The organism is Spirosoma taeanense, from assembly GCF_013127955.1.
In the GTDB taxonomy this organism is placed as follows: Bacteria; Bacteroidota; Bacteroidia; order Cytophagales; family Spirosomataceae; genus Spirosoma; species Spirosoma taeanense.
The window spans coordinates 5,355,516-5,413,186 of sequence record NZ_CP053435.1; the positions used below are offsets into that span (position 1 = coordinate 5,355,516).

At 53.2% G+C, this 57,671-nt stretch carries 46 protein-coding genes and 1 pseudogene (2 of these 47 cut by a window edge); 16 read left to right on the top strand and 31 right to left on the bottom strand.

The genetic code is table 11. The annotated features are described in order from the left end of the window. The 6 genes from HNV11_RS22260 to HNV11_RS22285 all read right to left on the bottom strand — a co-directional run. Window positions 1-542, bottom strand: partial view of a glycoside hydrolase family protein gene (locus HNV11_RS22260; protein ID WP_171741762.1) — the 5' portion only. Its footprint begins 391 nt before the window's first position; 542 of the gene's 933 nt are visible here — the first part of the coding sequence; its start codon is at window positions 540-542; the stop codon falls past the left edge of the window. A gap of 38 nt (window positions 543-580) precedes the next feature. After that, window positions 581-1,270 carry a class I SAM-dependent methyltransferase gene (locus HNV11_RS22265; protein ID WP_171741763.1) on the bottom strand — a complete coding sequence of 230 codons (690 nt, stop codon included), beginning with the start codon at window positions 1,268-1,270 and terminating at the stop codon, window positions 581-583. Window positions 1,271-1,307: 37 nt separating this feature from the next. Further along, a complete protein-coding gene (locus HNV11_RS22270; protein WP_240163644.1) occupies window positions 1,308-2,900 on the bottom strand; it encodes a hypothetical protein in 1,593 nt (530 codons plus the stop codon). A gap of 124 nt (window positions 2,901-3,024) precedes the next feature. Beyond that, on the bottom strand, window positions 3,025-4,098 hold the full coding sequence (locus HNV11_RS22275) for an NAD-dependent epimerase/dehydratase family protein (RefSeq protein WP_171741765.1): 1,074 nt from the start codon (window positions 4,096-4,098) through the stop codon (window positions 3,025-3,027). 208 nt (window positions 4,099-4,306) lie between these two features. Beyond that, the gene (locus tag HNV11_RS22280) at window positions 4,307-4,585 is read right to left on the bottom strand and encodes a hypothetical protein (RefSeq protein ID WP_171741766.1); all 279 of its coding nucleotides are present in this window, start codon (window positions 4,583-4,585) and stop codon (window positions 4,307-4,309) included. 70 nt (window positions 4,586-4,655) lie between these two features. Beyond that, window positions 4,656-6,404 carry a M3 family oligoendopeptidase gene (locus HNV11_RS22285; RefSeq protein ID WP_171741767.1) on the bottom strand — a complete coding sequence of 583 codons (1,749 nt, stop codon included), beginning with the start codon at window positions 6,402-6,404 and terminating at the stop codon, window positions 4,656-4,658. 186 nt (window positions 6,405-6,590) lie between these two features. Here HNV11_RS22285 and HNV11_RS22290 point away from each other — a divergent pair, with 186 nt between their 5' ends. Together HNV11_RS22290 and HNV11_RS22295 are read left to right on the top strand one after the other, a co-directional pair. Further along, window positions 6,591-6,968, top strand: a complete 378-nt coding sequence (locus tag HNV11_RS22290; RefSeq protein ID WP_171741768.1) for a BlaI/MecI/CopY family transcriptional regulator — start codon at window positions 6,591-6,593, stop codon at window positions 6,966-6,968. Window positions 6,969-7,025: 57 nt separating this feature from the next. Then, on the top strand, window positions 7,026-9,191 hold the full coding sequence (locus HNV11_RS22295; protein WP_171741769.1) for a M56 family metallopeptidase: 2,166 nt from the start codon (window positions 7,026-7,028) through the stop codon (window positions 9,189-9,191). Between the two features lie 73 nt (window positions 9,192-9,264). On the opposite strand, the gene HNV11_RS22300 is transcribed toward HNV11_RS22295, so the two are convergent. The 5 genes from HNV11_RS22300 to HNV11_RS22320 form a co-directional block, all read right to left on the bottom strand. Next, window positions 9,265-10,314: a formylglycine-generating enzyme family protein gene (locus tag HNV11_RS22300; protein WP_171741770.1), complete on the bottom strand. Its 1,050-nt coding sequence runs from the start codon at window positions 10,312-10,314 to the stop codon at window positions 9,265-9,267. 3 nt (window positions 10,315-10,317) lie between these two features. Beyond that, complete coding sequence (locus HNV11_RS22305; RefSeq protein ID WP_171741771.1) at window positions 10,318-11,871, bottom strand: sulfatase family protein; 1,554 nt, start codon at window positions 11,869-11,871, stop codon at window positions 10,318-10,320. 184 nt (window positions 11,872-12,055) lie between these two features. After that, complete coding sequence (locus HNV11_RS22310) at window positions 12,056-13,126, bottom strand: ferredoxin--NADP reductase (RefSeq protein WP_171741772.1); 1,071 nt, start codon at window positions 13,124-13,126, stop codon at window positions 12,056-12,058. Between the two features lie 90 nt (window positions 13,127-13,216). Continuing rightward, window positions 13,217-14,068 (bottom strand): N-acetylglucosamine kinase, encoded by an 852-nt coding sequence (locus HNV11_RS22315; protein WP_171741773.1) that lies wholly within the window; start codon window positions 14,066-14,068, stop codon window positions 13,217-13,219. A gap of 14 nt (window positions 14,069-14,082) precedes the next feature. Continuing rightward, window positions 14,083-14,334, bottom strand: a complete 252-nt coding sequence (locus HNV11_RS22320) for a cytochrome b5 domain-containing protein (RefSeq protein WP_171741774.1) — start codon at window positions 14,332-14,334, stop codon at window positions 14,083-14,085. 105 nt (window positions 14,335-14,439) lie between these two features. Here HNV11_RS22320 and HNV11_RS22325 point away from each other — a divergent pair, with 105 nt between their 5' ends. Beyond that, window positions 14,440-14,886 carry a hypothetical protein gene (locus HNV11_RS22325; RefSeq protein WP_171741775.1) on the top strand — a complete coding sequence of 149 codons (447 nt, stop codon included), beginning with the start codon at window positions 14,440-14,442 and terminating at the stop codon, window positions 14,884-14,886. A 99-nt stretch (window positions 14,887-14,985) separates the two neighbouring features. Further along, the gene (thiL, locus tag HNV11_RS22330) at window positions 14,986-16,017 is read left to right on the top strand and encodes a thiamine-phosphate kinase (protein WP_171741776.1); all 1,032 of its coding nucleotides are present in this window, start codon (window positions 14,986-14,988) and stop codon (window positions 16,015-16,017) included. A 7-nt stretch (window positions 16,018-16,024) separates the two neighbouring features. On the opposite strand, the gene HNV11_RS22335 is transcribed toward thiL, so the two are convergent. The 6 genes from HNV11_RS22335 to HNV11_RS22360 all read right to left on the bottom strand — a co-directional run bounded on the left by HNV11_RS22335 (window position 16,025) and on the right by HNV11_RS22360 (window position 23,874). Continuing rightward, complete coding sequence (locus HNV11_RS22335) at window positions 16,025-16,525, bottom strand: hypothetical protein (RefSeq protein WP_240163646.1); 501 nt, start codon at window positions 16,523-16,525, stop codon at window positions 16,025-16,027. A 78-nt stretch (window positions 16,526-16,603) separates the two neighbouring features. After that, complete coding sequence (locus HNV11_RS22340; protein ID WP_171741777.1) at window positions 16,604-17,674, bottom strand: mannose-1-phosphate guanylyltransferase; 1,071 nt, start codon at window positions 17,672-17,674, stop codon at window positions 16,604-16,606. 142 nt (window positions 17,675-17,816) lie between these two features. Continuing rightward, complete coding sequence (locus HNV11_RS22345; protein ID WP_171741778.1) at window positions 17,817-19,307, bottom strand: efflux transporter outer membrane subunit; 1,491 nt, start codon at window positions 19,305-19,307, stop codon at window positions 17,817-17,819. Further along, window positions 19,304-20,404, bottom strand: coding sequence for an efflux RND transporter periplasmic adaptor subunit (locus HNV11_RS22350; protein ID WP_171741779.1), 1,101 nt, complete (start codon window positions 20,402-20,404; stop codon window positions 19,304-19,306). Before HNV11_RS22350 ends, HNV11_RS22345 begins: the two co-directional genes overlap by 4 nt. A gap of 15 nt (window positions 20,405-20,419) precedes the next feature. After that, a complete protein-coding gene (locus HNV11_RS22355; protein WP_171741780.1) occupies window positions 20,420-20,719 on the bottom strand; it encodes a DUF952 domain-containing protein in 300 nt (99 codons plus the stop codon). Then, complete coding sequence (locus tag HNV11_RS22360) at window positions 20,716-23,874, bottom strand: efflux RND transporter permease subunit (RefSeq protein ID WP_171741781.1); 3,159 nt, start codon at window positions 23,872-23,874, stop codon at window positions 20,716-20,718. The genes HNV11_RS22355 and HNV11_RS22360 overlap by 4 nt, the downstream gene beginning before the upstream one ends. Window positions 23,875-24,227: 353 nt before the next feature. Between HNV11_RS22360 and HNV11_RS22365 the strand changes: the two genes are divergently transcribed. Further along, window positions 24,228-24,677 (top strand): peptidylprolyl isomerase, encoded by a 450-nt coding sequence (locus HNV11_RS22365; RefSeq protein ID WP_171741782.1) that lies wholly within the window; start codon window positions 24,228-24,230, stop codon window positions 24,675-24,677. A gap of 77 nt (window positions 24,678-24,754) precedes the next feature. Here HNV11_RS22365 and HNV11_RS22370 read toward each other — a convergent pair whose 3' ends face one another. From HNV11_RS22370 to HNV11_RS22380, 3 genes are all read right to left on the bottom strand, one after another. Beyond that, complete coding sequence (locus HNV11_RS22370) at window positions 24,755-25,594, bottom strand: ThuA domain-containing protein (RefSeq protein WP_171741783.1); 840 nt, start codon at window positions 25,592-25,594, stop codon at window positions 24,755-24,757. A 51-nt stretch (window positions 25,595-25,645) separates the two neighbouring features. Beyond that, complete coding sequence (locus HNV11_RS22375; RefSeq protein WP_171741784.1) at window positions 25,646-26,455, bottom strand: TspO/MBR family protein; 810 nt, start codon at window positions 26,453-26,455, stop codon at window positions 25,646-25,648. Window positions 26,456-26,521: 66 nt separating this feature from the next. Beyond that, entirely contained in the window at window positions 26,522-28,513 is a 1,992-nt protein-coding gene (locus HNV11_RS22380; RefSeq protein ID WP_171741785.1) for an OmpA family protein, read from the bottom strand. Between the two features lie 222 nt (window positions 28,514-28,735). Here HNV11_RS22380 and glpK point away from each other — a divergent pair, with 222 nt between their 5' ends. After that, window positions 28,736-30,241, top strand: a complete 1,506-nt coding sequence (glpK, locus tag HNV11_RS22385) for a glycerol kinase GlpK (protein WP_171741786.1) — start codon at window positions 28,736-28,738, stop codon at window positions 30,239-30,241. A gap of 32 nt (window positions 30,242-30,273) precedes the next feature. Here glpK and HNV11_RS22390 read toward each other — a convergent pair whose 3' ends face one another. The 9 genes and pseudogenes from HNV11_RS22390 to HNV11_RS22430 form a co-directional block, all read right to left on the bottom strand. Next, complete coding sequence (locus HNV11_RS22390) at window positions 30,274-31,383, bottom strand: mechanosensitive ion channel family protein (protein ID WP_171741787.1); 1,110 nt, start codon at window positions 31,381-31,383, stop codon at window positions 30,274-30,276. A gap of 96 nt (window positions 31,384-31,479) precedes the next feature. Next, window positions 31,480-32,951: pseudogene (locus HNV11_RS22395) on the bottom strand (DUF1501 domain-containing protein). Between the two features lie 3 nt (window positions 32,952-32,954). Then, window positions 32,955-36,416, bottom strand: a complete 3,462-nt coding sequence (locus tag HNV11_RS22400; RefSeq protein WP_171741788.1) for a DUF1553 domain-containing protein — start codon at window positions 36,414-36,416, stop codon at window positions 32,955-32,957. A 232-nt stretch (window positions 36,417-36,648) separates the two neighbouring features. Beyond that, complete coding sequence (locus HNV11_RS22405) at window positions 36,649-38,193, bottom strand: c-type cytochrome domain-containing protein (protein ID WP_171741789.1); 1,545 nt, start codon at window positions 38,191-38,193, stop codon at window positions 36,649-36,651. A 43-nt stretch (window positions 38,194-38,236) separates the two neighbouring features. Beyond that, the gene (locus HNV11_RS22410) at window positions 38,237-39,304 is read right to left on the bottom strand and encodes a twin-arginine translocation signal domain-containing protein (RefSeq protein ID WP_171741790.1); all 1,068 of its coding nucleotides are present in this window, start codon (window positions 39,302-39,304) and stop codon (window positions 38,237-38,239) included. A 77-nt stretch (window positions 39,305-39,381) separates the two neighbouring features. After that, window positions 39,382-39,864, bottom strand: a complete 483-nt coding sequence (locus HNV11_RS22415; protein WP_171741791.1) for a GAF domain-containing protein — start codon at window positions 39,862-39,864, stop codon at window positions 39,382-39,384. 1 nt (window position 39,865) lies between these two features. Continuing rightward, window positions 39,866-40,372 carry a hypothetical protein gene (locus HNV11_RS22420; RefSeq protein WP_171741792.1) on the bottom strand — a complete coding sequence of 169 codons (507 nt, stop codon included), beginning with the start codon at window positions 40,370-40,372 and terminating at the stop codon, window positions 39,866-39,868. 53 nt (window positions 40,373-40,425) lie between these two features. Further along, a complete protein-coding gene (gene mreC / locus HNV11_RS22425) occupies window positions 40,426-41,262 on the bottom strand; it encodes a rod shape-determining protein MreC (RefSeq protein ID WP_171741793.1) in 837 nt (278 codons plus the stop codon). A gap of 104 nt (window positions 41,263-41,366) precedes the next feature. Then, window positions 41,367-42,392, bottom strand: coding sequence for a rod shape-determining protein (locus HNV11_RS22430; RefSeq protein WP_171741794.1), 1,026 nt, complete (start codon window positions 42,390-42,392; stop codon window positions 41,367-41,369). Window positions 42,393-42,627: 235 nt separating this feature from the next. Between HNV11_RS22430 and HNV11_RS22435 the strand changes: the two genes are divergently transcribed. The 6 genes from HNV11_RS22435 to HNV11_RS22460 all read left to right on the top strand — a co-directional run bounded on the left by HNV11_RS22435 (window position 42,628) and on the right by HNV11_RS22460 (window position 51,333). Then, entirely contained in the window at window positions 42,628-44,127 is a 1,500-nt protein-coding gene (locus tag HNV11_RS22435) for a GH3 auxin-responsive promoter family protein (RefSeq protein ID WP_171741795.1), read from the top strand. A 1-nt stretch (window position 44,128) separates the two neighbouring features. Beyond that, entirely contained in the window at window positions 44,129-45,295 is a 1,167-nt protein-coding gene (locus HNV11_RS22440) for a 1-deoxy-D-xylulose-5-phosphate reductoisomerase (RefSeq protein WP_171741796.1), read from the top strand. A 176-nt stretch (window positions 45,296-45,471) separates the two neighbouring features. Further along, window positions 45,472-46,788: an RIP metalloprotease RseP gene (gene rseP, locus HNV11_RS22445; RefSeq protein ID WP_171741797.1), complete on the top strand. Its 1,317-nt coding sequence runs from the start codon at window positions 45,472-45,474 to the stop codon at window positions 46,786-46,788. A gap of 105 nt (window positions 46,789-46,893) precedes the next feature. After that, window positions 46,894-47,319 (top strand): DUF6702 family protein, encoded by a 426-nt coding sequence (locus tag HNV11_RS22450; protein WP_171741798.1) that lies wholly within the window; start codon window positions 46,894-46,896, stop codon window positions 47,317-47,319. Between the two features lie 181 nt (window positions 47,320-47,500). Further along, on the top strand, window positions 47,501-50,005 hold the full coding sequence (lon, locus tag HNV11_RS22455) for an endopeptidase La (RefSeq protein WP_171741799.1): 2,505 nt from the start codon (window positions 47,501-47,503) through the stop codon (window positions 50,003-50,005). Between the two features lie 110 nt (window positions 50,006-50,115). Continuing rightward, window positions 50,116-51,333: an AGE family epimerase/isomerase gene (locus HNV11_RS22460; RefSeq protein WP_171741800.1), complete on the top strand. Its 1,218-nt coding sequence runs from the start codon at window positions 50,116-50,118 to the stop codon at window positions 51,331-51,333. On the opposite strand, the gene HNV11_RS22465 is transcribed toward HNV11_RS22460, so the two are convergent. Together HNV11_RS22465 and murQ are read right to left on the bottom strand one after the other, a co-directional pair. Continuing rightward, window positions 51,334-51,864 (bottom strand): hypothetical protein, encoded by a 531-nt coding sequence (locus HNV11_RS22465; protein WP_171741801.1) that lies wholly within the window; start codon window positions 51,862-51,864, stop codon window positions 51,334-51,336. It abuts the gene before it with no gap. A gap of 89 nt (window positions 51,865-51,953) precedes the next feature. Continuing rightward, entirely contained in the window at window positions 51,954-52,763 is an 810-nt protein-coding gene (gene murQ / locus HNV11_RS22470; protein ID WP_171741802.1) for an N-acetylmuramic acid 6-phosphate etherase, read from the bottom strand. Between the two features lie 122 nt (window positions 52,764-52,885). On the opposite strand from murQ, the gene ilvD reads away from it, so the two are divergent. The 4 genes from ilvD to ilvC all read left to right on the top strand — a co-directional run. Next, window positions 52,886-54,586, top strand: a complete 1,701-nt coding sequence (gene ilvD / locus HNV11_RS22475) for a dihydroxy-acid dehydratase (RefSeq protein ID WP_171741803.1) — start codon at window positions 52,886-52,888, stop codon at window positions 54,584-54,586. A 48-nt stretch (window positions 54,587-54,634) separates the two neighbouring features. Next, entirely contained in the window at window positions 54,635-56,380 is a 1,746-nt protein-coding gene (gene ilvB / locus HNV11_RS22480; RefSeq protein WP_171741804.1) for a biosynthetic-type acetolactate synthase large subunit, read from the top strand. Window positions 56,381-56,473: 93 nt separating this feature from the next. Continuing rightward, window positions 56,474-57,010, top strand: a complete 537-nt coding sequence (ilvN, locus tag HNV11_RS22485) for an acetolactate synthase small subunit (RefSeq protein ID WP_171742284.1) — start codon at window positions 56,474-56,476, stop codon at window positions 57,008-57,010. 39 nt (window positions 57,011-57,049) lie between these two features. Continuing rightward, a protein-coding gene (gene ilvC / locus HNV11_RS22490) for a ketol-acid reductoisomerase (RefSeq protein WP_171741805.1) crosses the window boundary here: on the top strand, window positions 57,050-57,671 show its 5' portion. It continues 422 nt past the right edge of the window; only the first 622 of its 1,044 coding nucleotides appear in the window; the start codon lies at window positions 57,050-57,052; its stop codon lies off the right edge, out of view.

Below are 57,671 nucleotides of genomic sequence, written 5' to 3' on the forward strand. Positions count from 1 at the left end.
ACATCGTAAAACGGCTCGGGATGATCGTTGATGACCTCAATCTTGGTGCAGGAGAGGTACCACATCCGCCAGGTATCTCCCTCGCGCATGACGCACGGCTGCGCTACCCATACCTGATCGTAAATCGACCGATCCAGCAGCGGTCCGGTGTATTTCCGCTCGAACGTCAGCCCACCGTCGCGGCTCACGGCGAGACCAATCCCCAGCCGGTAGCTTGCCGTCTGGCTGCGGTTCCAGCCGGTATAATACAGCCAGATTTCATCGCCAACGGGCAGAAACCAGGAAGGCATAGCCCCCGATTCGTCGAACATGCCAACGGCACCTTTAGTCAGGCACGGCTTGTCATGTACGTAAACCACCTCCGATAAATTATCCGGATTAAGCTCTACGAACGAAGTAGCCGACGACGTGTTATCGTCGCGGGTAGCAAAATAAACGCGCAGCCGGTCATCCATTGGATACCCGAACGGCACCTGGGCGTGCGTCCGGCTAAAGGGCATCGAGCCGTCTGGCTTGTAAATAAGTCCTTGTTTAGTCCACATAATTGGTTCGGTACGTGAATGGAATGGGACGTACTCCCTTAATGGTACGTCAAACCGGAGTCACTTGTTCTATTTTCGAGGGGCACTTTTTCGGCAATGAACAGAAACTGCTTTCCCAACACCCACCAGACAAACGGCATATTCATGTACAGCTTTACCAGCAGGGGGTGAACCGGTAAACCGCCCCGGAACGATAAAGGCAGGAAGCGTGAATGCGCTTTGGTCACTTTAAAACCAGCTCCGTAGAGGTGTTCGGCTACGCCCAGTTCCGATAATACGACCGTATGATCGGCAAAATCGAAATATTCGCGGTAGCAGTATTTAAAATTCGGGCCAATTACGCCTAATCGGCCACCCGGTTTGAGGCATTTGTGCATCCGCCCCAGAAAGAAAGCGACTTCCTCCTGGCTACGCAGATGCTCCAAAAAGTTGGAAATAAACACCGCATCGAAGTAGTTTTCGGGCAAATCAACCGTCAGTACGTCACCAATAACGAGTTTAACTTCGGGTGCGGCAAATTTTTTCACTTCTTCAACGATATCAACGGTCCATCGTTCCTCGCTGGGAATAGCGTTGATAAATTCACACATGCCGCCTGCCGAGTCCAGCACCCGCTTAGGCTGGCCCAGGAGCTTATAAAAATAATTGGCGATTATGGTCCAGATAACCTTCTTTTTCTCGTGTGAGATTTGCTGAAATCGGTACTGGTAAATACGGTCGTAATTCATTGATTCGGTTAGTATAGATTCAAGTTCGAAAATGCCGTCATTTCAGAGCGGCTACCCGGTCGTTACGAACATAGATCCGGGTGTCATTAACAAGCCCGGCGTAATGATAATTTGTCGCAACGAATTGACGCAAAGGTCCAATAATTTCGTGCCCCTGGCTGTTACGGTCAGTCATCCATAAGTTCTGACTACCAACGGCGTCCACAAAAACAGCGGGCTTTGATCGCTTAAAATCCTTTACGTAACGTCTCTGGTAGTCATCGCGCATAGGGTGTGCAAACGTGCTGCGAATGGTATGATTTTCGGCTACACCCTGCGGCATCTGCGTCTGAACGTAATAATCGCAGCGCCAGCCCCAGACGGCCAATTTTTCGCCGGGCCGGCCATACTTCCGAATTTCTTTCGACACGGGCGACTGCTGCACCGCCCATCCGCCCTGCCCTTCGGACGAGTAGGGATTCAGAGCGATGCCCTGCCTATAACGCTGGACTGCCTGAATGCCAAATAGCAATAAGTATATACTCAATACGCCAATGGGAAACCACTGAGCCATTTGGTTGCTAAGCCGTAACTGCTGCCATCCGTAAGCCAGCAGAAAGAAGAGCGGTCCGGTCAGGAAGTATAAGTAATGCACATATTCTGAACCGGTTCGGGTAATCGCTATCAACGTAGCAACCAGCAGAACGCCCACAAACCCGCCGACTTGCCAGAGGGACCGGTTAGCTTGAATCCGACGACGCAGAGCCACAACTACGCCCACCAGCCAGATAAGACCTGTCAGCTTAACAAGCCAGTCAAATTCGCTGCCTTTCTCAAAAAAAATAGGCAGCCGCAGCAAACTCACGAGTTGATTACTATCGTTGGCATACCGAAAGTTGCCGATGATGTAGAACGTAACGAAATCATTATACACGCTATTGATCCACGTTAACAGCACAAACACCAACGGGAAGGTAATACCGCCAAGAACCAGAACACCAATCCGGGCAGCCTTAGCAGACACGTTCAGATTCGGACGGGTCAGTAAGTCAAGCCCTACGAATAACCCGACCACGGCTGCCAGCGGAACCGCCTGTAATTTCCCGAACGGAACCATGCCCAGCAACAAACCGATCAGGGCAACGCGGCCCAACGAAGGAGATGGCTGACGTATAACTAGAGCGTAAAGGTAATAGCTCCCACTGAGCAGCAGCAGGGCGATCAATTCACTATTATAATGCAGAAAATCGCCGTTCTGCGTTAATCCAAGCATGAACACCATAGGAGTTAACGCTAAGCGGGCGGCTCCCTCGCCAAACCATAAACTGGCCGTTCGAAACAGGAACCACAGGCATAGCGCCACTAACCCAAAGGCGGTCAGATGGGCCGTAATATAATCGAACGGCAGACCGAACAGGCTGGGTACAATCAGGAAATAACTATCCAAAGGCCCGCCCGTTGTACCGTCAACTGAGCGAAAATAAACCGGATCGCTACGTAACGTCAGCGCCTGCGTAATCATCTGGCTTTCATCGGGATTGATTTCAGAATCAAACACGATGCTCGGCAAACGCAGTAGGAACAGCAGCAGAAACGCCGACGCCAAAAACACTCGTTTGTCGACCGCAGACCGTACCGTGAGCCATATCATACCCCAACATAGGACGTATACAGCCAGCCAGTACAGAGTTGGATTCGTATCGAAATGAGGCATCAGGATAACACTAAAAATGCCAGTCGAACGCGCTGGCATTTTATAGCTGAAAAAACAGTAGTTACTTTAGAACCGCCAGACGGGCGGCCATACTATCGTGAATCTGCACCATCGTTTCCTTGAGATCGTACGTCCAGTTCCAGCCGGGATAATGTTGTTTGAACTTGCTCAGGTCTGAAATATACCAGATATGGTCACCGCTGCGGTTGGTTTCCGAATACTGATAGTTCATTTTGTTGCCCGATATTTCTTCGCAAAGTGCAATGGCTTCGAGCATTGAGCAGTTCGCGTAACGTCCGCCACCAGCATTATAAACCTCGCCCGGACGCGGGTTCTGGTAGAAATGCCAGAACATATTCACGAGGTCCCAGCTATGAATATTATCGCGAACCTGCTTGCCCTTATAACCGAAAATGGTGTATTGATTGCCGGTAATGGCACATTTCATAAGGTAGCTCAGAAAGCCATGCAATTGCGCTCCCGAATGGTTCGGTCCCGTCAGGCACCCGCCCCGGAATACGCCCGTGTTCATCCCGAAATACCGTCCGTATTCCTGTACCATGATATCGGCGGCAACCTTCGACGCACCGAAAACGGAGTGCTTGGTATGATCGAGGCTCATACGCTCATCGATACCGTTTTCGAAATAAGGATGATTCTGGTCGATTTCCCAGCGGGTTTCGGTCTCGATCAACGGCAGGAAATTTGGATTATCCCCGTAAACTTTATTCGTCGAGGTAAAAATGAATACCGCTTCGGGGCTGTGCAGGCGGGTCATCTCCAGCATATTGAGCGTACCAACGGCATTTACGCCAAAGTCGGTAAACGGCTCACGAGCAGCCCAGTCGTGCGAAGGCTGCGCAGCCGTATGAAGAACTAATTTAATATCCGTGCCGTACTCGCGAAAAATTGGCTCCAGTTGCGACACTTCCCGAATATCGGCGGTATAATGCTTATAGGTAGCGTAAGTATCGGTGAGTCGGTTGCGGTTCCATTCCGTAGAGCCGTCGGCTCCGAAGAAATACTGCCGCATGTTGTTATCGATACCAATGATCAGATCAAACTTATCGGCAAAAAAGGCAACAGCCTCACTCCCAATCAGTCCGGCTGAACCCGTAACTAATGCAATGTTCATAGCGTTTATAGAGATTTCAGCAGGTCATTTACCTGAAAAGTACTAAAACCCGCCTGCCTTTAAGTGAGCAAAGTAACGTAAAAAAAGTGTACACCACGAATTGGACGCCAAAAAGCGACGAACCGGCTATAGATGACCAATCCGTCGCTTTTTAACCTTTATAGAGCACCGGCACACCGGGCTTTACTATTGGCAGAATCCTGTTTCTTTACGCCCCCTCACCAATGGTGCCAGCACCAAACAGTTTTTCGCGAATTTTCTGCGTCCGTTCTTCCAGCGCCGGGTTGGGTGTATATTTATATTTGGACTGCACCGCTGCTGAATCTTTCCCAGTACCATACACCTCCGGATCTCCCGCCCGGTAGTCGGCTCTGAAGTCGCGAGCCCGAGGGTCTGATTGACGGATGGTGTTATTTTTCTGGTAGTCACAAGACGCCAGCGACAACACCGCTGCGACCAGTAACCCTGCACTAAATACGCGTTTCATAGCCACTTGATTACGAATTGATTCGGCAAAATTAATCCAGACCCGTAAGGTTTCCAACAGCTTGCTGGTTTCAATCCTTCAATTTTTCCAACTCCTCCCACACAAAACGCATCAATTCACGGATGTGTTCGCGGGAGAAGTCAAACGGGACGTCAGCAGCCGCGTAGATATCGCGGATCGGCGCTTTGTAGCCCAGGCTCAGGGCATTCTTGTACCCCGCTAAACCTCGCTGGGCATCGCGTCGGTAATTTCGCCAGACCCCAATAGCCCCTAACTGCGCAATTCCGTATTCAATGTAATAAAAGGGAACTTCGTAGAGGTGCAGTTGCCGTTGCCAGTAGTATTCTTTATACTTTTCAAGCCCTGTCCAGTCAGTTATCCGGTCGGCAAACTGGTCGAAAATGCGGGCCCACTGCTCACGGCGTTCCTCCACAGAATGAGTAGGGTGTTCATACACCCAGTGCTGGAACTTATCGATGGTTGCTACCCAGGGCAGCGTTTCAATAATTGATTCGAGGTGCTGGCGTTTCGCCCGACGCAGTTCATCAGGATCCGAGAAAAAAACGTCCCAATGGTCCATTGACAGCAGTTCCATACTCATGGACGCCAGTTCAGCAACTTCCATGGGTGGGTTGCGAAACGCTTTTAGCGGCAGATCGCGCGTCAGGAACGAGTGAACCGCGTGGCCGCCTTCGTGTACCATCGTTACCAGATCACGCAGACTCGACGTAGCGTTCATGAAAATAAACGGCACGCCAATCTCTTCGAGCGGATAATTATAACCGCCGGGGGCTTTCCCCTTACGTGACTCCAGGTCAAGATGGCCCATCGCCCGCATGATACGCAGGTCATCACCCAGCTCACGGTCGAGCCGGTCGAAGCAGGTAATGGTTTTCTCGATGAGTTCGCTGCCCGACTCAAACGGTTTCAGGGCTGGCCAGCCTTCTACGTCCACCTTTGCGTCCCAGGGCCGCAGCGGGTCTACCGATAGTTTTTGTTTGCGCTCTTCGGCCAGTTCGTTCAGCAGCGGCACTACCGCGTCGGCCACCGATTCATGAAAGTTAAAACAATCCTGGGGCGTATAGTCAAAGCGCCCAAGCGCAGCAAAGGAGTAATCCCGGAAGTTAGCAAAACCGGCGTTTGTAGCCATCTTGTGGCGCAGGTCGCGCAGCCGGTCAAAGAGTTGATCGAGGGTAACGTGATCCTGATATCGACGCTCCCAGATTTTACGCCAGGCTTCCTCACGCACACTGCGGTCGGTAGATTGCAGCAGATCACTGGCCTGTGGAAGGGTCATTTCTTCCGGAGTGCCGTCGGTGCCAGTCATCGTTACGGTCATGGCACCGGCAATTGCTCCGTATTTGCGCTCCTCAGTCTGCATTTCGGTCTGGAGCGGAATGTTTTCCTCCCGGAAAATCTCGATGGCTTTTTTCATACCGCGCACCATTACGTCGAAGCCTTCATCGGTCAGATCGCTCAGGAATGGACTATTAATGGCCTTCAGATCAAGGTCATTGCCATAGGCGGTCATGGGCGGCTGAATTTCCTCGATGAAGAAATTGAGTCGGTTCACCAGGTCCTCATTGGCCGTATCGCAGGTCATCTGGATATACCGCCAGGCGAAATTTTCACTTAAATATGACTCCAGCTCACTGCGATCCATCAGCCACTGCTGTAGTTCAATGCTGCTGGTAACAGGGCGATTCAGTAGATCGTCATAAAATGATTTTACGTCGTCCCAACTCGTCAATTCCAGGTCTTCACGGATGAACCGCCGGGCGGGCCGGGTGGGCAGTTGCAGGGTTTCGTTCGAGGTCATATATATGAGGCAACAGAAGCGCTGCCTTGCCTAATGATTCGTTGTGTATTCAGCCTGAAGCTAGCAGCTTTTTGTCAAATGCGGTTGCTGTCCTAAAATAAGCGGTTGTAAAACTTTTTTGTTCACTCCCTTGCATCTACGAAATTGTTCGTATATGTTTGCTACGAAACTATTCGTAGAAGGATCATGAAGCCAACAGATGCCGAATTGGAGATCCTGCATGTGCTCTGGGCCAATGGCCCCAGTACCGTACGGCAGGTCCACGAGAACCTAAGCCAAAGTCGGGATATTGGTTATACAACGGCCCTAAAACTGATGCAGATTATGCACGAAAAAGGACTGCTCACCCGCGACACCGATCCGGAGCGGAACAGTCGTTCGCATACGTACTCAGCCGCCGTTACGGAAGAAGACACCCAGCGTGGGCTTGTGGATCGCTTTGTGGAAACAGCCTTCCGGGGATCGGCGTCAAAACTGGTAATGCAGGTGCTGGGTCAGCATAAAGCCTCCCGCCAGGAACTGGATGAAATTAAGGACCTGCTGAGCCGTCTGGATTCAGAATAGCAGGAATCAACGTTAGTACGCTTACGGGATTTACGAAACACAATGACCATTACGTTCATGAACTTATCCCAATTTCTGTCGGGCCCGGTAGCCGAAGCGCTGGGCTGGACGCTGCTTCATGCTGTCTGGCAGGGCTTCGCTCTGGTGCTACCCGCAGCTCTCCTTCTCCACCATCTGCGCAACCGATCGAGCGCTTTACGTTATCAGGCGGGTGTGCTGACGCTGCTAACTCAGGTTGTTGCCTCGGCAGCTACCTTCGTCTGGTGTTACCGGCCAGCTCTGACGGCACCGATGCCTCAGCAATTAATCACTCAGCCTGTTTTGATTCGCTGGGGTACAGTCCAAACCATGGCCCAAACCCTGCCCTGGCACCAGCAGGTTCAGCAGTTTTTAGGCAACCACCTGAGCCAGTTTGTGCTGGTGTACTTGATTGGCGTAGCGCTCTTTGGCCTGCGACTCGTGGGTGGCTGGGTCTATCTGCAGCGCCTGAGCCGTTCGGCGATTCAGCCCGCTACGTCCATCTGGACCGAGCTAACCGCCAGTCTGCGATCAACGTTAGACATTAACACTGTAGTGCAGGTGCGCGAGTCGGCCCGGATTGCCGTACCCATGGTCGTTGGCATTCTGAAACCGGTGCTGCTTCTGCCCGTTGGCCTGACAACTGGCCTGAGTATGCGCGAAATTGAAGCGGTGCTGGCCCACGAACTGGCGCACGTAAAACGTCACGACTACGCCGTCAACCTGCTGCAATCGCTGGTCGAGGTGCTTTATTTCTTCCATCCTGCCCTCTGGTGGTTATCGGCCCGGGTACGGGAAGAGCGCGAACACTGCTGCGACGACCTGGCCGTAATGGCCTGCGGGGGCGATGGCCGTATTCTGGCACAGGCCCTGGCCCGCGTTGAGGAACTGCGCCTGGCGCAGACGGAAGCTCCTGCCCTGGCCATGGCTTTCACCGGCAAACGGCAACTGCTCCAACGCGTTCGGCGAATGTTAGGTGTACCTACGCAGCCGCTGGTATCCAATGGCAATCTGGCCGGTCTGACCTTGGTAACCCTCCTGTTGGTAAGTGCATCCGTTTATGCGGTGCAGCAGAAACAGGACGAGCCCAAACCCCGCACGACTCAGCCCAAACCAACCCGACGCCATAACGTCTCTCCCGGTGTGGAGTTTGCCGTTTCAGACAAGCAAAAAGTAGAATATATCATCTGGAAAGGGCATAAACTGCCTGCCAGTCGTGTCGCGCGGTTACAGCGTCAGTATGATCAGGTGATGGCCGGACAACTCACCCTTGATAACATTCCTCAGGCCGACCGCGACATCCTGCTGACGCTGATTGAAACCAGGCACTCGTTCGGCGAGGGCATGGATGAGTTGAACAAAGGTCTGGCTCAGATTGACTACAACAACATAATAACGACCGCGTTTGAAGCGGCTAATGATGCGGGTACGTTTCCGGTTAACGTGGACGGTGTGCTGAAGGAAGTAAAGCGCATCGACTACAACGGCATTATTCACAACGCATTAGGTTCCGTTACAGCGCTTCAGCCACTTTCGGATACGCTTGATCGTCTGCGGGCCTTACAGCAGCGTCGGATGGACAGTTTAAGTCAGATTATGGCGCAACGTGCTCAGCAGATGCAGACCCTACAGCTTCAGATGGAAAAGATGCGGTTTCCGGTTGAGGAAGTAGAGCGCAGTCAGGAGATACTGGAGTGGCGTAAAGAAAAGTTAATGGAGCAGCGGAACGCCCTGATTGAGAAGCACCAGCGGCTCCTGCAGGGGCAACAGAAACTAAGCCAGGCCGAGATTGAAAAGCAGCTTCAGGCGCTGCAGCCCGAGATTCGGAAACAGGAAGCGAGTATTGAAGAGATGAATCAACAGCTTCAGAGCCTTCAGGCCAAACTGGAGTCGGCACGGCAACCTTTGGCGAAACTGGAACAGGAGGCCGAAGCGCTGCAGGAGCAGGTAGGGCGGCTTGAGAATCAGATTGATCAGCATGCCGATGCGTTTGCCCCCGTGCTACCCCCGGATGTACCCAGTCGGCCAGCACGGCCCAGCCGGGTACCTCGCCCACCCAAAGCAGCTCGTCCCGCCCTACCGGCTCTTCCGCCACCACCCGCTAAAGCAAATGTTCACGTAGCACCGGTTGTGCCCGCTACGCCTGCCCGACCACCCCGCCCGGCTACGGTTCCAAAGGTTGCTCCGATACCCAAACCGGACTAAGCCAGACTCTGGTAATAAGCAGTAGAGAGATAGCACACTTTATAACGGGCAGGTCTGACAAACCTGCTCGTCTTTATTTGTCTCGCACGCACCGGAAACCCAGATTGTTGCTGCCGCTGCTCACCTCGCCTTTCCCTCGGCTTCCAGCTTTATAGCGGGTACAATACTGGTCGCTGCACAGGAACGAGCCCCCACGCTGTACGCGCTTAACCGCGCCCGGCTCATCGGGATCGTAACTATCGGCTGGTCCTTGTGGATTGTTCGTAGGGGAATGTACGTAATAATCAGGCCGGTATAAATCCTGGCACCATTCCCAGACATTACCGTCCATATCATACAGGCCATACGGATTAGCCGGAAACGTTTTCACGGGAGCCGCTTCAGCAAAGCCATCTTCCAACGTATTCTGCTGCGGAAAATCGCCCTGATAGATGTTCGCCATCCATTTGCCACCCGGCTTCAACTCACTGCCCCAGTAATACGTATTCGGTCCTCTACCGCCCTGCGCGGCAAACTCCCATTCGGCCTCGGTCGGTAAGCGTTTGCCGGCCCATTTCGCATACGCTGCGGCATCGTCGTAGCTGACGTGCACAACGGGGTCGTTTTCGTGTCCGTTGATGGTGCTATTCGGTCCTTTTGGATGCCGCCAGCTCGCTCCGCCCACGTACTGCCACCACTGTAGTGGATTCGCCAGTGATACTTTCTGAGCGGGTGGCGTAAACACCGCCGAACCCGGCACCAGCTGAGTCGCCGGAACACCCGGAAAATCGTCGGGGTTCAGCGGCCGCTCAGCCACCGTAACGTAACCCGTCTGCCTGACAAATTCGGCAAACTGCGCATTGGTCACCTCATGCTCGTCCATCCAGAAGCCCTTTACCGAGACCTCATGGACGGGGCGGGCATCCGGAAACTCATCGGCTCCCATCTGAAAGGTTCCTCCGCCAATCCAGACCATGCCTTTTGTGCTGCCGTCTGTAGCAGTAGCCGCAGCCCCCTGCTGGCCAGACTGACTTTGGGTCGTTGCTCTGGACGCTTGTTCTGAATCCGTTGCCGAATGGCATCCCCAGAATCCAAAGCCCAGACAGCTACCAATCAGCGTAAATACCAGACGTGAACAGATCATTAGTTAGTAGGTGCCGCGGTAGCGGTGATCAAAGCGTTTCTGCCGAACAGGATGCAAAGGAATCTGCAGGCCATTAGTCGATTCGAGCCAGTCGAATACCTGATTTCGCAAATCTTTGGCGATATCCTGGTGTTCGGCGCTTCGAATCAGGTTGTTGACTTCCTGCGGGTCGCTCTGTAAATCATATAGTTCGTTGGCATCCCACACGCCATGATTGAAAATATACTTGTAACGCCCGGTTCGAACCCCGAACATCGTCGGCGTCTGCGGAAAATCGGCTTCCCAGTAGTACTCATAAAACGCCCGGTCACGCCAGGGAATTGTTTCGCCCTTCAGGAACGACAGGAATGAATTTCCCTGCATCTGGGCCGGTTTAGTCAAGCCTGCGTAGGCCAGAAACGTTGGTGCAATATCGACGTTCTGCACGACCTGGTCCAGTTTCGTACCGGGCTTTATAATAGCAGGGCAACGTACCAGCAGGGGTACGCGCATCGATTCCTTATACATATGCCGCTTGTCAATCAGCCCCCGTTCGCCAAAGCTGAAGCCATTGTCGCCCATGTAAACAACCATGGTGGTTTCGGCCAGGTTATTATCTTCCAGCCACTTCAGCACCCGTCCAACGCTGTCGTCGACGCCCATGAGCGTTTCGCAGTATTGGCGGTAAAAGTCATTAAAACTGATCGCGCCATGATAGAGATAATCGACTCCGTGCCAGCTATACCGCTGTTGTTTAACCCAGCTGGGCATGTCGGCCATGTTCACGTTTAACGCTTTGGTTTCGGGACTAGCCGACGGCTTAGGACCCCAGATCGTACTGGTATCGGAAGCCGTCAGATACATCGATTGGGGGTAGTTAATGGGCATATTGCGGTATATGCCCCGGTGGCGCCTGGCCGGCTGGAATTCGGAGTGGACAGCTTTGTGGGATAAATACAGGCAAAACGGCTTGTCTTTGTTTAGGGAGTTCAGCCACTTCAGCGCATAGTCGGTCAAAAGATCGGTGGTATAGCTACTGTCGCCGTGGGTAACCTGCTTGCCGTTGATGTTAAAAGTCGGGTTGTAGTACACACCCTGCCCTTTGAAACTCAGCCAGTAGTCAAACCCGGGCTGGGGCGAATCGTCGGTATTACCCATGTGCCACTTACCCAGAAAGGCCGTTTTGTAGCCTGCCTGCCGGAGGTATTGCGGAAAGAATTTCAGACCCGGCGTCAGCGGGGCAAAATTGTCGACCACCTTGTGCGTGTGCGCATACTGCCCGGTCAGGATACTGGCCCGGCTGGGTGAGCAAAGGGCGGTACTGACGAAGGCATTCCGCACATGAGCGCCTTCATTAGCAAGGCGGTCGAGGTTAGGCGTTTTCAGACCCGCCACTTTGCCCGTAAAGCCCATGAAGTCGTACCGGTGATCGTCGGCCAGAATATAAATAATGTTCTTGGGCCGGGCGGCATAGCGGTTAGCGACCAACGTTGAAGGCGACATAAGCTGCGGCCGAAAAGCCACCAGCAAACCAGCCAGGGCAAGGACACTAACGCTACCAGGAATGATATTCTTCATACAATCGAAATAATCGGGAAAGCCGGATCTTGTCTTCTTTCGAATAAATAAGCGTTCAGCAGGGCTTCAGCTACTCATAGTCAGAATTCGGTTTCCTATTTCCGGAAGCACCAATTTAACGGCTAAAATAAATGGCCTGACAACTTCGAAGTTGTCAGGCCATTTTATGGTATTGCTTTACATCTTACTCGATCTCAATAACGACATCGCGCCCAACCGGGTGCGCGACGCAGGTAAGCACGTAACCTGCTTTCAGTTCTGATTCGGACAGACCATCTTCTTCGTCCAGTTTTACTTTACCCGAGATGCAACGTCCCATACAGGCCGTACACATACCAGCCTGACACGAATAGGGCAGATCAATATCCAGGTCCAGAGCCGCTTCCAGAATAGTCTGGTGCGGAGCAACGGCGAATTTGTACTCGCTCCCCTCATAAAGCACCGTTACTTCGGGCGACCCTGCATCGCCAGCCGTCATAGGCTCTTCAACCAATTCGCCAGCGGCAACGGGCGCCGTTGCGTAACTTTCCTTATGAACGCGATCGGCCGGAATGCCTACTAAAGCGAGCGCCGAACGGGCCTCCGCCATCATGCCATCGGGTCCGCACAGGTAAAAGCTGGCATTCTGACGTTCGGCTGCCGGAACCTGCTCCAGAAGCCGGGTGAGCGTGTGCTGATTCAGGCGCCCTTCCGGGCCGTTCCAGCCAGCGTTCGGCTGACTCAGAACGTGAGTAACCTGAAACCGCGACCGGCCGTAAGCCTGCTCCATCGCGTCCAGATGCGCTTTGTAGATAATCGACGACTGGTTTCGGTTGCCGTAAATAAGCCACACGCGGCTGTTCGGTTCGACGTGCAGAGCCGATTTAGCCATTGAAAACAGGGGCGTAATACCGCTTCCCGCGCCAATAAGGACAATGAGTCGCCGAGTGTTAGCATCCAGCTTCGGCACGAAGTTGCCCATTGGCTCCAGCGTTTCGAGAATATCGCCGGGCTTTACGTGATCGTAGAGGTAGTTGGAGGCCAACCCACCCGGTACCCGCTTCACCGACACCGCCAGCGATACGTCGACATGGGGCGAAGAGGCCATGGAGTAGGAACGTCGGATTTTCTGGCCGTTCACGTTTAACAGAAACGTTAAAAACTGCCCCGGCTGATAACGAACCTCTTCATTGAGAGGATGCCAGAACGTTATGGTGACGGCGTCGGGCGTTTCCCGGACTACATCTTTAACTTTTAAGAAATATCGATTTGCCATTCGTAATCAAATAAATGCGGAAACCTGTTCCGGTTTCCAGCTTGCGGTGGTCAGAACCCCTACCGCTTCATAAACCTCTACAAAGGTACGTTACGCAGTTTGCCGATGAAAATCAACCAGCCGTTCGACAGGTGCTTTTAGAATATGTCCCATGGCCAGCCCCGTTCGGCGAACTGCCACCTGCAGCGATTCGGCGAAGTAGTAGGCTATAGAGCCAACAAAATGCACGGGCCACTGATTCGCTTCCGGAAAACGACGGACATACGTATCGAGAAACAGATTAAACGCGTCTTCCAGTAAGGCAACGATGTGTGGATGGGTTCTGTTTTCACTCAGGAACGGCGTAAACGAAGCGAAGTAGCGATTTGGAAACGGTTTCTGGTAAGCATTCTCCAGCAGCGTCGGCCTATCAAGGGCATAACGGGCAGCAAATATTGTCCGTAAATCGGCTGGTAACCGTTCTTGGAAAAAATCGCGCACGAGTGTTTTACCCAGATAACCCCCGCTGCCTTCATCGCCGAGCCAGAATCCAAGCGACTGAATACCCCGCGCAATCTGCTGGCCGTCGTAGCAGCAGGCGTTCGAACCGGTTCCCAGAATACACACAATCCCGGGTTCACGGCCCGCAGCAGCCCGGGCTGCGCCCAGCATATCGCTGTTAATATCAACAGCCAGTAGATCGGGCAGCACAGACTGTAATGCATCGGCTACAACGACGTTAACAGCCGAACCGCTGCACCCGGCTCCGTAGAAATAGGCAACCGAAACAGATACTCCACCGAGCTGCGGTAGTAGCTGGGCCCGTAATGTCGTGGAAATCTGTTCAGTCGTCTGGTAATACGGATTAAATCCATCCGTTTGTATGGCGCGGGGCGCTGCAGAAGACGTAACTAGCCGCCAGTCCGTTTTAGTCGAGCCGCTGTCGGCAATGAGGACGTTCATAGTATAGGCATGAATTAAGCCAGCCTGCCGATTACCGGGAACCTGTCAAACACCCACTCGGCATGGGGCGCATCGGCGAGTTCGGCAGTCAGGTCTTGGCCGGCCCAGTGTTCGTAATGTTTCCCATTACGCCAGAGCCGCGAAGCCGATACATCGTAGATCAGGCCCGCGTAGGCGCACCAGATCTCGTCGCGATCGCTTCCATTACGTAATGCAAGTTGTGAACGGGTGTATGATTTTAACAGATTCGGGTCGGTGGGCGTCATGACAGCCGTTTAGTCAATCAGGCGATTATTCCGGTCGCGGGATTTGTTGATGAACACAAAAATAGCGTAACTTTAGCCACTTCTGTTTATACGCAATAATTGACCATGAGAAAGACTCATTACATTGCTTTTCTTTCGATAACGACGTTTCTGGCGGTACTGTCGGGATGCAGTAAGCCTAAGCCAGTGCCGATATCAGAACGAATTGCCAAGGTATGGACGGCTCGCACGGTGGATGAAAACACAGCGACAGTTTATACCCGGGGCGCCACTGCCAATGTCCGGAACTATAGTAGTTTCAAGCTCGATCTGAGCGCTCCCCCAACCGTTAAATATACCGAGTTCGACGGGAATACCTTCGTTGGACAATACTCCGTTCCTTCAGATACACGCCTTGTACTGACTAATCTAAACCCTTCCCCGACTGGCGCTAATGGTTCAATTGAATTTACAATTAACTCAATCAGCGACAATGAATTAGTGCTTACCCGTACATCGCAGAGCCAGAAAACAGGTAACTCCACCAATAAGTATACGCTCTCGAATCCGTAGGGTCTTCGCAAACCATTTTTTATGAAAAGCCGTTCCGTAGGTCAAGCGGAACGGCTTTTTCTTGTTTGCTGGTTTAGCAAACTTCCAACTTTCTTTGGCATGACTGATCTAAATACCCTCGGCGAAATCGGCTTAATTGAACGTATCCGGCAGGCAACTGCGTCGCCAACGCATCCGGAAACCCGGCTCGGCATTGGCGACGATGCCGCCGTATTCGACTGGGGCGACAGCTATGGCCTGCTGACTTCCGACCTGCTGGTTGAGGGAATTCACTTCGATCTGACCTACGTTCCCCTAAAACATCTCGGCTATAAGGCCGTTACGTTCGGCGTGTCAGACATTGCCGCTATGAATGGTTTGCCGGTGCAGATTACGGTAGGCGTTGGCTTGAGCAGCCGGTTTCCGGTCGAGGCCGTTGATGAACTATACGAAGGAATTCGGGCCGCGTGCCAGGCGTATAACGTAGACCTGGTGGGTGGCGACACGACCTCATCCCGGTCGGGGCTGATCATTTCGGTGTCGGTGCTGGGGAAAGTGCCTAAAAACCTGATTACGTACCGCAATACGGCTAAGCCTAATGATGTTGTCTGCGTAACGGGCGATCTGGGCGCGGCTTATCTGGGCCTGCAGTTGCTGGAACGTGAAAAGCAGGTATTTCTGGCCGATCCGAATATGCAGCCGAATCTTTCCGAAGAGCGTGCCTATCTGGTGCAGCGGCAGCTTCGTCCCGATGCCCGCACCGATATGGTTCATGAACTGCGCGACCTGGGTGTACTGCCAACGGCCATGATTGACGTTTCGGACGGCCTAGCTTCTGAACTGCTTCACCTCTGCCGCCAGTCGGGAACGGGCGCGGTTATTTTTGATGAAAATTTACCCATCGATGACCAGACGCATTTGGCGGCTGACGAGTTTAAAATTAGTCCGGTGACGGCTGCGCTGAACGGAGGGGAAGATTATGAACTTCTGTTTACGGTACGTCCGCAGGAGTTTGACAAACTCGCGACCAACGCTCGAATAACGGCCATCGGCTACCTCACGGCCGACCCAACTCAGATTGTTCTAGCGACGAAAGCCGGGCAGCAGACACCCATTCGGGCGCAGGGCTGGAGCAGCCAGTTGGGCGCATAGGCTTTAATCAGCGTACCCGGATAAACTTCAGATAGTGTTCCGGATCGCACTGGTCACGGCGGTAGCATTTGGGCAGCAGCACCAGCGTATCGCCCTGAAAAGCTACACCCTGCCGAAACGGCACCGTAGCCCGGTTGGTCGTAATGAACAGGTCAACGCCCAGACCGTCGAAGGTCGAATCAACCCGGAAGTAATTGATGGGGTAATAATACGTCATCTCGGTACCGTAGGCGCTCAGTTTGCCGTCGGTCGCGAACGTAAGCGTCTGGGGAGAGGCTGGCGCATACCGTCTCGTCACAAAAAAGCTCGTATCACGTGTAATGGTGGTCGTATCCTGCCGGATGGTATACAAAGAGTCTTTCAGAAATCGCCGTTCGACCAGTTGCCAGGTCCCCGTAACGCGCGGATCGCTGGCACCCGGCGAAAAAACCGGGGCAGTGTCTTTGCAGGTTACGAGAAAGCCAGCCAGCACCAGCAGGACGCCAATTGGCCGTAGTACAGTTCTCACGGTTCAGCCGGGGCAATTGATAAATAACTGAGCGGGCTCCGGATTTGATGCCAGAGCCCGCTCTCTACTGACTGCACTTTATACAAATTCGGCACCCTGTTCCTTTGCATCGGCAACAAAGGCTTTCACTTTCTGCTCGTCTTCCTTGCGGCAGATCATCAGGACGTTGTCATATTCCGCAACGATGAATCCGTCCAGACCATTGATGGCCACTAAACGGTCTTTGGGCGTTTTGATGATGCAGTTCTTGGTATCGTAAAGCATAACGTGGCCATCCACTACGTTCTGATCGGCGTTCTTGTCCGACACTTCATACAGCGACTTCCAGGTACCCAGATCCGACCAGCCAAAATCGCTCAGCACGACATAAACATTGCCGGCTTTTTCCATAACGCCGTTGTCGATCGAGATATTTTTGGTCAGCGAATAAGCCTTGTCAATAAACGCTTCTTCCTGATTGGTATAGTAGGCGTCTTTACCTTCCTCAAAAATCTCGGCTACCTCAGACAGGTGTTCACTGAACGCTTTATTGATGGCTCGTACGTTCCAGACGAAAATACCCGCGTTCCAGACAAACTCGCCACTGTCAACAAACTGCTGCGCCAGTTCCAGATGCGGCTTTTCGGTAAACGTTTTAACTTTTTTGATGGTCTCGCCGGCTTCCGGAATGTATTGGATATAGCCGTAGCCGGTATCGGGGCGGCTCGGCTGGATACCAAGCGTCACCAGAATATCCTGATCCTTTGTCGCGTCGAGCGCCGTCCGGATGGTTCGTTTAAACTCTTCCTCTTTCAGGATGATATGATCGGCCGGGGCAACCACGATGTTCGCTTCCGGATCTTTCTGGGCAATTTTATAACAGGCGTAAGCGATACAGGGCGCCGTATTCCGGGCAACGGGTTCGCATAAAATCTGATCGTCGGTCAGCTGCGGCAACTGCTGCTTGCAAAGGTCTTTGTAGAGTGCGCTGGTAACGATGAAGATATTTTCGGGTGGGCAGATTCCATCGAATCGGTCGGCGGTTTGTTGAAGCAGCGTTCGGCCGGTACCCAGCACGTCATGAAATTGCTTTGGATAACTTGTCCGGCTAAAGGGCCAGAATCTAGTTCCGACGCCCCCTGCCATGATGATGACATAGGTATGATTCATTGATACTGAACTAAAGGAATAGACTAATAAAGAAACAAAGTTGCTACTAACTTACCCATATATCCCAGAAATGTTCAGATTTTTTAGTTAATGGATACTTTACGACGGTAACATGGACAACAAGTAGCCATTCCCTAATCGATTACCAGTCTCCGCCTACAGCCCGCAGTAAAGACACCGCAAACTGCGCTTCCTGGCTGCGGAGCTGAACAAGCTGCTGTTCAGCAGTCAAAATTGTGCGCTGCGCATCCAGAACTTCCAGATAGGTAGCCAGGCCCCGGACGTAAAGCTCACGGTTATACTGCTCGGTTCGGCGGGCCAGAGCAAGCGTCTGGGTTTGCAGTCCCAGCTGCTCGCGAAGCAGCGCCAGATTATCCAGGGCCGTTTCGGCGTCGCGCTGAGCGAGTTGTAAAGCCTGCTGGTACGTCTGCTGGGCGGTCTGGGCCTGCTGGCGCGATAGGGCTATATTCTGCCGGGCGCGATGCCCCTCGTAGATCGGCACCGACGCGTTGACACCTACCAGATAAGTAGCACTACTGGGCGTAAACCAGGGGCCGATACGTCCTGATAAGACACCGCCTGAGCCGACCAGCGTAACCCGGGGCTGCGTGCTTGCCTGCTGAAGGGTGATCTGGGCGTTTGCGATCTGGTTCTGCCGGTTAAACTGCACTAAATCCGGCCGGCGCTGGAGCTGCTCGGCCGATACACTGGCGTACGGATACGTCGGTACATTGGCCGGTAGCGTACCGCTCTGAATCGAGAATTGGGTAGGGTCCTGCGCGCAGAGCTGTGCCAGTCCGTTAACGAGTTCAACGCGGGCGCGCTCCAGGCCTTTAAGCGTTACCCGTAAACCGGCATAATCTGTTTCGGCCCGCTGCACATCAATCTGATTGATTAGCCCGACCCGAAAACGCTCCCGCAGAATCGACAGGGTCGTATCGCGCGACTGCATATTCCGGCGAAAAACGGCCTGCTCAGCGTCGTTCCCCCGGATCAGCAGATACGTCCGGGCAATATCGGATGCCAGCGTAAGCCGGAAGGCCTGAAAGTCGGCGTCACTCGCCTGCGCCTGTAAATCGGCAACGGCAATATTGCTGCGAATACGCCGGAACAGATCCAGTTCGTAGCTCGCATCGATTGGCAAGAGCTGAAAGGTGTTTAACTGAAACCGGGGCAATCGATCCGAAGACGTAGGAATCGCCACGGGCCGACGCTCGGATAAACTCTGGCTTGTTATAAGCGCCGAACTACGTAGCGATGGCGACAGAAACGACTGCGCTACCCGCACTCGAATACGTGCTTCTTCCAGTCGGCTCAGAGCGGCCCGCAGGTTCGGGCTATTATCCAGACCCAGTTGAATCAGGCTTTCGAGCGTCGGGTCGGCAAACCGGCGAAAACCGCTGATGGTCAAAGCGGGAACCGGCCCATCGGTTGCGGAGCCTGTTCCGTTCGGGGCTACTGGCGTTACGCCGGTTCTGGGCGTCGGTGACTGAATGGTTCCGGTCCCCCCGGCCGGACTGCCACCGGGTTGAACTGTTACGGCTCCCCCCGGGGCATTCAGAGGGGCCGTTTGAGCCCCTACCCGCAAAACCAGAGCACTGATTGCAATAACACTACCTAAAAATATCTTCATCGCTGAGCTACGGTTTTTTCGGCGGCCGGCTTGTGAAGCCGAACTTTCTGACCGTCGCGCAGGCGGTCGTTTGGATTCGTCACGACACGTTCCTGACCGGTCAGGCCGCTGGCAGCTTCGATGGTTGTTCCATAATCACGGCCGAGGGTAATGGGCACAAAGCGCACCCGCTGGTCTGGGTCAAGCACAACCACGCGCGGCCCCTGGGGGGTAATCTGCAGGGCGTTAGCCGGAATCAGTACGGGGGCGTTAGCCGCGATCATATTGAATTTGACCTGACTATACAAACCCGAGGGCAATTCCTGCCTAGGGTTGGGAATGGCAACTTCGGCTAGCAACGTCCGCGACTCGCTCCGTAACGTCCCCGACGTCCGGACGACTTTCCCCGAAAATGTCTGATTTTTCAGCTCAGGCACGATAACCGTTGCAGGCATGCCTACTTTCACATACCGGAAATACGTTTGCGGTACGTCCACAAATACCCGCAGCGTCCCCAGTTCGGAGATGGTAAACAGCGGCTGTCCCGCACCGGGCGAAACTAACGCGCCATTTTCGGCAGTACGGCTGGTGATGACCCCATTGAACGGCGCACGGATCTGCTGGAGCGCTTTCAACGCCCGCAACCGCCCCAAATTAGCGTCTGCCACCGTCACCGCCGACCGGCGCGTATCGATATCCTGACGGGCTACAGCACCGGGCAGCTGAACGCTTTGCAGCCGGTCAAGATTTGTCTGGGCAAGTTGCTGATCGGCCTTCGCGCGAGCGATGTCCTGGTCCAGTTCGGGCGCGTCAATTGTTGCCAGCAACTGTCCTTCTTTAACCTGCGCGCCGATATCGACATACCACCGACGTAAAAAGCCCTGCGTCCGGGCGTAAAGTGGAGTCTGGCGGTAAGGCTGTATCTGGCCGGGTAGCGTCAGGCCGGTTGTGTCGGAGCCTTGCTTGAGGGGCACTGCGTTGACAATGGCCTCACGATTACGCTCAGCATTGGCTTCGGCTTTTAGCTCCTGGTTGTTTCGGATACGCGGCAGCACGCCGAACACTACGAACAGAGCAATCAGCAATACTACCGGAATAATAATTCGAAGCGATTTCATACAGTTAATTGATAGCTAAGGTAAACGCTCTACAGCCACAACGGCGTTGGTATTGAGGGGGCCGTAGAGATGCGGAAAGCGCTCGTTATTTGTTGAGACTTCATACACTAATCTGGCCGACAGCCGGTCCCCGTCAATGTGCAGTAAGAGTAAGTCCGGTACGTGCTGGTAATACCGTTCAAGCACGCCCGCAACCTGATGCCGTTCAGAAAGATGAATGAATCCTTCGGTTTGTAAACTACCAGCTTCATAGGTCGGCAGGCTTTCTGCCTTTGCCCATTCGGAAGCGGCAACTACATGGTAGAGCGAGTTCATGCAAGCTTCACTTTTCGGGCTAAATAACTAAACACTACCGGCACAAACAGCAGGGTCGTAAACGTAGCCATGAGCAGGCCACCAATGACCGCCCGACCGAGTGGCGCATTTTGCTCACCTCCCTCGCCTAAGCCCAGCGACATGGGCAGCATCCCGATAATCATGGCGATCGCCGTCATCAGAATAGGCCGGAGTCGAGTTCGTCCCGCTTCGAGGGCCGCTTCGTAAGCGTTGCCCCCTACCTCGGGCAGATGATCTTTGGCGAAGCTCACCAGCAGAATACTGTTGGCCGTTGCCACTCCGACGCTCATGATTGCGCCCATCAGCGAAGGAATGCTAAAGGTCGTGCCGGTCAGGAACAACATCCAGACCATGCCGCACAAAGCCCCCGGCAGGGCGGTGATGATGATGAACGGATACCGGAACGACTGAAAGTTGACCACCATGAGCAGATAGACGAACAGAGCTGCAAAGACAATGCCCAGGCTTAACCGGCTGAAAGCGCTCTCCATGCTTTCGACCTGCCCGCGAATTGCTACTACGTTACCGGGCTTCAACTGCGTTTTATATTCTGCCGCCAGGTCATTCAGGGCTTTTGCTACCGAACCCAGATCGGTTCGCTCAACGGATGCGTAAACGTCGTAGGTCGGCTGGGTATTGACTCGGTTAATAATGACTGGAACCGAGGTTCGTTTTACGGTCGTGATGTTACTCAGCAGTTGTGGAGTTGCCTGCTGGCCGGAGGTTACGGGTGTGCGCAGAAGCTTCTCGTAGGAGTCCAGCTTATAAGGCGGGGTTTGCACCGCAATGATATAGGGGAAACCGGTTACGGGATCGGGCCAGAAGTTCGGGCGCGTTTGCCCTGTACCACTCAGCGAAATGTTCAGGTTAGTAGCCACCCGCTGTTCCGTCAGCCCAAACTGTCCGGCGCGTTCGCGGTCAACATCCAGAAACAGCTCCGGCGCGTCCAGAACCTGATGCAGGTGAACGTCTACCGTACCGGGAATCTGAGCAATCCGATCACGAAGTTCACGCGCCACCTTCAGGTTGTTGGCCCGGTCGAAGCCCGACACCTGCACATCAATGGCCGAGGTCAGACCGAAATTCAGAATCTGGCTGACGATATCGGCCGGCAGGAAGAAATATAGCACATCGGGCATCTCTTCCCGCAGCCGGGCGCGTAGCTCACGCATGTATTCATCCGTTGGACGGGAGCGGTCCTTGGTGAGCGAAATCAGCAGTTCGGCATCGGCAGCGCTGGCCGTCGCGTTGTCGGAGAAGAAAAAATTGTATCGCTCCGAGGTCAGTCCAATGTTGCTGATCACCGAGCCAACTTCGGCTTCCGGAATCACTTCGCGCACAATCTCGGCGGTTTTTGCCGCCACCTCCTCGGTGGCTTCGAGCCGGGTGCCGGCCGGAGCGCGCAGGTGCAGCTTAATTTGTCCACCATCTACCTGTGGGAAGAAATCCCGGCCCACAAAGGGCAGCAGAACGGCCGTGAACACGACCACGACCACGAAAACCGCCAGTACCGTTCGGCGATTCGTCAATACCCATTCCAACGCCCGCATATACCGTTCCTGGAACCGGTCGAAACCAGCGTTGAATCGATTGTAAATGTGTCCGAACGGGTTCGTTGATGTTTTCTCTTCTACGCCGTGATGGCCCCGTTTTTCATTCCGCAGCATCAGATCGGCCAGTGCCGGCACCAGCGTCCGTGAGAGCAGGTACGACGCCAGCATGGCAAATACAACGGCTTCGGCCAGGGGGCCAAACAGGAATCTGGCCGGGCCTTCGAGAAACAGTACCGACGTAAATACGATACAGATCGTCAGGGTCGACACCAGCGTCGGCGTGGCAATCTGCTGCGCCCCTTCCAGAATCGCCTGCCGCAGGGGCATGCCTAATTCCTCGTTACGGTGGATATTCTCGATGGTTACCGTGGCATCATCGACCAGGATACCAATGGCGAGGGCCAACCCGCCGAGCGTCTGAATATTCAGCGTTTCACCCAGCAGGTAAAGGACAATCAGCGAACAGAGAATCGATAGCGGAATCGAAATGGCAACGATGAGCGTACTTCGCCAGCTTCCCAGAAACAGCAGAATCAGGGCGGCCGTGAGCAGAGCCGCAATCAAACCCTCAACCAGAACGCCCTTGATCGACGCCCGCACGAACACCGACTGATCGAATAATTCCTGGATACGCAGATTTGAAGGAGCAGCCGCCCGTACCGTGGGCAGAATCTGATTCCGGATTTTGTCGACAATTTCCGTCGTCGACGCATTTCCCGTTTTAACGATCCGCATCAGAACGCCTTTACTCCCGTCCTGCTTAACAATATTGGCCTGCACCGATGCGCCGTCGTGTACATTGGCGACGTCGCGCATGTGAACCACCGTACCGCCCACCGTCTTGACAGGGATGTCATTCAGAGTCGAAATAACGTCGGGTTTAGAGTTGAGCCGGACGCTGTACTCCCGGTCCGATATGCGCAGCGAACCGCCCGGCAGCGTCAGATTCTGGGCGGCAACCGCATTCAGGACATCTTCGGGCGTAACGTTGTAAGCGATTAGTTGATCCGGCTCCAGGTCCACGGCGATCTGGCGGGTTTTTCCACCAAATGCCTGCGACAGGCGGCTTCCCTGCACGGTCGAAATCTGCGGCCGAACGCGCGTCTGGGCGTAGTCAGTAATCTGTGGTTCGGTCAGGCTATCGGACGATAGACCGAGTTGCAGAACGGGTACGTCGGTCGCGTTGTATCGCACAATCAGGGGCGGCTGGGTACCGGGCGGCATTCGCACCAGAATCGTCTGCGATATGGCCGTCACCTGCGCAATAGCTTCCTCAATCTTGACTGATGGTTGGAAAAAGATTTTAAGAACTGCCGTACCATTATACGTCTGCGATTCAAGCCGCTGAATATCGCTTACGTTATTGATGATTGACGTTTCGGAGAAGTTGGTAATCATTTTCTCCATTTCATTGGTCGACAGACCGCTGTACCCCCAGATTACGGACACAACCGGAATATTAATCCGTGGAAAGATGTCGGTCGGCATTTGCGTGACCGACAGCCCGCCCATAATCATAATGAGCAACGCCATAACGGCGATGGTGTATTTTTTTTCTAACGCTAAGCGGACAATCCACATGGTGAATCAGACAAAAACGAAACAGTAGCGAAAATTGCGGATGTAATACTACTTAGGGATAGCTTATGAAGTGAGTAGTATTGCATAAAATCAAGAAGTCAGGTCTAAACCATTCATACTTGAACGTGAACATCAGGCAAGTTAGTTGTATTATCCCGAAAAATACGCACCCTATAATTGTCTTATTTCAAGAAGTAATTGATCAGGGGTGTTCATAGTCAGGAAAGCGAAATCAGAATTGAATTTTACCTGCTTAATCGAATAATTGATCGAAAGTGATTGATTCCGTTTTTTGCGTCGCCCGGATTTTAAAACCTTGTAATTTTGTGCCCGCAACAAAATCTGTCACAGTTATGCCAAAGGCACAAATGAACACCGACAAAGGAACCATGCTGATCGAGTTTTTCGAGAAGGATGCGCCAAAAGCAGTCAACAACTTTATTACCCTTGCTAAGAAAGGCTTCTACAATGGGGTTTCGTTTCACCGCGTCATTCCGAACTTTATGATTCAGGGTGGCGACCCAACCGGCACCGGCGCGGGCGGTCCGGGCTATACGATTGACTGCGAACTGACGGGCGACAACCAGTACCACGACCGGGGTGTGCTATCAATGGCCCACCGGGGACGTAACACGGGCGGCTCCCAGTTTTTCATCTGCCACAATCGCCAGAACACCCAGCACCTCGACCGTAACCACACGGTTTTTGGTAAGGTAGTTGAAGGTCTGGACGTCATCGACCAGATCCGGCAAGGCGACAAAATCAACAGCATTACGGTGCTGGAAGACGAAACGTCTGCATAGGCGATTCGCATTTACCGTAAGGGGTCGGTTGAAAACGTAGTGTTTTCAACCGACCCCTTACGGTTTTAAAGATGCTGCTACTTCAGGCGGCCGCCTAACCACAGGAGCCCATTCAGAATTAGCTTGTTCTGTTCGTCATTGTTGAACGTAAACGACAGCTCCCGGTTGGTTTTGTTCTCGTAGTCAAGGTCATTGTGGCCCATGTTCAGATAAAGCATCCTGTACTTTTTGTTCGTCCAGACAACGGGATAATAGCCACTATGCCAGATTTCATGGGGTTTCGGGCCGGTGCCCAGCGGGAAACTGGTCGAATCGATTGATACCAGGATAGTAATGTCGGGGTTCTGACGTAAATCATTCTGCCACCGGTACCATTCGTTCGGAGCCGATTTGAAGGTCTGTGGTAAATGCCGGGTGACGGGATGGGTCTGCTTTTCGACCCGCAGGATTGCCGACGTGGGCCGCCAAGTATTACTGCCATAAGCTCCCGAGCCCAAAAATTCATTGTGATACCAGTCCCAGTTCTGCGGATAGGCCGAAGGCGTCAGCGCGAAAGCGGCAAAATGGAAGCCCATCCAGGCTCCGCCATTTTCCATATAACGCCGGAACGCTTCGCGCTGAGCGGGCTCCTCAGGCCGGGTGTCCAGAAAAAGCACAACCTGATAGCGGGCAAGAAACTCCGTATTGAGATTAGCCCAGTTGCTGGTCGAGTCGAAAACAAAGTTCTGATCGGCGGCTGCTTTGGCAAACCAGCGGTTGGCTTCGTGCACGAAACTGATGTGCGCCTGGTCGTTTCTGGCCGTATAAAAAGCAATTACGTTAAAGGGTTTGGCATTACTCTGGGCTTTTGCGGAGCCGACGACGGCAATCAGACACACCAGAGTCCAGAGGAAGACCGGCTTACAAAATGAATGCATATAACTTTTTCAGTAAAATCGGCTACGATTAATTCACAGCGATATACGTCATTACGTAAAAGCCGGTGCTTTTCGCGAGATCATCCCCATGATAGCCAGCAACACGGCCACGATAGCGCCAGCCCCGGCAATTATCTGCACTGGTCGATATGGCTGCTGTTCAACTACAATTGCTACGTAGGCCCAGGCAAACACCAGAATATAGGCCAGACTACGAAATCGGTTAAAGACAAACGCGCCAATGACTAGGCCAACAATCAGCACCCCCATGGCCCAGGTTTGTTCGCTAAGCCCCATCAGACTGAAATCCGTAGCCTTCAGGTAAACCGCTACGTTCAGGATGGTAGCGACCGTCAGCCAGCCAAAATAGATCGAGAAAGGAACGCGGGCTAACCAGGTTTCAATAGGTGTAGCGGGCGACTCGGGCAGGGTAGCATCCAGGTCAGGTGCGACAATCGGAACATCAGGCCGGGCCAGCAACCGATGCTCAATAACAACCAACGACACTAGCATGATCAGAATAACCAGTAATGCCAGACCAATCTGTTCGTTGTTGAACAACGGACTCCAGATTGCATTACAGAACGCATTCAGCACAACCAGCCAGCCCACCGCCCGAAGCCGCGGATTGTCTCGCTGCGATGGCAGGGCCTGATACACGGCAAAGGCCAGTAAGCCCAGGAAAATGAGACCCCAGATGGAAAAAGCGTACCCCGCTGGTGTAATAAGCGTATGGTATTTGTCAGACACCTGTCCGTTCGTCTGCCCGCCGAACACACCCGCATTCGACAGGTAGTTCATCACGATCAGCGAGATAATGCTGAACACGACGAGGAACTGCCGTAATTTGTCGTTCTGCATAATTGAAAACGTGCTGATTGATCTCATTATCAACCAGCACGTTTCGGGAATGTTTGGGCGGACGCTTTACAGCTCCAGAATCTTGAACTCCGTTCGGCGGTTACGCTGGTGTTCTTCTTCGGTTTTGGCGTTTTTGACCACCAACTGCGTTTCGCCGTAGCCCCTCGCCGTCAGACGGCTGGCATCAATCCCCTTCGACACGATGTAATCCACCGCTGATTTGGCCCGGTTCTGCGACAGGCGCAGGTTATAGGCATCCGGAGCGCGAACGTCCGTGTGCGAGCTAAGCTCAATCTTCAGCGTCGGGTTATCCTTCAGGATTGTCACCAGTTTATCCAGTTCCTCGGCGGCATCGGGGCGGATGTTATACTTGTCGAGGTCGTAGTAAATATTCTCCAGCACGAACGTTTTATTCAGCGTCGCCTTGTCGAGCAGGATCGCTACATTGAACGTCGTATCAGTCTGCGGCTTCGTCAGGAAAATAGCGGGAATACTCTTGCCCTGCATCGTAAACGGCTCCCGGCGGGTCAGATACCCTTTACGCTCGGCCAGAATCGTATAGTCTTTACCTTCTTGCAGCGGATATTTGCCGAACGTCCCCGGCTGACCGGTCGTTACCTCGGCAATGGGCTGGCCTGTAGCATCGTCAAGAATACGTACGCGGGCCGAATCAAGTGGCGTAATAGGCGTTTCATTGGCAGAAACCGTACCGGCCAGGAAATACCGCACTGTTTTGGGCGCATTCTCGGCAATTGTCGGCGTTTCAGGCGCGGCCCCTTCCTGGAAGAAATAAATATCATCGTCACCCTTTCCTCCCGGCCGATTGGACGCCAGATACCCTTTGGTTGGTTCGGTATAGATCAGGCCAAAATCATCGGCGGGTGAGTTGATAGGCTGACCCATATTCTCGACCCTCGTAACGCCCCCTGAGCGGGTCGCCACAAATACGTCCAGTTTGCCCAGACCGGGATGCCCGTCCGACGCAAAATATAGCTTGGCGTCGGGGCCGACGTAAGGAAACATCTCATCGCCGGGCGTATTGATGTCACGGCCCATATTGACCGGGCGGCTAAACCGGCCCGACGCGTCGATGCTGGTACGATACAGATCAATCCCACCGGCTCCACCGGCGCGGTTCGAGGCAAAATACAGGGTTTTACCATCGGCTGAGAACGCGGGCGAACCATCCCAGGCGGTTGAGTCGCTGATGGGCAGCCGCAGCGGCTGGCTCCACGCGTTGCCTTCGCCCAGACGGCTGATGAACAAGTCCACGTCCAGACCGCCTTTACGTTTACCATTATTGCCCCGCGCCAGAATCATCGTCTTTCCGTCTTTAGAAAAAGCCGGTGTCCCTTCGTTCACATCGCTCTGGAAGATATTCGTGCTGAACAGTTCCGGACGGTCTGTCGGCGTCGTGCTACCGGTTTCGTCGGGATTCTGTGTCAGCTTGGTCCGGTAGAGGCCCAGCATTGGCTGGCCGTTGTTTTTATAGATCTGCTCTTTCCGCGAGGCCGTAAACACCAGTTCCTCGCCCCGCACAACCGGCGCAAACTCCGCCCCCGGCGAATTGAGGTTGCTCATATTACGCAGCGTGATGAGCGACTTGTTTTTAGCGATTACGTCAATAGCTTTCAGTGTTTCGATTTCACGCTTGGCCTTATCCAGTATTGGTTTGGCGGTCGTTCTCGGCGCTTTAGCCACGAACTGCTGCAACTGCTCCAGAGCGCCGGCGTAGTTTCCCTGCGACTTTAGCGCGTAGGCATAGTTAAAGCGGACCTCCGGCTCGGTTGTGTTGGCTTCAATGGCTTTCTGGTAGAACGGAACAGCCTCCCCAAACCGGTTCGACAACCGATAGGACTCAGCGGTGTAGTAATTCAGCCGGGCGGGATCAATAGTCCCCTTAGCCGCTTTTTGAAACTGAGTTAATGCCAGATTGTATTCTCCGGCCTCGTAATGGCGGACGCCTTTTTTGTAAGCCTGCATGGCTGAGTTGCAGCCCGTCAGCCCACCAGCCAGGCCAAACGCCACCAGCAACGCAGACAATGTATTGATTCTCATATACCTAAGTAAGCAAAACGGCAATTTCATGCCCAAGATAATCCAAATTTGGGCGGGTCTTAATTTTAACGAATACAATCGGTTTTTATTGAGGATTGTTTGGCCCTGAAACCGGGTCGAAAAATAGCGTTTTTCGCCTTTCCTGTCGGGCAAGTTACACAGTCTTACCAGTATATTCCCAGCCGAATTGCGTTTACCTGTCTTCATCTGTTATTGAACCCTATGCCTACCTACGTAGCCGCTATTGATCAGGGCACGACCAGTACCCGCTGTATTGTATTTGACCGGCAGGGCCAGATCGTTTCCCTGGCTCAGAAAGAACATAAGCAGATTTATCCGCAGCCCGGCTGGGTTGAGCATGACCCGGAAGAAATCTGGCGCAATACGCTCGAAGTGGTGGCTCTAGCCCGCATCAAGGCGCATTTATCGGCGGGTGATATTGTGGCCGTAGGGATTACAAACCAGCGCGAAACTACCGTTGTCTGGAACCGCCGGACCGGTAAGCCGTATTACAACGCCATTGTCTGGCAGGATATGCGCACGGCCGATTTAGTAGCGGAGTTCGCAGCCGCCGACAGCACAGGTCAGGACCGTTTCCGGCCTCAGACGGGTTTACCACTCGCTACGTACTTCAGCGGCCTGAAACTGAAATGGTTGCTCGACCATGTTCCCGGCCTGCGCGAAGATGCCGAACAGGGCGATGCGCTCTTCGGCAATATGGACTCGTATGTTGTCTGGAATTTAACGGGCGGCACGGCCGGTGGTCTACACCTCACTGATGTTACCAACGCGAGCCGGACGCAACTCATGAACCTACATACACTTGCGTGGGACGATGAGCTTCTTGCAGCGTTCACAGTTCCCCGCGCCATGCTCCCTCAAATTCGGCCAAGCAGCGAAGTGTATGGAACCGTTGCCTCAGAGGTTCTGCCGGGTGTACCCATTGCGGGTATCCTAGGCGATCAGCAGGCGGCACTGGTCGGTCAGACCTGCTACGAACCCGGTCAGGCGAAGAATACCTACGGTACGGGCTGTTTCCTCCTGATGAACACCGGCACCGAGCTACGTCCCTCTACCTGCGGCCTGCTGACAACGGTCGCTTATCAGTTTCAGGATGGGCCCGTGCATTACGCCCTCGAAGGCAGCGTAGCCATTACCGGCGCGCTGGTGCAATGGCTGCGCGACAACCTGGGCATTATCAAAAAAAGCACCGACATTGAAACGCTCGCCCGTTCGGTCGATGACAATGGCGGAGCATACTTTGTCCCTGCTTTTTCTGGTCTCTACGCGCCCCACTGGAAGGCCGACGCGCGGGGCGTGATTGCCGGTCTGACCCGGTTCGTGAACAAAGGCCACCTAGCGCGGGCGGTTCTGGAAGCAACCGCTTATCAAACCGTCGATGTTGTTCGGGCTATGGAACAGGATGCGGGCGTATCGCTGCAATCGCTGCGCGTCGATGGCGGTATGGTCGTCAATTCGCTACTGATGCAGTTCCAGGCCGATGTTCTGAATGGCCCGGTGGTTTGCCCGCAGATGACCGAGACTACCGCCCTCGGCGCAGCCTATGCAGCGGGTCTCGCCGTAGGCTACTGGCAGAATCTGGACGATCTGCGGCAAAACTGGGGCATTGCCCGCACCTATGAATCCGCCATGGACGATGCTCAGCGAAGCCGGTTAATGCGTGGCTGGCAGAAAGCCATCGAGCGATCGTTTGGCTGGGAAGAGTAAACAAAGAAAGGCGGCTGATGAACCGCCTTTTTTCAAACCTCGCGCGAACGCATTTCCTCCGCCAGCATCAGCCGCGTCTGGGGAAAACTTTGCGGATATTCGTCGCGTATAAACTCGATAAGCTTTTCGCGGATATGGCAACGCAGATCGAAGGCCGAAGGCGCATCGCGGGCCGAAAGCAGCACGCGCACAACCAGGCATGTAGGTTGCGTATCGGTCACCTGAACGGCAAATACTTCCCCATTCCAGAGCGGATCGGCTTCGGCAAGCTGGCGTGCCTTTTCCCGAACTTTATCGACAGGTACGGCATAATCCAGATACAGAAACACGGCACCCGTAATAGACGCGTCGTTACGTGTCCAGTTCTCAAAGGGCGTTTCGACAAAATACGTGATGGGCAGAATCAGCCGACGCCGGTCCCAAAGCCGGACGATAACGTTCGTCAGGTTAATTTCTTCGATACGTCCCCACTCTTTTTCGACTACGACGGCGTCGTCTAGCCGGATCTGCTGGTTGAGCGCAATCTGAATACCCGCCAGGAGATTAGCCAGTGTTTTCTGAGCCGCAAAACCAATCAGGACCGACACCACCCCGGCCGACGTAAGGACGCTTAGGCCCACTTTCCGACTACCCTGAAACGTAATCAGCAGCAGCGACGAACCGATAATAATGACGCCAAGCGCAACCAGCCGCCGAACGAAGCGCACCTGCGTGACGAACTTCCGCTGCGACAGGTTTACATCCTGCGTTGTATCGTACTGACGAATCAGCAGCAACTCGCCGACCTTCAGGAGTTTCACAACCAGCCAGGTCGTTGAGAGCAGAAACAGAACCTCGGCGGTTTTGTCGGCTACCGGATGCCGACGCAGAAATCGCGCCGACTGAACATTCGTCGCAAGCAAGAAGAACAGCGACGGCACAAATACCCAGAAAGCCCAGCGGGCGTGCGCCTTCAGCAGCGCCAGCGTCTGAAATGGTCGCCTATGCACAATAAACCGGGTTGTCTGCGTCACAATAACGTCAACCACCAGACCCGCCAGCACAGCCATTATGAGCAGGACCCAGCCCGACAGGTCGCGGTTGGGAACGTAACCAGCCCAGCGAATCAGTTCACGAATCCATGTTTCGAGTTGATCTAACATGGTGCAAAAGTACGGGCATCTAGTTAAGGCAAAAAGCCGAATGCAGAAAGGTTAGTCAGCACCCCCTTCTGCCTTCGACTTTTTACGTTGCATTTTTCAGGCCAACAGCGGCTTAACGACTTTGCCGTGTACGTCCGTCAGTCGGTAGCGCCGACCCTGGCTTTTGAAGGTAAGCTTCTCATGGTCAAGGCCGAGCAGATGGAGTACCGTAGCCTGAAAGTCATGAACATGAACGGGTTCTTTAACCACGTTATAACCAAAGTCATCAGTTTCGCCGTACACCATTCCTTTTTTAACACCCGCGCCCGCCATCCAGATTGAAAACGCCCGCGGATGATGATCGCGACCGTAGTTATCGCGGGTTAGCTTTCCCTGCGAATAGGACCCACGCCCGAACTCCCCCCCCAGATGACCAGCGTATCGTCCAGCAGGCCCCGTTGTTTCAGGTCCATAACGAGCGCAGCCGAAGGTTGATCGACGCTCTTCGTCTGAATCTTGATATCGTTGGGCAGGTTACCGTGCTGATCCCAGCCCTGATGATAGAGCTGCACAAACTTTACGTCTTTCTCGATGAGTTTACGCGCCAGCAGGCAGTTGGCGGCAAACGTACCAGGTTTCCGGCTTTCGGAGCCGTACATATCAAAAATATAGTCTGGCTCCTTCGAGATATCGAGCGTTTCGGGCACCGAGGTCTGCATTCGGTAGGCCATTTCGTACTGCGCCATTCGGTTGTTGATTTCCGGGTCCAGCACGTGCTTAAACTGCTCCTGATGGAGTTTGGTCAGGTAATCGAGCATCCGCCTACGGCTCGTTTTATCGATACCGGGCGGGTTGTTGAGGTAATAAACCGGATCGGGTCCCGACCGAAACACCACGCCCTGATGCACCGATGGCAAAAAGCCGTTGCTCCAGAGTTTGGCGTACAGCGGTTGGTCGCCGTCGCGCCCTTTGGAAAGCAGTACGACGAAGGCCGGCAGGTTCTGATTGTCGGAGCCCAGCCCGTAGCTGATCCACGAACCAAAGGACGGACGACCGGCCTGCTGACTGCCCGTCTGGAAAAACGTTACGGCCGGGTCGTGGTTAATCGCTTCGGTATGCATCGACCGGATAAACGTCAGGTCGTCGGCAATGCGCGACGTATGGGGCAGCAATTCGCTGATGGTCATCTGGCCCGGACCGTAACGGGCAAATTTATATTTCGATGCCGCCAGAGGGAACCGGCTCTGTCCGGCCGTCATACCCGTCAGTCGCTGGCCTTTACGGACCGATTCGGGCAGATCCTGCCCCCACATGGCTTCCAGTTTTGGCTTGTAGTCAAACAACTCCAGCTGCGATGGCGCTCCGCTCTGAAACAGATAAATCACCCGTTTTACTTTCGGCGGGAAATGGGGTTTCCCAACGGGCGGATTCTCACCTGAGGAACCCGATACGCCACCGAACAGGTTCGCCGGATTCAGTAACGACGCCAGCGCAATAGTTCCCAAGCCCGCACTGGTCTGGCCCAGAAACGTCCGGCGACTAAGCTGATCGTGGACATTGTCGAAGAGTTGGTCCCGAGAGTCAGACATGGCTTATCGTTTGATTATGGCTTCGTCAAAATTCATTAACGTACTCGTTACCACCGTCCAGGCGGCTAACTCGGCGGGGATCAGACTCTTATCAACCGGGTACTTGCCCACCGATAGCAGTTCTGCGGCCCGTTTTGGATTACCCGTAAAATCAGCCAGTTCTTCGTCGTATAACTGCTTCATTAAAGCAAACTCCTTCGGCCGCGGCAGGCGGCTCACAATCGCTTTGAACGCATCGGTGATTAATTGATCGGCCCGAACACCTTTGCACAGCGAACGTTGCGCCAGTACCCGGGCGGCTTCGACGAACTGCGGATCATTCAGCGTTACCAGTGCTTGCAGGGGCGTACTGGTTTTTTGGCGTTTTACGATACAGGTATGCCGTTCAGCCGCGTCGAAATTCAGCATCATCGGCGGGGGCGAACTTCGCTTCCAGATCGTGTACATCGACCGGCGGTACAAACTATCGCCCTGGCTCTGAACGTATTTCACGGCGTTCCGGGTGGCCAGCGCTTCCCAGATACCGGCTGGCTGATAGGGATGGACGCTCGGCCCGCCAATGCGTCTGGTTAGCAGACCACTGGCTGCTAACGCGTTGTCGCGAATCTGCTCGGCCGACATCCGATAACTGGCTCCGCGTGTCAGGAACGTATTGTCCGGATCAGCCTCCCGCACCCGTTCAGGCACCGCCGACGACTGCCGGTATGTCGCCGACATCACAATCAGTTTCTGCAGCTCCTTCATATTCCAAGGCTGCACACTTTTGCCTCCTTCCCTGAATCTGACAGCCAGATAATCCAGCAGCTCGGAATGGCTGGGCAGAGCACCCTGATTACCAAAATCATCACTGTTTTTCGCCAATCCCTGCCCAAAATACTGTTGCCAGACTCGGTTCACTATGACCCGGCTGAACAGCGGATTCTCAGGTAGTAAAAGCCATTTGGCCAGACCAAGCCGGTTTTTAGGCAGGTCGTCGGGCATTGGGTTAAGGCTGTGCAGAACGGCAGGCATCACCACCTCGCCCGGCGCATCGTAAACCCCACGCTTGAGCAGGTGAGTCTGCCGGGGGTATTTACGTTCCTGCATCACCATGACCTGATCGGAGTTGGTGTAGAGCGTCAATTGTTCTCCGCGTAGTTTCATTGCCTCCGCAAAAGCCACCCGATAGACCGGGTCCTGCGTTGTCACATAATAGGTGTACAAACCTGCCCGTTGCGCCGGAGTCCGTTGGGTAACGGGCGTCCGCAAAGCCGTTACCAGCGCGTCGGGCGCACCCGCCAGCCGGGGCATCTCGATGGGTGTCAGACAGCGGTTATAAATACGTAACTCATCAACGGCGAAGTCCTTGTAGAAATAGTCGTGCATCCGTCCGACGTAAAACGAGTGTTGCGCCCAATGGCTGCGGTCTTTACCGTACACCATACTATGCTGAAGATTATCGGCAATGATTCGTGTGCGCAACGGCTTGCCGTTCAGGTACAGCGTAAGCCCATTGGCCCGACCCCGGCCATCATACGTAAAGGCAACCTGAAACCAGGCGTTAACGGGTACTTTGTCAACCGATTCAATATCCAGCGCATTGGCAGGCCAGACATGGCTAAGCGTTACTTTCAAACGTCCATCGGCCAGCAGATCAAGCTGGTAGCCACGCTGACCATCCATAGGACCCGTCGTTCGGCCGAGCAGCGTGGCAGCAATGCCCGGTTTGGACAGTTTATACCAGCTGCTGATGGTAAACGGCTGGTTCTGTTCGAATACGGCAAAATCGGAGGGCAGACTAATATAGCTGTCGCCGGGCAGGAAACGGGCCATGCCAAAACGACCCGGTACGGTATACGGCAGGTTGTCGGAGTCGCCACCCAACCAGGCAGGAATCGTATCGTTGACCCGGTTCGTAAAGGCATTACGCGGGTCTTTCATCAGCTCCGCCTTTGTCTTACGTTTGGGCGGGTCCTTCTTTTCTGGCTTTTTCTCAGCTTTTACGCCGGGTTTCTTACGGGCTTCTTCCAGCTTTCGCTTTGCTTCCTCCAGTTTCCGTTTTTCACTTTCAGCTTTCAGATAGGCTTTAATATCGGTGCGGTCGGCTTCATCAAACGTGTAATGCGCGATTAGCCCCGAGTCGTTAGCTACTACCGACTGACGTTCATTTTTCGCCAGCCACTGGCTAAAGCGCTGCTGATAGTCGGGCCGGTTGGTGTTCAGTTTCTGCTCCAGTGGCGTTAAATGCTCCCGGATAAATTTCAGTTGCGCATCCGTCGCGGGCGTTGTCAGCGTAACGGTTGGCGCAGCCTCGCCGTTGTAAGGAATCTGCCCGCGTTCGTTGTTGCTGTTGAAGAAGGCAAACAGCGAGAAATAGTCTTTCTGGCTGATTGGATCATACTTATGGTCGTGGCAGCGGGCACATTCGGTCGTTAGGCCCAGAAACGCCTTCCCGAACGTAGCGGTGCGGTCAGCGACGTACTCCACGCGGTACTCTTCATCAACAATGCCACCTTCCTGGCTCTGCTGGTGATTGCGGTTAAACGCCGTTGCAATCAGTTGGTCGCGGTTGGGTTTGGGAAGCATATCACCCGCCAGCTGCCACGTAATGAATCGATCGAAGGACAAATTCCGGTTATAGGCCCGGATAACCCAGTCGCGGTAAGGCCACATGGTGCGCAGACCGTCGTCCTGATAACCGTGGGTGTCGGCGTACCGGGCTACGTCGAGCCATTCAACGGCTTGCCGTTCCCCATAGTGTGGACTGTTCAGCAGCCGGTTCACAACTTTTTCGTAGGCATTGGGGGACTTATCAGTCAGGAAGGCATCCACTTCGGCGGGCGTCGGTGGCAATCCCGTTAAATCCAGGCTAACGCGCCGAAGCAGCGTTGTTTTATTGGCTTCAGGCGCATGACGAAGTTTTCTGGCTTCCTGTTTAGCCAGCACAAACCGGTCAATGTCGTTTTTCGCCCAGGTTTCGTCCTTTACCTTCGGCACTTCCGGCATCGTTGGAGCAATCAGCGACCAGTGCTGCTTGTACTCCGCGCCCTGTTCGACCCAGCGAATCAGCAGGGCTTTTTCTTCGGCATTCAGCGTCAGATGCGATTCGGGCGTTGGCATCATCTCATCCGGATCGCTGCTAATGATCCGATGAACTAACTCACTGGCGTTCAAATTGCCCGGCACAACGGCCGTATGGCCCGTTTTAGTTAGGGCCTGATAGGCCCCATCGGGCGTATCGAGTCGTAAGCCAGCCTGCTGTTTGGCCTTATCGGGGCCATGACAGGCAAAGCAGCGGTCCGATAGAATCGGTTTTACGTGCAGATTGTAATCAATTTGTTCGGGCAGACTGGCTTCGGCAGCAACGATGTCGGCCGGCATTTCGACCGAATTCCGACAAGCCGTTAGCCAGACCGACGCGCCAAACAACCCAGCCGTCGCGCTAAGGATTAAAGACCGAAATCGTATGTCAGACCAGGTAAGCATCTAAACGGATGAAATGATTACAAACCGATTCTACAAAAATAACGATGAAAAGTACAAGAAACTCGTACTATTTTACCTCGTTCATCGCAGATTTTAGCGTTCGCAGGTCATGATATACGTATAGAGGGCTATCTTGGCAGCCATAGCATTCTGATTTAGTACTTAAACCAACGAGTGAGTCAGGCGTTTATCGGCACCTGACAAAGCGGTGTGCATAGGATTGATGATTGGCTTAATTGCGCTTCGACTCGTCGCCTTTCGTCTCTGGCGCAGCAGTTTTGGCGAATTCGGCCAGGGCCTGTTCGCTGATGCCACCAACCACGTCAAGCTGTGGCCTGGACTTTTTCAGGCTGGCAATTCCCTGCTCGGTCACTTTGGTCTGCCAGAGGTAGACCGTTTTCAACCGTTTCAGACCAGCTAGTTCAACTAAAGCTGCATCGGTAACGCCCGTACCGTACAGGTTCAGGTATTCCAGATTATCCAGGCCCTTCAGTTGTCGGATACCACTATCCGTAACACGCGTTTGCTCCAGATGCAGCTTCTGCAGGTTTTTTAGTTTTGCGATATAGGCCATTGCCGCATCCGTTACGTCGGTTTCGCCTAATTTCAACCACACAACCTGCTGGCTTAGTTTTGGCAGCAGAGCCGCTTGGGTATCGTTGAACGTCCGGGCGTTTACGGCGCTAACTTCCAACTGATTCTGCTCGCGCGAAAGCGGCAAAACCAGCAAACCCGTTCGCTTTAGCTCGTCAACCGTTTTCGGATCGGCTGCCGGAACCTTCATCGTTAGCACGGGTGACTCAGGGGCGGGACCGGTGGCAATACCAGCACCGCCCGTCTGAATGGGCTGCCCGCCACCGAGCGAGGCCAGCACGGGCCGTATGGCCTCATTAACCTTAAGATCCGATACCTTTTTATCGAACGTAGCGCCCTGATCGATCCACCACGTTAAAAGCGCAATCTGGCTATCGGTCAGTTGATTTTTACCCTTGGGCGGCATGTGATGATCGTCATCTTCGGGCAGCAGACAGACTTTTATCAACTCACTTTTGCTGCTCTTGCCGGCCACAAACACCGGACCGTCTTCATAGCCTTTCCGGATCATTTCGGGCGTATCTAACCGTAACCCTGCTTTCGATTTGCCCGCATTGTGACATTGTACGCAACGAGTTTGCAGGATTGGGTTAACGATTTGCTGATACACCATTGCCTGATTCACATCGGTAATCGGCTCGAATTTGAAGGTCGGCTGTCTGGGTGGTAAACCGGCCAGTGTTCGCAGTGGCGCCGGAGCATACTGCATCAGATAGTCTTCACCATGCGTCAGGTTAGCGCCGTGATGCCCGGCGATCAGCAGCAACATTAACGATATGCCCAGGGCGGGCAGGTACATTAACTGGGCAAACGGAATCCGACGGCCCAGGTTTTCAGACTTCACGGCCCAGGCAATCCAGGCAAACACCGCTACACCAATGCCCTGCCATTGATGTTCTGCAAGCGTTTCGGTCTCGTATCCCCCACCCAGCGACAGCAGATAACCAAACACACAGGCCAGCGTAGCGCTCACCGCCGACCAGAACAAGATCAGCGTGATGGTATGCGGACTAACCGAATTACGTCGGGTGAGCCGATCGATTTCGAGCAATCCGGCTATTAACAGAAACCCAATTGGCAGGTGAACGATGAGCGGATGAAAATGCCCAAAGAACAACAGCCAGTCAGACGGTTGCGCCGGAGCAGCCTGCAGCAGAATTAACGCGTTCAATACCAGCGCCATGTCTAATCAGAGAAAGAAGAATTACGTGTTAGACCGGTCAGTCTTAGGCGACGCGTTCTAATTTGATAGGATACGTTTTTCGGGAATTCCACTGGGCAACGTACACATTCTCGTCGGCATCGACCAGAACGTCGTGCGGATGCAGAAAAACCGAACTGCTGCGATCTTTACGTTGCTCCCCTAATTTACCGTCCTGGTAAACCGGCTCCGAACCGCCCGGCGTGGAAACTACCCGGTCGTTTTTGTCCAGAATTGTGATGTAGCCTGAATCCGGATACGAATCGGACGTACTGCGGAAAACAGCGCCGTAAAGATGATCGCCGTGAATCACCGGGCGACAGATGTATGACCCCGGTAGGGCAATAGTAGATAGATACTTACCATCCAGCGAGAACCGCTTGAGCGCGTTATGACGGCGGTCAGTCACCAGCAGGGTTGGGTTGGCCCGATTGCGCTGATCGACAACCACGCCATGGCAGCAGTCGAAGGTATCGTTGGTATCGCCCTTTCCGCCCCAGTAGCGAATCAACCGGCCGGTTTTGTCGTACTGCATAACGTGATTTAACCCGTACCCATCGACTACATAGATGTCGCCATTGGCCGGGTTAATAGCCGTTTCTGTGGGTTTAAACTGCGTTGGGTACGCATACATCCCGGTTTCTTTCGGGTAGTCCAGCTTCATCAGCTCCCGGCCTTTCAGATCGGTTTTAATCACCTGATGCCGATCCGTATCCGCAATGAGCAGGTATTGGTCATTGCCTTCTCCACCCAGCGTCAGACCGTGGCCGCCGGGATAGTCATGTCCCCAGGTTTCCAGCAGCTTACCCGACTTGTCGTAGATCAGGACATTGTTTTTGGTTTCGTTGGTTAGCAGGATAATCCGGCCTTTGGCATCCTGCACCATCTCATGACAGTCGTTGACGGGATTCCTGCCCGCATCCAGTACGCCCCAGCCCGGCACCACGCGGTACCGGAAATCATTATGACCGAGGTTAATCGTTTCGGTTAATGATCGGCCTGATTTTCGGGGAAGTAACGTTGGCGCAGGTACCCCGACGGCTACCGCCAGCGATGCCTGTTGCAGGAATGATCGACGCGAAAGTGATGCCATGGCGTTCGTGCAGCGTTTACTCAGAAAAGAGAAGAATCCCTAAACTTTACTGCAACTGAAACATCAGCCGGAACAGCTTATAGGTTGGTAATGATGGCGGCAATCCGTTCTAAACCCGCAGCGTCTGTTTCGCTGAAATCATTCAGCTGATCACTGTCTACGTCAAGAACCATCGTAACCTTTCCGGCCTGGTCGAACACCGGCACGACAACCTCCGACCGGGAAGCTGAACTACAGGCGATATGCCCCGGGAACTGCTCTACGTCGGGTACCAGAATAGTCTCCCGGCGCGTATAGGCGGCTCCGCATACACCCTTGTCAAAGCCAATGCGCGTACAGGCAATGGGCCCCTGAAATGGCCCTAGTACGAGCTGGTTGTCTTTTTTCAGATAAAAACCGACCCAGAAAAATCCGAAAGCTTCCTTCAGAGCGGCTGCAATATTAGCCAGGTTGGCGACCAGGTCCGGTTCGCCTTCGACCAGAGCCGCAATTTGTGGAATCAGACTTTCGTAAACCGTCCGGCGATCGGTGGCTTGGGGTATGATGAGTGTTTCAGCCATATTAGTTTCTTGTAAAAAATTGAATCAGCACGATGCTTACGGTCGTAAACAGCGTACTGGCGCCAACCCGGATCAGGGTTGGAATCAGCAGCGACAGGCTGCTGGCTTCAATGAAAAACAGGGCCGTATGGTGAATGAGGGCCAGCACGAACACATACCGAAAAAAAGCGCCGGCGCCCAGTTCCTGCAACGAAAACTCGATTCGGGATTCCAGGCCCGGCACGTCGATCTGGGCACCAACCACCATTGGGCGGCAGTAGGCCATCAACACTGTTGCAGCAGCGTGCATGCCCAGGGTATTGTAAAACGTATCCACGATAATGCCCGTTGCAAATCCAATCACCAGCAGCCAGGTGCGGCTGATTTCGTTCGGCAGGAGTAGAATGCAGGCGATGTAGACAAAGCAGAACGCATAATCAAACAGAACCAGATTCCGCACCAGCATAATTTGCAGCACCAGGTACAGCACAAACAAAAATGCAGTAGACAGAATTTCGCGGAGGGTCATTTGCTTGTAGTACGTGATGAAGAAAAGCGCCCAGCGTAACCGGGCGATGATGCTTATTTTTCGGTTTCGATTTGATTTTCCAGTTGTTCCTGCTCGGTCTGCAAACGATTTTCGACCACATACACGAATGCTAAGCTGCTGAAGTTCGTAGCCAGATCAAGCGTGATGTCGTGAAAGACCCGGTTAGGCTGAACACCAACGGTTCGGACGCGCCCAACCAGAATGCCGGGCGGAAACGTTGAGTTACGCTCCGAAGTCACCACCGAATCGCCTTTGGCCACTGGCTTCGTGAGCGAAATGTCATTCAGTTTAATCAAGTGCGGATCTACGCCATCCCAGCGGGCAGTTCCAATTTCTTCGGCCTTGGTCAGCGCCGAGGACACCAGAAAACTGGAATGAAGAATGGACGTAACGACCGAAAAATGACGATTACACGACTTTACCCGACCCACGACACCCGTTGGTGAGATAACGCCCATGCCCGGCCGGATGCCGTCGTCCGTGCCTTTGTCAATGGTAATGTAGTTATTGGCAAACTGCGTAGTGTTGTTTACCACTTTGGCCACCGTAAACTTAAACCGGCTGGCAAAGGCCGAGTCGGCTGCATATTCGGCCGGGGCCGCGGGTTTGCTTTGTAGCAGCTGGGTTAATTGTGCATTCAGCCGCTCATTCTCCATCGCCAGGTCGGCGTTGACCTGCCGAAGCCGGGCAAATTCATTGACCGCGTTCGACCACGCCAATACCTGTGCCGCGTACCGGTTTGAGGTATTGAAATAGGTCGCGCCCCAGTAGTTGTTGGTGTTGATGATGAAGTAAAAGCTGAGTACCTCCAGCAACACAAACAAAATGAAGTTACGGCTTCGGATAAAAAAGTCAACTAACTCACCCATGGAGTAAAACAGAGCACGGACTGGCAATCGGTACATCCGGTGCCATCAGGCCTAATACCCTTTGACTACCTAATGCGCCGAACACCAGTCCGTGCTGCAATTTCTTAACTAATCAATACCGAGCGGTACATATCCAGATTCTTGATCACCTCACCGGTGCCTTTCACAACGGCTTTGAGCGGATCATCAGCTACGTGAATCGGCAGTTTGGTTTTGGCAGCCAAGCGCTTGTCGAGACCGTGCAGCAACGCTCCACCACCCGTCAGGTGAATACCATTTGTGTAAATATCGGCCGACAGCTCCGGGGGCGAAATTTCGAGGGCCTTCATGGTGGCTTCCTCGATCTTCGAAATCGACTTATCCAGCGCGTAGGCAATTTCGCTGTACGTCACTTTGATTTCTTTCGGAATACCCGTCATCAGGTCACGGCCGCGGATTTCGTAATCCGACGGTGGATTGTCGAGTTCGGGCAGCGCCGAGCCGACTTCCATCTTGATCTGTTCAGCCGAGCGTTCGCCAATGAGCAGGTTGTGCTCCCGACGCATATAATCGACAATATCGCGAGTGAAGACATCCCCGGCAATACGAATCGACTGTTCGCAGACAATACCTGACAGGGCGATAACAGCAATTTCGGTCGTTCCACCGCCGATATCAACGATCATCGTGCCGTTCGGCTGCGTAATGTCTATACCAATACCGATGGCCGCAGCAATCGGCTCGTGAACCATGTATACTTCTTTGGCTCCGGCATGTTCAGCAGAGTCCTTAACGGCCCGCTTTTCTACCTCAGTAATTCCAGAAGGGATACAAATGACCATCCGGTGCGAAGGCGAAAACAACTTGCTCCCGGTGTCAATCATTTTAATCATGCCCCGAATCATCAGTTCGGCAGCCGTAAAGTCAGCAATTACGCCGTCTTTCAACGGGCGAATCGTCTTAATATTTTCATTGGTCTTTTCATGCATCTGCATGGCCTTATGGCCAATAGCCAGCACCTTGCCGCTGGCTTTGTCCATTGCAATAATCGAAGGCTCATCCACCACAATCCGATCCTTGTGAATAATCAAGGTATTCGCCGTGCCCAGGTCAATCGCAATGTCGCTGGTTAAAAAATTGAAAAGTCCCATTTCAGGTTAGCGCCGAACGCCGAATTACAAATATAGTTTTCTTGAAAGGTCTGCAAAAATATAGATTATTCAAGACAAACCACGCCACCTTAGCGAATACCGTAGTGTATTTTTAAGATGACTATCAAGGGGATGTAAAAAGAGCAACGCTAAATGACCGGCTTTCGGTATGGCGATTGTCCATCCTTTATCGTTCAGTATTCATCACGTAAATTAACCGTACCTTTGCAGCGTTATGGGAATTCGTTCGGTATTAAGTAAACCTTTGGCCAAGTGGGTCGTAGAGCGGCAGCGGGAATGGATGTTCCGTCCCGCCGAAACGCAGCAGCGCTGGTTTAAGCGTCTGGTGGACGGTGGGCGCGATACCGTCTTCGGACGAGACCATCATCTGGCCGACGTACACACGGTCGAAGAATTTCGGCAGGCCGTTCCGGTCCGCGATTATGAAGACCTGAAACCGTATATCGAGCGAATCCTGGCTGGTGACTCAGACGTGCTCTGGAAGGGCAAACCTCTGTATTTCGCTAAAACGTCGGGTACCACCTCCGGTACCAAGTATATCCCGATCACGCGGGATTCCATCCCGAATCATATCGACTCGGCCCGCGACGCTCTGCTGAATTACATCAACGAAACCGGCAACAGCGCCTTTCTGGATAAGAAGCTGATCTTTCTGTCGGGTAGTCCCGAACTTGACAAGAAAGCGGGAATTAACGTTGGACGGTTGTCCGGCATCGCCAATCACCATGTTCCGGCCTACCTGCGCACGAATCAATTACCCAGCTACGAAACCAACATTATTGAAGACTGGGAAACCAAGCTGGAGCGCATTATCGACGAGACGATCAACCAGCCGATGTCCTTGATTTCGGGGATTCCACCTTGGGTGCAGATGTATTTCGACCGGATTCAGGAGCGAACCGGCAAGCTCATTAAAGACGTGTTCCCAGACTTCTCAGTATTTGTGTACGGGGGCGTAAATTTCGACCCTTATCGTGCCAAACTTTATGAGAGCATCGGTAAGCGGGTAGACTCGATTGAAACGTATCCCGCTTCGGAAGGCTTCATCGCTTTTCAGGATACACAGACCGAAGAAGGATTATTGATGCTGCTCGATAGCGGCATTTTCTTCGAATTCATTGCTGCTGAAGACTATTTTACGGAAAACCCGCGCCGACTGACCATCGATGAGGTCGAATTGAATAAGAACTACGCCGTTATCATCAACAACAACGCTGGACTGTGGGGCTACTCTATCGGTGACACGGTCAAGTTCGTATCGCGGGACCCCTATCGGCTGCTCGTTACGGGCCGGATCAAACATTTTATCTCGGCCTTCGGCGAACACGTGATCGGCGAAGAGGTCGAGCGGGCGTTGCAATACGCTATGCAGCGGCATCCTGAAACAGAAGTTGTTGAATTTACAGTCGCGCCGATGGTTAGCCCCGGCGAGGGATTGCCTTATCATGAATGGCTGGTCGAGTTTTCAACCCCACCCAACGACTTGGCAGCTTTTGCCCGGGACGTAGACAACCGACTGACCGAACTAAACGTATATTACGACGACCTTATAACCGGAGCCATTTTGCAGCCGCTGAAACTAACGACGCTGCCGCGCGGAGCCTTTCAGCGATATATGAAAAGTCAGGGCAAGCTGGGTGGGCAGAACAAAGTTCCCCGGCTGGCTAACGACCGGAAAATTGCAGAGGGCCTGCTGGCCACTTCATTAGTGTAGCATGAATCAAAAACGCCATATCGCCATCCTCGGCTCGACCGGCTCTATTGGAACGCAGGCCGTGGAGGTGATTAAAGCCCACCCCGATCAATTTCAGGTTGAGGTGCTGACGACGAATACCAATGCCGAACTGTTGATCCAGCAGGCCGTCGAGCTAAAACCGAATGTCGTTGTTATCTGTAACGAAGACCGTTACGATCAGGTCTTTTCGGCGCTCGACCCGCTGGGTATTAAGGTCTATGCCGGAGCAAAAGCCATTGCTTCGGTCGTGCAGATGGATACCATCGACATTGTGCTGACGGCAATGGTTGGTTACGCGGGTCTGCTGCCCACCATCAAGGCCATCGAAGCGGGGAAGGCTATTGCGCTGGCGAACAAAGAAACTCTGGTGGTAGCTGGCGAGCTTATCACCCAACTGGCGGCTCAGAAAGGCGTTAACATCTACCCGGTCGATTCAGAGCATTCGGCTATCTTCCAGTGCCTGGTTGGTGAGTTTCATAATCCGATAGAGAAAATCATCCTGACGGCATCCGGTGGGCCGTTTCGAGGTAAATCCCCGGATTTTCTGGCAACGGTTACGAAGGCGCAGGCGCTTAAGCATCCCAACTGGACGATGGGCGCCAAGATTACCATCGACTCAGCCACGCTCATGAACAAAGGGCTGGAGGTCATCGAAGCCAAATGGCTGTTCGGCCTTCGCCCGGATCAGATTGACGTAATCGTGCACCCGCAGAGTATTATTCACTCGCTGGTGCAGTTTGAAGACGGCAGCCTGAAAGCACAGATGGGCCTCCCCGATATGCGCCTGCCGATTCAGTTCGCCCTGGGGTACCCCGACCGGCTGAAGTCCGACTTCCCACGCTTTAATTTCCTGGATTATCCATCGCTGACGTTCGAGCAGCCGGACGTAAAGACCTTTCGGAATCTACAGTTAGCCTTCAATGCGCTCGACCGGGCCGGTAATGCCCCCTGCATCATCAATGCGGCCAACGAAGTAGCGGTCGAAGCCTTCCTGCACGATCAGATTGGCTTTATGGAAATCTCCGACGTAATTGAGTCCTGCCTGGCCAGTGCGACATTCGTCGAACATCCAGCCTACGACGATTACGTCAGGACGGATGATGAAACCCGAAGGTTAGCCACAGAACGAATTAAAACGCTGGTTTAAGTGTTTATATAATAAGCATCCCGCTTAACGTTTTTCACTCACATGAGTTACTGGATCTGGTTTATTATCGGCCTTGGACTTGGCCTTCTCATATGGCGGGCGTTCAAACGTCGGTCCCAGTAATACCTAAAGCTATTAGTGAATTTTAAACTCCCTCTTACCTCAGTTCTGACTACATGGAAATTTTAGTGATGGCTGGCCAGCTCATTCTGGGCCTGTCTATTTTAGTTGGGTTGCACGAATTAGGGCACCTTCTGGCCGCTAAAGCCTTTGGCATGCGGGTTGAGCAGTACTTTATTGGCTTCCCACCCAAAATCTGGAGTATTAAGCGGGGCGAAACCGAATACGGTGTGGGTGCCATTCCGCTCGGTGGTTTCGTTAAAATATCCGGGATGATCGACGAATCGCTCGATACGAAACACACCCAGACCGAACCGCTGCCTTATGAATTCCGGGCAAAACCCGCCTGGCAGCGGCTCATCGTCATGCTCGGGGGTATTATTGTCAACGTAATCGTTGGCATCCTGATTTTTGTGGTGCTGACGTATAAGAACGGAAACACCTATCTGGCCGCCAAAGACGCTAAATATGGTATTGTTGCCTATGATCTGGCCCAAAGCATCGGCCTGCGAACAGGTGACAAAATTGTTAAAGTAAACGGTAAACAAATCACCGATTTTAGCGAAATTAAGAGTTCCGACGTGTTTCTGGGCGACAATAGCTCCTACACCGTTGAGCGCAATGGTCAACTCATTGATATTGATATCCCGAACAACTTCGTCGATAAACTGGCCGACAAGAAGAGCGCCGGTCAGTTCATTGAACCGATTGAGCCGTTCAAGGTAAAAGAACTGGCCCCGGGTCAGCCCGCCGAGAAAGCAGGCATGAAACCGGGCGACGTGATTACGAGCGTCAACGGTAAACCGATTCAGTTTTATCACGAGTACGTGGAGCTGGTGAAGCCGCTTAAAAACAAGCCACTTACGCTCGGTATAAACCGGAACGGACAGCCACTAACTCTTCAGCTCAAAACGACCGAAGATGGAACGACTGGCTTTTATCCAGAGTTTCTGCTGCCATTAACCCGGCAAGAGTATACCTTCGGGGAGGCTCTGGCAGTCGGTACAAAAAAAGCCTTCCAGGTCGTTTTCGATAATATTAAAGGGTTCGGCAAGATCTTTCGGGGTGAAGTGTCGGCGTCCAAAGCTCTGAGTGGCCCAATCGGTATCGCCCAAAATCTGTTTGGCGGCATCTGGGTATGGGACCGTTTCTGGACCGTAACGGGCTTACTCTCGATGGCGCTGGCATTCATGAACGCCTTACCAATTCCCGCTCTCGACGGTGGTCACGCCACGATTCTCGGATACGAAATTATCTCGGGTCGTAAGCCGTCCGACCGGTTTCTGGAAGCCGCCCAGCGCGTCGGTATGGTTATCCTGCTTGGGTTGATGGCTTTTGCTATTTTCAACGACGTACTAAAAGCCGTTTTTTAAGTCTTGAGACAAGCTAAGCTTCTAACACTGTTGGTTTTAGCGGCCGGCTGCCTATTGGGTAGCCGGCCCTTAACGCTTCATGATTTTCATGCCAGCGTAACCCAGATGCAGTATAACCCCAAAGAACGCACGTTTGAAATCAGCGTTCGGGTTTTCACAGATGATTTTGAGAAGGCACTTTCGAGCGAAGCAGGCAGTAGGATAAGCTTATCAGCAGCCGCACCAACTGATCCCAGCGCGGACAAGATTAACCCGCTGATCGAAAAATACATTCGTCTGCATTTTGCTTACGTAACGCCACAAAAACAGGCAAAACCCATTACGTATGTAGGTCACGAGATCGAAGCGGATGCCAACTGGCTATATCTCGAAATGCCGTATGCCGAACCGTTCCGGGGCGGCCTGCTGAAGCAAAACGTGCTGATGGAACTGTTCGATGACCAGGTCAACATGGTTAATATTACCTATCAGGGCCAGAAGAAAACCTTCGTTTTCCGAAAAAACCAGCCCATTCAGGATGTTTCGTTCTGATAAATAAATTTATTAGGCTGGTTATCGACGGGTTTAGTTATTTTGTTGTAGTGACAATTGGAGTTGCCATGTCGTCTATATGACTTTCTGGCATTCCCCTTGCAATTACTTCATCCCCTTATCTTTCCGTTTTTTTAGACACCTCCCACGTATTGAAAGCTGTCAGGTTGGCAGTGTACTTATGATTTCAGAAAAAGATTTAGCTACCCGTTTGTTGTTGGCCGACTTTGACTCGGACAATCTGGAGATTGTTCCATTAGGGTCGCCGGAGGGTATAGATGAAGATTACGAACTACCGCCGAATCTGCCCATTCTGCCGGTACGCAATACAGTACTGTTTCCGGGCATGGTGATTCCGGTAACGGTTGGCCGCTCGAAGTCGATCCGGCTGGTTAAGAAGGCTTACAAAGGCAATCGGATTATTGGCGTTACGGCACAACTCAACCAGCAGAAGGATGAGCCAACTGCCGACGACCTGTATCGTTTCGGCACCGTAGCGTACATCATTAAGATGATTACGCTGCCCGACGGGAACATTACAATCATTATTCAGGGCAAAAAGCGCTTCGAGATTCAGCAGATTACGCAGGAAGACCCGTACATGACGGCGCAGGTTCGCCAGATTGACGATGTTTTTCCGAACGTAAATAAGAAAGAAGGCAAGGCACTGCTGCAATCCCTGAAAGATGCGGCTTACAAGATTCTCCGGCTCAATCCCGAAATTCCGCAGGAGGCCCGTATTGCGCTCGATAACATTGAAAGTCCAACGTTTTTACTGCACTTTCTGTCGTCGAACATCAACGCCGAAGTAGCCGATAAACAGCGGCTGCTCGAAACACTCGATGGCAGCCAGCAGGCGAACTTGCTGCTGGAGTATATGCTTCGGGAGGTTCAGTTACTTGAACTGAAGCGCGAAATTCAGTCCAAAGCATCATCGGATCTCGATCAGCAGCAGCGCGATTATTATCTGCGCCAGCAGATGAAAGTGCTGCAGGATGAGCTGGGCATGGATAGCCCGGATCGGGAGATTGACGAACTGCGCATGCGGGCCGATCACAAAAAATGGTCCACGGAAGTCCGTTCGCACTTTGATAAAGAACTGAACAAACTCCAGCGGATCAACCCGATGGCTCCGGAATATCCGGTGACGATGAACTACATCGAGCTGATGGTTGACCTGCCCTGGAACGAATATACTAAAGACAACTTTGATCTGAAGCGGGCGCAGAAGATTCTGGATGCCGATCATTTCGGCCTTGAAAAGGTTAAGGAACGGATTATCGAATACCTGGCCGTTCTGAAACTGAAGAACGACATGAAGGCCCCGATTCTGTGCCTATACGGTCCTCCGGGAGTGGGTAAAACCTCGTTGGGTAAGTCGGTAGCGAAGGCGTTGGGCCGGAAATACAGCCGGATGGCGCTGGGTGGCGTTCACGACGAGGCCGAGATTCGCGGTCACCGAAAGACCTATATCGGCGCTATGCCCGGCAAGATCATCCAGAATATCCGCAAGTGCGGTACGGCCAATCCGGTCTTTATCCTGGATGAGATCGACAAGGTTAGCTCCGACTTCCGGGGCGATCCATCGTCGGCCCTGCTTGAAGTCCTGGACCCGGAGCAGAACTCGACGTTCATGGACAACTATCTCGATACCGAGTTCGACCTCTCGCGGGTGCTGTTCATTGCGACGGCCAATTCGCTCGATACCATACACCCCGCTCTGCGCGACCGGATGGAGATCATCGACATTGCGGGCTACACGGTGGAAGAGAAAGTTCAGATTGCCAAAAAATACCTGGTTCCCAAACAGCGCCGGGATCACGGTCTGAAGCCCAAAGACCTGATCATTGAAGACAAGGCCATTCTGCGGATTATTGAAGGATATACCCGCGAATCGGGCGTTCGGAACCTGGAGCAGAAAATTGGGGCGTTGGTCCGGAAGATAGCCAAATCCATCGCTATGGAGGAGGAGTATAACCACACGGTTAAGGCTACTGATATTCCTAAAATGCTCGGGGCCGAAATTTTCGACAAGGAGCTTTACGCCGACGACGACATTGCGGGTATCGTAACCGGACTGGCCTGGACGCAGGTTGGGGGCGAAATCCTGCTGATCGAGTCAAGCCTGAGCCGGGGCAAAGGTGTGCTGACGCTGTCTGGCCAACTAGGCGACGTTATGAAGGAATCGGCCATTACGGCCCTCTCCTATCTCAAGGCGCATGCCGACACACTGGGTATTGATTACCGGGTTTTCAACCATTACGACCTGCATATTCACATTCCGGCGGGTGCCGTGCCCAAAGATGGCCCTTCGGCGGGTATTACTATGCTGGCGTCGATGACGTCAATCTATACCCAACGTAAGGTCCGGCCGTATCTGGCCATGACGGGTGAGGTAACGCTGCGGGGCAAAGTGCTTCCCGTTGGCGGGATTAAGGAAAAGATACTGGCCGCTAACCGGGCGGGCATTAAAGAGGTTATTCTCTGCTCAAAAAACCGGAAGGATATTGAGGAAATCAATATGACCTATATCAAGGACCTGACCTTCCATTACGTGGATACCGTAGAGCAGGTGCTGGAGATTGCGTTGTTACCCGGTCAGGTTGGCAAGCCAATGAAATTTATCCTGCCCGACGAAGATCCGTCGTTCCGTAAAGAACCGCGCGAAGTAGAACGGATTTACTAAAAAATAAGGGAGAAACCACGTATTTTGTCATCGCATCAATGACTGGTCTCACGAGATCAGACGTTGATGCGATGACAAAATTGCTTTAGACCCGATCTGTTTTCTACGTAATGCTTGATTTCCAGAAACTTTCTGCCGATTACCAGCAGGCTCTGCTGGGTCAGGTAGTACCGTTTTGGCTCAAGCACAGTCTGGATGCGCCCTATGGCGGGTACTTTGATCTGTTGTCCGGCAAGGGCGAAGTGATTGAAGGAGACAAGTTTGTTCATTTACAGGCGCAGCAGATCTGGGCCTTTGCCTGGCTATACAATACGCTCGATGCCCAGCCCGCCTGGCTCGACCACGCCCGGCATGGGGCAACGTTTCTGAGTCAGTTTGCTCATGACGACCGGTTGAATTGCTATGCTATTCTGGATCGTCGGGGCCGGCCGGTAGCGCCTGCTTCCGACGTAATACCCGATAGCTTTACAGTAATGGCTTATGCGCAGCTTCATCAAGCTACGGCGGAGGACGAATGGGCCATGCTGGCTAAGCAATTGTTTGCAAACCTGCTGAACCGGCACGAGGTTGATCGTGAGCAGCAGGCTCAGGCCGTTGGTGACTTTAGGAAACTACGTTACCTGAATGAGCCCCTGGCCATGTTGAGAGCGGCATTAGGCATGCAGCCGTTGCTCGATGAAGAATTCTATAAGGCAACAATAGAGCGGATACTGCACGAACTATTACGCGAGTTTCTGGATCGGCGAACGGATACGTTGCGGGAGTTTATCTTACCAGAGGGCTCCTTTATCAACACACCAGAGGGCCGCCGGTTAAATGTCGGGCTAACATTTCAGACGGCCAGCGCGCTGCTTGACCTCTGCGCCGAAAGCGGGAATCGGAAACTGGCGATGCAGGTAGTAGCCTGGTGTCTGCGTCTGTGCGAACAGGCCTGGGATGAAGCGACAGGGGGCCTCAATCAGTACGTAGACATGAAAAACCAGCCGTTTATCTTCCCCGACTGGCAGCAGAAGTGGGCCTGGGTGCAACTGGAAGCGATTGCCGCCCTAATGAAAGGGTATTTCCAGACGCGTCACCCCGATTGTCCAACCTGGTTTAAGCGGATACATGACAACACATTCGCGACTTTTGTCGATACCAGGCATCTGGGCTGGCATCTGGCACTTGATCAGAATAACCACCCTCTTTTACCCGCTAAAGCCATTCCAGCGGTCGGCTGTTATTCCTTAATCCGCTGTCTGGCCGAGACGGCTCAGGCCTTAACCCGCTGCGGGCAGTTACAACCGCTCGGTCGCCATATTCGGGTAGGTGCTTCGCCTTTATCCTGATCACGAGATAGGCAAAACGCTCAGCTCACCCGAATCAACTTCGGCAGTTAGAAAGCGGATGGTTGCGCCGGCGTCTGGCTCTATCGACATTGGAAAAGCATGCTGCCCCGCTTGCACAAACTCAGAAACCAGCATTTTGCACACGGTGCGATGCTCGGCATCAAGCTGATAGATACCAACTGTCAGTTGAGTCGGCTCCGTCAACGTAACTACTACCGTTATCGGTTCAGCTATCTGATATCGAAAATCGGAAAGAACATTTTTGACTTCAGGCTTCCTTCGCATAGCGAACAGAATCTGCTTGACCAGCAAGGGAACAACGGGTGCGAGGCCATTGACAAAAAGCACATCGCTACGCTGATTGGAAAAGACAGCCCGAAGTTCTGTATTCAGAGGTTCGTCAACACCTCGGCCAAAAGCAATCAGGTCAAAGTCAGCCGCGTAAAATTCAGCGGCCGCCTGTTCCACCCGATCCGTCACGAATACGGTAAGCCCTACATCTTCTAATGCTTCCTTCAGGAGGGCAAGCACCTTTTAATTTCGGCCAATCAATAATACGCTCTGTTTCATATACCAGATGAGGCCCGTATAGAAAGAGTCGTGGCTTCAGCCAGAATATTTTACTGGCCTGCCTGGGTAAATCCTTCAATCGCTCCCCGCACGTTGCCGTATTTCGCTAGCAGTTTCTCGGCTTCCTCTCGACTAACGCCAATTTCGCTCATAACCATCTTAGCCGCCCGGTCCTGCAATTTGATATTCGTCAACTGCATATCCACCATTTTATTCCCTTTCACCCGGCCCAGTTGAATCATCACGGAGGTAGAAATCATGTTCAGCACGAGCTTCTGGGCGGTGCCAGCCTTCATCCGGGTACTGCCCGTAACGAACTCCGGTCCAACGACTACCTCAACCGGAAACTCAGCTGCCTGCGCTACCGCCGATCCGTTATTGCAGACAATACACCCCGTCAGGAGACCAGCCGCCCGAGCCTGCTGCAAGCCGCCAATTACGTAAGGCGTGCGACCCGACGCGGCAATCCCAATTACGGTGTCATCTTCATCGGGTTCGTAAGGAGCCATATCCTGCCAAGCTTGTTGGGCATCATCTTCAGCGAACTCGACGGCTTTTCGGATGGCACCATCGCCCCCGGCCATTAAGCCAATAACCAGATCATGTGGAACACCATAGGTAGGTGGGCACTCTGATGCGTCCACAACCCCTAATCGGCCACTAGTACCAGCCCCGATATAAAATAAGCGTCCTCCGTTTTTCATGCGCTTAACAATCTCCGTAACCAGCGCTTCAATTTGTGGAATGGCTTTTTCAACTGCCAGAGGAACGGTTTGATCCTCTTTATTAATATTCGTTAGCAGATCGTGAACAGACATCTGCTCTAAATGATCGTAATAGGATGCAGTTTCGGTTATCATAAATCAAAAGTAAGTGACTGGTGCATATGCGAACAAATAATCCAAAAACTCTTGCGCTTCCGGGAAACATCTGTTTTATTTACGGCGTTATTACACTATCAGCGAAATTTCGCTAAACAGAGATGATTGCCGAAGAGAACGCCGTACAACTCAATCGTTTTAGTGCTACCCTGACTCAGGAGATCAGCAATCCAGCCGCTCAGGCAATGCTTTACGGTATTGGTCTCACCGAAGCGGATATGCAGAAACCGCAGATTGGAATTGCCAGCACCGGTTATGAGGGAAACACCTGTAATATGCACCTGAACGGCCTATCCGTTTACGTCAAACAGGGGATTCAGGCGAATGGATTGGTGGGGTTGATTTTTAACACCATCGGGGTATCGGATGGGATGACCAACGGCAACGATGGAATGCGCTACTCGCTGCCGAGCCGTGATCTGATTGCTGACTCAATCGAATCGGTTGTGGCTGCTCAGTGGTACGACGGGGTTGTGACCGTTGTCGGTTGTGATAAAAATATGCCCGGCGCCATCATGGCAATGGCTCGTCTCGATCGGCCCGGAATTATGGTCTATGGCGGAACGATTCGGTCCGGACATTATAAAGGTCAGAAACTAGACATCGTTTCGGCCTTTGAAGCGCTCGGCAAGAAATACGCCGGGAATATCTCGGACGAAGATTTTAAAGGGGTAGTTCAGAACGCCATTCCCGGCGCGGGAGCCTGTGGTGGTATGTATACGGCCAACACCATGGCCAGCAGCATTGAAGCCATGGGCCTGAGTCTGCCGCTGAGCAGCACCTATCCCGCTACGCACGAAGGCAAACAGGAAGAATGCAAAAAAATTGGGGCGGCTATGCGTCTGCTGCTCGAGCGGAACATTACCCCAAAAGATATCATCAGCCGGGAGTCGCTCGAAAACGCTCTGACCGTTGTTATGGCGCTTGGCGGTTCAACAAACGCAGTGCTGCACTATCTGGCTATTTCGCGGGCAGCAGGTATTCCGCTAACGCTCGACGATATTCAGGCAATCAGTGACCGGGTACCGCTCCTGGCCGATCTGAAGCCAAGCGGTAAATATTACATGGAGGACATGCTCGCCATTGGGGGCGTACCGGCCGTCATGAAGTACCTCTACGAGCAGGGCTTGATTCATGGTGACTGCCTGACCGTTACGGGCAAAACCGTTGCCGAGAACCTCGCCGAAGCTCCCGATCTGAATTTTGAGGACCAGGCAATTATCCGTCCTCTGAGCAACCCAATCAAACAAACCGGCCATATTCAGATCCTGCGCGGCAACCTGTCGCCAACGGGCTCGGTTGCCAAGATTACGGGTAAGGAAGGCGAGCGTTTCGAAGGTGTCGCGAACGTTTTCGAACACGAAGGCGAAATTATCGACGCCTTGTCGAAAGGCGAAATCCTGCCCGGTCAGGTGCTTGTCATTCGTAACGCCGGACCGAAAGGTGGCCCAGGCATGAGCGAAATGCTGAAACCAACATCCGCCATTATGGGTGCCGGTCTGGGTGACAAAGTCGCCCTGATTACCGACGGCCGGTTCTCCGGCGGAACGCACGGTTTTGTAGTTGGTCACGTTACGCCCGAAGCCTTTGAAGGTGGCCCTATCGCTCTCGTAAAAGACGGTGATTTAATCACTATCGACGCCATTGGCCGCCAGCTCACCCTGCACGTATCGGACGAGGAACTCGAACTACGGCGCAGCAACTGGGTACAGCCGGCTCCGCGATTTACCAAAGGGGTACTAGGCAAATACATCCGGAACGTAAAGTCTGCCAGCGAAGGCTGTGTGACCGATGAGGATTAATAAGCCGCATAAACAACAAACTGAACGATTTAAACAACGACCTGAGTAATGGAAGCAATCACCAGCGTTATGCCGGAAATTCAGGAGGAGCCACAGGCACCTACGCTTATTAATGGTTCTCAGGCCCTGATGCGAGCGCTCGTAGCTGAAGGTGTAGAAACCATTTTTGGTTATCCTGGCGGAGCGATCATGCCTGTCTACGATGCCCTCTATGACTTTCAGGATCAGATCAATCACATACTGGTTCGCCACGAACAGGGAGCCGCTCATGCCGCCGAAGGATACGCCCGCGTAACGGGCCGGGCGGGCGTCTGCCTCGTTACGTCAGGGCCAGGCGCAACCAACCTGGTTACGGGTATCGCCGATGCGCTCATTGACTCTACACCCATGGTGTGTATTGTGGGTCAGGTGGGCAAGAAACTACTTGGTACCGACGCGTTTCAGGAGGCCGATGTCATGGGCGTTACGATGCCTATCACCAAATGGAACTACCAGATTACGAGCGCCGACGAAGTGCCGGATGTCTTAGCCAAAGCTTTTTATATCGCTCAGTCGGGTCGGCCGGGACCGGTACTGATCGACATCACCAAAAGTGCGCAGCTAGAGCTGATGACCAGGCCGTTTGCTTACGAGCGCTGCCAGAACATCATCAGCTACCGGCCGCGTCTGGTACCGAAACGCGATCAGGTGGAGGCAGCCGCCCGGTTGATTAATGAAGCCAAACGCCCCTACGCGCTAGTCGGTCACGGGGTACAGATTGCCAAAGCGGAAGACGAACTTCGTCTGTTCGTGGAGAAAACAGGCATTCCGGTTGCCACCACGCTGCTGGGCCAATCGACAATTCCGACCAACCATCCGCTTTACGTTGGCTGGCTGGGTATGCACGGCAACTACGGGCCCAACGTTCTGACTGATGAAGCAGACGTAATCATTGCAATCGGAATGCGTTTCGACGACCGTGTGACGGGCGATGCGAGTAAATACATCAGGCAGGCCAAAGTCATTCATATTGAGATTGACCCGTCTGAAATTGATAAGATTATCCGCGCAGATGCGCCGGTGGTTGGCGATGCCAAAGAAGTTCTAAAAGCGCTGCTGCCGCTTGTTCATCCCAACGATCACACTGTCTGGCGGAATGAATTCCGAAAATACGACGCCATTGAGCACGAATCCATTACGGTTCCTGAGCTAACCAGTACCGAGGGTAAAATCCGGATGGCCGAAGTGATCGATCTGGTATCGAAAAAAACGAAGGGCGAGGCTATTCTGGTTACCGACGTTGGGCAGCATCAGATGATGGCATCGCGCTATTACCAGTTTCGTCGGCCCAATAGCCTGGTTACGTCGGGCGGTATGGGCACCATGGGGTTTGCCCTACCCGCAGCCTTTGGAGCTAAAGTTGGTGCCCCCGACCGGGAGGTTGTGGCGATAATCGGCGACGGCTGCTTTCAGATGACCCTGCAGGAGCTTGGCACAATCGTGCAGAATAAGCAGCCGGTTAAGGCAATCATCCTGAACAACAACTTTCTGGGTATGGTCCGCCAGTGGCAGCAGTTGTTCCACGAACGCCGGTATTCGTTTGTTGAGTTGCAAAACCCGGATTTCATCACCATTGCAAAAGGCTTTGGCATGGCCGGACACACCTGCGATCAGCGTGACAACTTATCCGCTTCGCTCGATCAGATGCTGGCCCACGACGGTCCTTACCTGCTCGAAGTGATTGTCGAAAAAGAAGAGAATGTGTTTCCAATGGTTCCGGCGGGCGCCAGCGTATCGCAGATCCGCTTGAAATAGTTATTCAGTCTCCGTTTACGGGCATTAGCAGCCATTTCCAGGCGTTGACTGATGGCGACAAACGACAACGAATGACTAAGCATGATTCAAACAATGACAACCTACACCATCTGCATATTCACCGAAAATACCATCGGGCTGCTAAACCGCATCACGATCATTTTCACGCGCCGACGCATCAACATCGAAAGTCTGACCGTGTCGGAAACCGAGCGCAAGGGTGTATCGCGCTTTACGATTGTCATTAAGCACGATTCGCGCGAAGCTGTTGAAAAGCTGGTCCGCCAGATTCGTAAAATCGTAGAGGTGATGGCCGTATTTGGCTACCTCAACGATGAGATTGTATTCAACGAAATCGCCCTGTTCAAGGTCTCTACGCCCCTGGGCGGCAAAGCGCTGGATGTTGAGACAATTAACACCCGCTATAAAGCCTGGGTCGTTTACTGGGGGCTTGACTACGTCGTCATCGAAAAAACCGGTGCTGAGACCGAAATCTTCGACTTCTTCAGCTATCTGCGTCAGCAGCACGAGATTCTGGAGTTTGTTCGCTCGGGACGCGTGGCCGTCGGTAAAACCGAGAAGGGTCTGGTGGAGTATCTGCCGGAAGCCGAGTGGGCGTATTATCTGTAACAATTAACCTGAAAATACGAGTATCAAAACCAATTAAACATGGCAACGATTAATTTCGGAGGAGTTGAGGAGCAAGTTGTAACGCGGGAAGAGTTTCCGCTGGAAAAAGCCCGTGAGGTGCTGGCAAATGAAGTGATTGCCGTTATTGGCTATGGTGTGCAGGGCCCTGGTCAGTCGCTGAACATGCGTGACAACGGCTTCAACGTCATCGTCGGCCAGCGGAAAGGAAAAACCTACGACAAGGCTGTTGCCGACGGCTGGGTGCCGGGCGAAACGCTGTTCGAGATTGAAGAAGCACTCGAGCGCGGTACAATCATCTGCTTCCTGCTCTCCGATGCCGCTCAGATTGAACTGTGGCCGACTGTAAAAGCGGCTCTTAAACCCGGCAAAGCGCTGTACTTCTCGCACGGCTTCGGGGTTACGTATAAAGATCAGACCGGCATCGTTCCACCCACCGATGTAGACGTATTCCTCGTTGCGCCGAAAGGTTCAGGTACCTCGCTGCGCCGGCTTTTCGTGGAAGGCAAAGGCTTGAACTCAAGCTTCGCTGTTTACCAGGACGCATCGGGGCACGCCCGCGAAAAGTGCATTGCCATGGGTATCGGCGTTGGTTCAGGCTATCTGTTCGAAACCGATTTTTACAAAGAAGTAACCTCCGACC

Bases quoted from the DNA above. Each gene is read 5' to 3' on its own strand.
- murQ (WP_171741802.1), bottom strand. From the start codon at position 52,763: ATGATAACCGAAACTGCATCCTATTACGATCATTTAGAGCAGATGTCT.
- ilvD (WP_171741803.1), top strand. From the start codon at position 52,886: ATGATTGCCGAAGAGAACGCCGTACAACTCAATCGTTTTAGTGCTACC.
- HNV11_RS22415 (WP_171741791.1), bottom strand. From the start codon at position 39,864: ATGGCTGAAACACTCATCATACCCCAAGCCACCGATCGCCGGACGGTT.
- HNV11_RS22370 (WP_171741783.1), bottom strand. From the start codon at position 25,594: ATGCATTCATTTTGTAAGCCGGTCTTCCTCTGGACTCTGGTGTGTCTG.
- HNV11_RS22435 (WP_171741795.1), top strand. From the start codon at position 42,628: ATGGGAATTCGTTCGGTATTAAGTAAACCTTTGGCCAAGTGGGTCGTA.
- HNV11_RS22290 (WP_171741768.1), top strand. From the start codon at position 6,591: ATGAAGCCAACAGATGCCGAATTGGAGATCCTGCATGTGCTCTGGGCC.
- rseP (WP_171741797.1), top strand. From the start codon at position 45,472: ATGGAAATTTTAGTGATGGCTGGCCAGCTCATTCTGGGCCTGTCTATT.
- mreC (WP_171741793.1), bottom strand. From the start codon at position 41,262: ATGGGTGAGTTAGTTGACTTTTTTATCCGAAGCCGTAACTTCATTTTG.
- HNV11_RS22355 (WP_171741780.1), bottom strand. From the start codon at position 20,719: ATGAACTCGCTCTACCATGTAGTTGCCGCTTCCGAATGGGCAAAGGCA.
- HNV11_RS22305 (WP_171741771.1), bottom strand. From the start codon at position 11,871: ATGAAGAATATCATTCCTGGTAGCGTTAGTGTCCTTGCCCTGGCTGGT.
- HNV11_RS22340 (WP_171741777.1), bottom strand. From the start codon at position 17,674: ATGAATCATACCTATGTCATCATCATGGCAGGGGGCGTCGGAACTAGA.
- HNV11_RS22265 (WP_171741763.1), bottom strand. From the start codon at position 1,270: ATGAATTACGACCGTATTTACCAGTACCGATTTCAGCAAATCTCACAC.
- HNV11_RS22360 (WP_171741781.1), bottom strand. From the start codon at position 23,874: ATGTGGATTGTCCGCTTAGCGTTAGAAAAAAAATACACCATCGCCGTT.
- HNV11_RS22315 (WP_171741773.1), bottom strand. From the start codon at position 14,068: ATGAACGTCCTCATTGCCGACAGCGGCTCGACTAAAACGGACTGGCGG.
- HNV11_RS22450 (WP_171741798.1), top strand. From the start codon at position 46,894: ATGCAGTATAACCCCAAAGAACGCACGTTTGAAATCAGCGTTCGGGTT.
- ilvB (WP_171741804.1), top strand. From the start codon at position 54,635: ATGGAAGCAATCACCAGCGTTATGCCGGAAATTCAGGAGGAGCCACAG.
- HNV11_RS22375 (WP_171741784.1), bottom strand. From the start codon at position 26,455: ATGCAGAACGACAAATTACGGCAGTTCCTCGTCGTGTTCAGCATTATC.
- glpK (WP_171741786.1), top strand. From the start codon at position 28,736: ATGCCTACCTACGTAGCCGCTATTGATCAGGGCACGACCAGTACCCGC.
- HNV11_RS22430 (WP_171741794.1), bottom strand. From the start codon at position 42,392: ATGGGACTTTTCAATTTTTTAACCAGCGACATTGCGATTGACCTGGGC.
- thiL (WP_171741776.1), top strand. From the start codon at position 14,986: ATGACTGATCTAAATACCCTCGGCGAAATCGGCTTAATTGAACGTATC.
- HNV11_RS22295 (WP_171741769.1), top strand. From the start codon at position 7,026: ATGAACTTATCCCAATTTCTGTCGGGCCCGGTAGCCGAAGCGCTGGGC.
- ilvN (WP_171742284.1), top strand. From the start codon at position 56,474: ATGACAACCTACACCATCTGCATATTCACCGAAAATACCATCGGGCTG.
- lon (WP_171741799.1), top strand. From the start codon at position 47,501: ATGATTTCAGAAAAAGATTTAGCTACCCGTTTGTTGTTGGCCGACTTT.
- HNV11_RS22310 (WP_171741772.1), bottom strand. From the start codon at position 13,126: ATGGCAAATCGATATTTCTTAAAAGTTAAAGATGTAGTCCGGGAAACG.
- HNV11_RS22410 (WP_171741790.1), bottom strand. From the start codon at position 39,304: ATGGCATCACTTTCGCGTCGATCATTCCTGCAACAGGCATCGCTGGCG.
- HNV11_RS22460 (WP_171741800.1), top strand. From the start codon at position 50,116: ATGCTTGATTTCCAGAAACTTTCTGCCGATTACCAGCAGGCTCTGCTG.
- HNV11_RS22285 (WP_171741767.1), bottom strand. From the start codon at position 6,404: ATGACCTCGAACGAAACCCTGCAACTGCCCACCCGGCCCGCCCGGCGG.
- HNV11_RS22320 (WP_171741774.1), bottom strand. From the start codon at position 14,334: ATGACGCCCACCGACCCGAATCTGTTAAAATCATACACCCGTTCACAA.
- HNV11_RS22380 (WP_171741785.1), bottom strand. From the start codon at position 28,513: ATGAGAATCAATACATTGTCTGCGTTGCTGGTGGCGTTTGGCCTGGCT.
- HNV11_RS22275 (WP_171741765.1), bottom strand. From the start codon at position 4,098: ATGAACATTGCATTAGTTACGGGTTCAGCCGGACTGATTGGGAGTGAG.
- HNV11_RS22440 (WP_171741796.1), top strand. From the start codon at position 44,129: ATGAATCAAAAACGCCATATCGCCATCCTCGGCTCGACCGGCTCTATT.
- HNV11_RS22405 (WP_171741789.1), bottom strand. From the start codon at position 38,193: ATGGCGCTGGTATTGAACGCGTTAATTCTGCTGCAGGCTGCTCCGGCG.
- HNV11_RS22280 (WP_171741766.1), bottom strand. From the start codon at position 4,585: ATGAAACGCGTATTTAGTGCAGGGTTACTGGTCGCAGCGGTGTTGTCG.
- HNV11_RS22365 (WP_171741782.1), top strand. From the start codon at position 24,228: ATGCCAAAGGCACAAATGAACACCGACAAAGGAACCATGCTGATCGAG.
- HNV11_RS22300 (WP_171741770.1), bottom strand. From the start codon at position 10,314: ATGATCTGTTCACGTCTGGTATTTACGCTGATTGGTAGCTGTCTGGGC.
- HNV11_RS22345 (WP_171741778.1), bottom strand. From the start codon at position 19,307: ATGAAGATATTTTTAGGTAGTGTTATTGCAATCAGTGCTCTGGTTTTG.
- HNV11_RS22350 (WP_171741779.1), bottom strand. From the start codon at position 20,404: ATGAAATCGCTTCGAATTATTATTCCGGTAGTATTGCTGATTGCTCTG.
- HNV11_RS22400 (WP_171741788.1), bottom strand. From the start codon at position 36,416: ATGCTTACCTGGTCTGACATACGATTTCGGTCTTTAATCCTTAGCGCG.
- HNV11_RS22420 (WP_171741792.1), bottom strand. From the start codon at position 40,372: ATGACCCTCCGCGAAATTCTGTCTACTGCATTTTTGTTTGTGCTGTAC.
- HNV11_RS22390 (WP_171741787.1), bottom strand. From the start codon at position 31,383: ATGTTAGATCAACTCGAAACATGGATTCGTGAACTGATTCGCTGGGCT.
- HNV11_RS22325 (WP_171741775.1), top strand. From the start codon at position 14,440: ATGAGAAAGACTCATTACATTGCTTTTCTTTCGATAACGACGTTTCTG.
- HNV11_RS22270 (WP_240163644.1), bottom strand. From the start codon at position 2,900: ATGATATGGCTCACGGTACGGTCTGCGGTCGACAAACGAGTGTTTTTG.